Source organism: Pseudomonas sp. 2848, from assembly GCF_003253945.1.
GTDB lineage: Bacteria > Pseudomonadota > Gammaproteobacteria > Pseudomonadales > Pseudomonadaceae > Aquipseudomonas.
Genome location: NZ_QKZD01000012.1, coordinates 1 through 53,113 on the forward strand (window position 1 = coordinate 1; position 53,113 = coordinate 53,113).

68 protein-coding genes and 1 tRNA gene (1 of these 69 cut by a window edge) are annotated in these 53,113 nt (G+C 61.3%); 47 read left to right on the forward strand and 22 right to left on the reverse strand.

All coding sequences use genetic code 11. The features are described 5' to 3' along the window. Positions 1-143: 143 nt before the first annotated feature. From DFS21_RS21465 to DFS21_RS21500, 8 genes are all read right to left on the reverse strand, one after another. Positions 144-1,103: a glutathione S-transferase family protein gene (locus tag DFS21_RS21465; protein ID WP_110698412.1), complete on the reverse strand. Its 960-nt coding sequence runs from the start codon at positions 1,101-1,103 to the stop codon at positions 144-146. A 97-nt stretch (positions 1,104-1,200) separates the two neighbouring features. Continuing rightward, on the reverse strand, positions 1,201-2,217 hold the full coding sequence (locus tag DFS21_RS21470; RefSeq protein ID WP_110698409.1) for a glycosyl transferase family protein: 1,017 nt from the start codon (positions 2,215-2,217) through the stop codon (positions 1,201-1,203). Next, complete coding sequence (locus tag DFS21_RS21475; RefSeq protein WP_110698407.1) at positions 2,214-2,549, reverse strand: TusE/DsrC/DsvC family sulfur relay protein; 336 nt, start codon at positions 2,547-2,549, stop codon at positions 2,214-2,216. Before DFS21_RS21475 ends, DFS21_RS21470 begins: the two co-directional genes overlap by 4 nt. Further along, complete coding sequence (gene tusB, locus DFS21_RS21480; protein ID WP_110698405.1) at positions 2,546-2,842, reverse strand: sulfurtransferase complex subunit TusB; 297 nt, start codon at positions 2,840-2,842, stop codon at positions 2,546-2,548. Before tusB ends, DFS21_RS21475 begins: the two co-directional genes overlap by 4 nt. Beyond that, positions 2,842-3,201: a sulfurtransferase complex subunit TusC gene (gene tusC, locus DFS21_RS21485; protein WP_111533052.1), complete on the reverse strand. Its 360-nt coding sequence runs from the start codon at positions 3,199-3,201 to the stop codon at positions 2,842-2,844. Before tusC ends, tusB begins: the two co-directional genes overlap by 1 nt. A 1-nt stretch (position 3,202) precedes the next feature. After that, positions 3,203-3,595: a sulfurtransferase complex subunit TusD gene (gene tusD, locus DFS21_RS21490; protein WP_023632843.1), complete on the reverse strand. Its 393-nt coding sequence runs from the start codon at positions 3,593-3,595 to the stop codon at positions 3,203-3,205. 85 nt (positions 3,596-3,680) lie between these two features. Beyond that, a complete protein-coding gene (locus DFS21_RS21495; protein ID WP_046856163.1) occupies positions 3,681-5,060 on the reverse strand; it encodes a nucleobase:cation symporter-2 family protein in 1,380 nt (459 codons plus the stop codon). A gap of 212 nt (positions 5,061-5,272) precedes the next feature. Continuing rightward, positions 5,273-5,944, reverse strand: coding sequence for a Bax inhibitor-1/YccA family protein (locus DFS21_RS21500; RefSeq protein WP_028692373.1), 672 nt, complete (start codon positions 5,942-5,944; stop codon positions 5,273-5,275). 146 nt (positions 5,945-6,090) lie between these two features. Between DFS21_RS21500 and DFS21_RS21505 the strand changes: the two genes are divergently transcribed. Next, positions 6,091-6,178, forward strand: a tRNA-Ser gene (locus DFS21_RS21505). Between the two features lie 110 nt (positions 6,179-6,288). On the opposite strand, the gene DFS21_RS21510 is transcribed toward DFS21_RS21505, so the two are convergent. Next, positions 6,289-7,350: a tyrosine-type recombinase/integrase gene (locus DFS21_RS21510; RefSeq protein ID WP_111533053.1), complete on the reverse strand. Its 1,062-nt coding sequence runs from the start codon at positions 7,348-7,350 to the stop codon at positions 6,289-6,291. 1 nt (position 7,351) lies between these two features. Beyond that, on the reverse strand, positions 7,352-7,594 hold the full coding sequence (locus tag DFS21_RS21515) for a DUF4224 domain-containing protein (RefSeq protein WP_111533054.1): 243 nt from the start codon (positions 7,592-7,594) through the stop codon (positions 7,352-7,354). Positions 7,595-8,330: 736 nt separating this feature from the next. On the opposite strand from DFS21_RS21515, the gene DFS21_RS21530 reads away from it, so the two are divergent. The 4 genes from DFS21_RS21530 to DFS21_RS26560 all read left to right on the forward strand — a co-directional run bounded on the left by DFS21_RS21530 (position 8,331) and on the right by DFS21_RS26560 (position 10,484). Then, the gene (locus DFS21_RS21530; protein WP_111533056.1) at positions 8,331-8,573 is read left to right on the forward strand and encodes a hypothetical protein; all 243 of its coding nucleotides are present in this window, start codon (positions 8,331-8,333) and stop codon (positions 8,571-8,573) included. 105 nt (positions 8,574-8,678) lie between these two features. After that, positions 8,679-9,071 (forward strand): hypothetical protein, encoded by a 393-nt coding sequence (locus DFS21_RS26550; RefSeq protein WP_146603164.1) that lies wholly within the window; start codon positions 8,679-8,681, stop codon positions 9,069-9,071. A 3-nt stretch (positions 9,072-9,074) separates the two neighbouring features. Then, the gene (locus DFS21_RS26555) at positions 9,075-9,476 is read left to right on the forward strand and encodes a hypothetical protein (protein WP_146603165.1); all 402 of its coding nucleotides are present in this window, start codon (positions 9,075-9,077) and stop codon (positions 9,474-9,476) included. Between the two features lie 414 nt (positions 9,477-9,890). Next, positions 9,891-10,484 (forward strand): hypothetical protein, encoded by a 594-nt coding sequence (locus DFS21_RS26560; protein ID WP_146603166.1) that lies wholly within the window; start codon positions 9,891-9,893, stop codon positions 10,482-10,484. A gap of 451 nt (positions 10,485-10,935) precedes the next feature. Here the strand turns inward: DFS21_RS26560 and DFS21_RS21535 are convergent, their stop codons facing one another. From DFS21_RS21535 to DFS21_RS27120, 6 genes are all read right to left on the reverse strand, one after another. Beyond that, positions 10,936-12,051, reverse strand: a complete 1,116-nt coding sequence (locus DFS21_RS21535; protein ID WP_111533057.1) for a DUF3800 domain-containing protein — start codon at positions 12,049-12,051, stop codon at positions 10,936-10,938. A 364-nt stretch (positions 12,052-12,415) separates the two neighbouring features. Continuing rightward, positions 12,416-12,682 (reverse strand): hypothetical protein, encoded by a 267-nt coding sequence (locus DFS21_RS21540; RefSeq protein WP_371926908.1) that lies wholly within the window; start codon positions 12,680-12,682, stop codon positions 12,416-12,418. Positions 12,683-12,704: 22 nt separating this feature from the next. Continuing rightward, positions 12,705-13,088: a helix-turn-helix transcriptional regulator gene (locus DFS21_RS21545; RefSeq protein WP_111533058.1), complete on the reverse strand. Its 384-nt coding sequence runs from the start codon at positions 13,086-13,088 to the stop codon at positions 12,705-12,707. A 3-nt stretch (positions 13,089-13,091) separates the two neighbouring features. Further along, a complete protein-coding gene (locus tag DFS21_RS21550; RefSeq protein WP_111533059.1) occupies positions 13,092-13,943 on the reverse strand; it encodes a ParB N-terminal domain-containing protein in 852 nt (283 codons plus the stop codon). A gap of 158 nt (positions 13,944-14,101) precedes the next feature. Beyond that, positions 14,102-14,419, reverse strand: coding sequence for a hypothetical protein (locus DFS21_RS21555; protein WP_111533060.1), 318 nt, complete (start codon positions 14,417-14,419; stop codon positions 14,102-14,104). Positions 14,420-14,730: 311 nt separating this feature from the next. After that, positions 14,731-15,429, reverse strand: a complete 699-nt coding sequence (locus tag DFS21_RS27120) for a helix-turn-helix transcriptional regulator (RefSeq protein ID WP_104445283.1) — start codon at positions 15,427-15,429, stop codon at positions 14,731-14,733. A 637-nt stretch (positions 15,430-16,066) separates the two neighbouring features. Between DFS21_RS27120 and DFS21_RS21570 the strand changes: the two genes are divergently transcribed. From DFS21_RS21570 to DFS21_RS21745, 37 genes are all read left to right on the forward strand, one after another. Next, on the forward strand, positions 16,067-16,765 hold the full coding sequence (locus DFS21_RS21570) for a DnaT-like ssDNA-binding domain-containing protein (protein WP_371926909.1): 699 nt from the start codon (positions 16,067-16,069) through the stop codon (positions 16,763-16,765). Next, positions 16,762-17,445, forward strand: a complete 684-nt coding sequence (locus DFS21_RS21575) for a replication protein P (protein ID WP_111533063.1) — start codon at positions 16,762-16,764, stop codon at positions 17,443-17,445. Before DFS21_RS21570 ends, DFS21_RS21575 begins: the two co-directional genes overlap by 4 nt. Beyond that, positions 17,442-17,654: a hypothetical protein gene (locus DFS21_RS21580; RefSeq protein WP_111533064.1), complete on the forward strand. Its 213-nt coding sequence runs from the start codon at positions 17,442-17,444 to the stop codon at positions 17,652-17,654. The genes DFS21_RS21575 and DFS21_RS21580 overlap by 4 nt, the downstream gene beginning before the upstream one ends. Next, positions 17,636-17,932, forward strand: a complete 297-nt coding sequence (locus DFS21_RS21585; protein WP_111533065.1) for a DUF1364 domain-containing protein — start codon at positions 17,636-17,638, stop codon at positions 17,930-17,932. The genes DFS21_RS21580 and DFS21_RS21585 overlap by 19 nt, the downstream gene beginning before the upstream one ends. Continuing rightward, positions 17,929-19,227 (forward strand): site-specific integrase, encoded by a 1,299-nt coding sequence (locus tag DFS21_RS21590; RefSeq protein WP_111533066.1) that lies wholly within the window; start codon positions 17,929-17,931, stop codon positions 19,225-19,227. Before DFS21_RS21585 ends, DFS21_RS21590 begins: the two co-directional genes overlap by 4 nt. Before the next feature lie 340 nt (positions 19,228-19,567). Further along, positions 19,568-20,242, forward strand: a complete 675-nt coding sequence (locus DFS21_RS21600) for a hypothetical protein (protein ID WP_111533068.1) — start codon at positions 19,568-19,570, stop codon at positions 20,240-20,242. A gap of 175 nt (positions 20,243-20,417) precedes the next feature. Beyond that, complete coding sequence (locus DFS21_RS21605; RefSeq protein WP_111533069.1) at positions 20,418-20,876, forward strand: DUF2158 domain-containing protein; 459 nt, start codon at positions 20,418-20,420, stop codon at positions 20,874-20,876. Positions 20,877-20,962: 86 nt separating this feature from the next. Continuing rightward, positions 20,963-21,277, forward strand: a complete 315-nt coding sequence (locus tag DFS21_RS21610) for a phage holin, lambda family (RefSeq protein WP_371926910.1) — start codon at positions 20,963-20,965, stop codon at positions 21,275-21,277. A gap of 2 nt (positions 21,278-21,279) precedes the next feature. Further along, a complete protein-coding gene (locus DFS21_RS27405; protein WP_111533071.1) occupies positions 21,280-21,660 on the forward strand; it encodes an HNH endonuclease in 381 nt (126 codons plus the stop codon). Further along, positions 21,560-21,949, forward strand: coding sequence for a hypothetical protein (locus DFS21_RS26565; RefSeq protein ID WP_178082048.1), 390 nt, complete (start codon positions 21,560-21,562; stop codon positions 21,947-21,949). Before DFS21_RS27405 ends, DFS21_RS26565 begins: the two co-directional genes overlap by 101 nt. 115 nt (positions 21,950-22,064) lie before the next feature. Further along, entirely contained in the window at positions 22,065-22,541 is a 477-nt protein-coding gene (locus DFS21_RS21620; RefSeq protein WP_111533072.1) for a phage terminase small subunit P27 family, read from the forward strand. An 8-nt stretch (positions 22,542-22,549) separates the two neighbouring features. Continuing rightward, positions 22,550-24,286: a terminase large subunit gene (locus DFS21_RS21625; RefSeq protein WP_111533073.1), complete on the forward strand. Its 1,737-nt coding sequence runs from the start codon at positions 22,550-22,552 to the stop codon at positions 24,284-24,286. 9 nt (positions 24,287-24,295) lie between these two features. Further along, entirely contained in the window at positions 24,296-24,439 is a 144-nt protein-coding gene (locus tag DFS21_RS26785) for a hypothetical protein (RefSeq protein ID WP_178082049.1), read from the forward strand. Beyond that, a complete protein-coding gene (locus tag DFS21_RS21630; protein ID WP_111533074.1) occupies positions 24,436-25,662 on the forward strand; it encodes a phage portal protein in 1,227 nt (408 codons plus the stop codon). The genes DFS21_RS26785 and DFS21_RS21630 overlap by 4 nt, the downstream gene beginning before the upstream one ends. Positions 25,663-25,665: 3 nt before the next feature. Beyond that, positions 25,666-26,283, forward strand: coding sequence for an HK97 family phage prohead protease (locus DFS21_RS21635; protein ID WP_111533075.1), 618 nt, complete (start codon positions 25,666-25,668; stop codon positions 26,281-26,283). A gap of 15 nt (positions 26,284-26,298) precedes the next feature. Next, the gene (locus DFS21_RS21640; protein WP_111533076.1) at positions 26,299-27,525 is read left to right on the forward strand and encodes a phage major capsid protein; all 1,227 of its coding nucleotides are present in this window, start codon (positions 26,299-26,301) and stop codon (positions 27,523-27,525) included. Positions 27,526-27,539: 14 nt separating this feature from the next. After that, a complete protein-coding gene (locus DFS21_RS21645) occupies positions 27,540-27,923 on the forward strand; it encodes a head-tail connector protein (RefSeq protein WP_111533077.1) in 384 nt (127 codons plus the stop codon). Beyond that, positions 27,920-28,294 (forward strand): head-tail adaptor protein, encoded by a 375-nt coding sequence (locus tag DFS21_RS21650; protein WP_158539574.1) that lies wholly within the window; start codon positions 27,920-27,922, stop codon positions 28,292-28,294. The genes DFS21_RS21645 and DFS21_RS21650 overlap by 4 nt, the downstream gene beginning before the upstream one ends. Continuing rightward, positions 28,272-28,706 (forward strand): hypothetical protein, encoded by a 435-nt coding sequence (locus tag DFS21_RS21655; protein WP_111533079.1) that lies wholly within the window; start codon positions 28,272-28,274, stop codon positions 28,704-28,706. The genes DFS21_RS21650 and DFS21_RS21655 overlap by 23 nt, the downstream gene beginning before the upstream one ends. 9 nt (positions 28,707-28,715) lie before the next feature. Continuing rightward, positions 28,716-29,315 (forward strand): hypothetical protein, encoded by a 600-nt coding sequence (locus DFS21_RS21660; protein WP_111533080.1) that lies wholly within the window; start codon positions 28,716-28,718, stop codon positions 29,313-29,315. Next, positions 29,312-29,491 carry a DUF2635 domain-containing protein gene (locus DFS21_RS21665; protein ID WP_110698332.1) on the forward strand — a complete coding sequence of 60 codons (180 nt, stop codon included), beginning with the start codon at positions 29,312-29,314 and terminating at the stop codon, positions 29,489-29,491. Before DFS21_RS21660 ends, DFS21_RS21665 begins: the two co-directional genes overlap by 4 nt. Next, positions 29,488-30,984: a phage tail sheath subtilisin-like domain-containing protein gene (locus tag DFS21_RS21670; protein ID WP_111533081.1), complete on the forward strand. Its 1,497-nt coding sequence runs from the start codon at positions 29,488-29,490 to the stop codon at positions 30,982-30,984. Before DFS21_RS21665 ends, DFS21_RS21670 begins: the two co-directional genes overlap by 4 nt. A gap of 57 nt (positions 30,985-31,041) precedes the next feature. Continuing rightward, positions 31,042-31,389: a phage tail tube protein gene (locus DFS21_RS21675; protein ID WP_104444376.1), complete on the forward strand. Its 348-nt coding sequence runs from the start codon at positions 31,042-31,044 to the stop codon at positions 31,387-31,389. After that, positions 31,389-31,688, forward strand: coding sequence for a phage tail assembly protein (locus tag DFS21_RS21680; protein ID WP_104444375.1), 300 nt, complete (start codon positions 31,389-31,391; stop codon positions 31,686-31,688). The genes DFS21_RS21675 and DFS21_RS21680 overlap by 1 nt, the downstream gene beginning before the upstream one ends. A gap of 129 nt (positions 31,689-31,817) precedes the next feature. Beyond that, positions 31,818-34,136 carry a phage tail tape measure protein gene (locus DFS21_RS21685; protein ID WP_111533135.1) on the forward strand — a complete coding sequence of 773 codons (2,319 nt, stop codon included), beginning with the start codon at positions 31,818-31,820 and terminating at the stop codon, positions 34,134-34,136. Continuing rightward, a complete protein-coding gene (locus DFS21_RS21690; RefSeq protein ID WP_111533082.1) occupies positions 34,133-35,482 on the forward strand; it encodes a DNA circularization protein in 1,350 nt (449 codons plus the stop codon). The genes DFS21_RS21685 and DFS21_RS21690 overlap by 4 nt, the downstream gene beginning before the upstream one ends. Before the next feature lie 4 nt (positions 35,483-35,486). Continuing rightward, positions 35,487-36,599, forward strand: coding sequence for a phage baseplate assembly protein (locus tag DFS21_RS21695; protein ID WP_111533083.1), 1,113 nt, complete (start codon positions 35,487-35,489; stop codon positions 36,597-36,599). Beyond that, on the forward strand, positions 36,596-37,105 hold the full coding sequence (locus DFS21_RS21700; protein ID WP_111533084.1) for a phage baseplate assembly protein V: 510 nt from the start codon (positions 36,596-36,598) through the stop codon (positions 37,103-37,105). The genes DFS21_RS21695 and DFS21_RS21700 overlap by 4 nt, the downstream gene beginning before the upstream one ends. Further along, complete coding sequence (locus DFS21_RS21705; protein ID WP_104444098.1) at positions 37,102-37,500, forward strand: phage GP46 family protein; 399 nt, start codon at positions 37,102-37,104, stop codon at positions 37,498-37,500. The genes DFS21_RS21700 and DFS21_RS21705 overlap by 4 nt, the downstream gene beginning before the upstream one ends. After that, positions 37,490-38,530, forward strand: coding sequence for a baseplate J/gp47 family protein (locus DFS21_RS21710; protein WP_111533085.1), 1,041 nt, complete (start codon positions 37,490-37,492; stop codon positions 38,528-38,530). The genes DFS21_RS21705 and DFS21_RS21710 overlap by 11 nt, the downstream gene beginning before the upstream one ends. Next, the gene (locus DFS21_RS21715) at positions 38,521-39,117 is read left to right on the forward strand and encodes a YmfQ family protein (protein WP_111533086.1); all 597 of its coding nucleotides are present in this window, start codon (positions 38,521-38,523) and stop codon (positions 39,115-39,117) included. The genes DFS21_RS21710 and DFS21_RS21715 overlap by 10 nt, the downstream gene beginning before the upstream one ends. A 6-nt stretch (positions 39,118-39,123) precedes the next feature. Beyond that, positions 39,124-40,248: a hypothetical protein gene (locus DFS21_RS21720; protein WP_111533087.1), complete on the forward strand. Its 1,125-nt coding sequence runs from the start codon at positions 39,124-39,126 to the stop codon at positions 40,246-40,248. A 12-nt stretch (positions 40,249-40,260) separates the two neighbouring features. After that, positions 40,261-40,743 (forward strand): phage tail assembly chaperone, encoded by a 483-nt coding sequence (locus DFS21_RS21725; RefSeq protein ID WP_111533088.1) that lies wholly within the window; start codon positions 40,261-40,263, stop codon positions 40,741-40,743. 43 nt (positions 40,744-40,786) lie between these two features. Beyond that, the gene (locus DFS21_RS21730) at positions 40,787-41,218 is read left to right on the forward strand and encodes a lysozyme (protein ID WP_111533089.1); all 432 of its coding nucleotides are present in this window, start codon (positions 40,787-40,789) and stop codon (positions 41,216-41,218) included. Beyond that, on the forward strand, positions 41,215-41,721 hold the full coding sequence (locus tag DFS21_RS21735) for a DUF2514 domain-containing protein (RefSeq protein WP_111533090.1): 507 nt from the start codon (positions 41,215-41,217) through the stop codon (positions 41,719-41,721). Before DFS21_RS21730 ends, DFS21_RS21735 begins: the two co-directional genes overlap by 4 nt. 70 nt (positions 41,722-41,791) lie before the next feature. Continuing rightward, a complete protein-coding gene (locus DFS21_RS21740; protein ID WP_225933369.1) occupies positions 41,792-42,166 on the forward strand; it encodes a hypothetical protein in 375 nt (124 codons plus the stop codon). Positions 42,167-42,242: 76 nt separating this feature from the next. Further along, positions 42,243-42,431: a hypothetical protein gene (locus DFS21_RS21745; RefSeq protein ID WP_111533091.1), complete on the forward strand. Its 189-nt coding sequence runs from the start codon at positions 42,243-42,245 to the stop codon at positions 42,429-42,431. Between the two features lie 1,070 nt (positions 42,432-43,501). Here DFS21_RS21745 and DFS21_RS21755 read toward each other — a convergent pair. The 4 genes from DFS21_RS21755 to DFS21_RS21770 all read right to left on the reverse strand — a co-directional run bounded on the left by DFS21_RS21755 (position 43,502) and on the right by DFS21_RS21770 (position 48,187). Continuing rightward, the gene (locus DFS21_RS21755; RefSeq protein WP_111533092.1) at positions 43,502-44,818 is read right to left on the reverse strand and encodes a hypothetical protein; all 1,317 of its coding nucleotides are present in this window, start codon (positions 44,816-44,818) and stop codon (positions 43,502-43,504) included. Positions 44,819-45,181: 363 nt separating this feature from the next. Beyond that, the gene (locus DFS21_RS21760; RefSeq protein WP_111533093.1) at positions 45,182-46,138 is read right to left on the reverse strand and encodes a nucleoside-specific channel-forming protein Tsx; all 957 of its coding nucleotides are present in this window, start codon (positions 46,136-46,138) and stop codon (positions 45,182-45,184) included. Between the two features lie 529 nt (positions 46,139-46,667). Further along, positions 46,668-46,853 (reverse strand): hypothetical protein, encoded by a 186-nt coding sequence (locus tag DFS21_RS21765; protein ID WP_102682584.1) that lies wholly within the window; start codon positions 46,851-46,853, stop codon positions 46,668-46,670. 392 nt (positions 46,854-47,245) lie between these two features. After that, positions 47,246-48,187 (reverse strand): LysR substrate-binding domain-containing protein, encoded by a 942-nt coding sequence (locus DFS21_RS21770; protein ID WP_111533094.1) that lies wholly within the window; start codon positions 48,185-48,187, stop codon positions 47,246-47,248. 103 nt (positions 48,188-48,290) lie between these two features. On the opposite strand from DFS21_RS21770, the gene DFS21_RS21775 reads away from it, so the two are divergent. From DFS21_RS21775 to DFS21_RS21785, 3 genes are all read left to right on the forward strand, one after another. After that, positions 48,291-48,995, forward strand: a complete 705-nt coding sequence (locus DFS21_RS21775) for an SDR family oxidoreductase (RefSeq protein WP_111533095.1) — start codon at positions 48,291-48,293, stop codon at positions 48,993-48,995. Positions 48,996-49,073: 78 nt separating this feature from the next. Continuing rightward, complete coding sequence (locus DFS21_RS21780; protein ID WP_178082050.1) at positions 49,074-49,565, forward strand: GNAT family N-acetyltransferase; 492 nt, start codon at positions 49,074-49,076, stop codon at positions 49,563-49,565. A 47-nt stretch (positions 49,566-49,612) separates the two neighbouring features. Further along, the gene (locus tag DFS21_RS21785; protein ID WP_023631242.1) at positions 49,613-49,966 is read left to right on the forward strand and encodes an SH3 domain-containing protein; all 354 of its coding nucleotides are present in this window, start codon (positions 49,613-49,615) and stop codon (positions 49,964-49,966) included. Here the strand turns inward: DFS21_RS21785 and DFS21_RS21790 are convergent, their stop codons facing one another. Next, a complete protein-coding gene (locus DFS21_RS21790; RefSeq protein ID WP_111533096.1) occupies positions 49,967-50,527 on the reverse strand; it encodes a cysteine hydrolase family protein in 561 nt (186 codons plus the stop codon). A gap of 611 nt (positions 50,528-51,138) precedes the next feature. Between DFS21_RS21790 and DFS21_RS21795 the strand changes: the two genes are divergently transcribed. Beyond that, the gene (locus tag DFS21_RS21795; protein WP_031315428.1) at positions 51,139-51,330 is read left to right on the forward strand and encodes a hypothetical protein; all 192 of its coding nucleotides are present in this window, start codon (positions 51,139-51,141) and stop codon (positions 51,328-51,330) included. A gap of 127 nt (positions 51,331-51,457) precedes the next feature. Here the strand turns inward: DFS21_RS21795 and DFS21_RS21800 are convergent, their stop codons facing one another. Beyond that, positions 51,458-52,369 carry a LysR family transcriptional regulator gene (locus DFS21_RS21800; protein ID WP_110698287.1) on the reverse strand — a complete coding sequence of 304 codons (912 nt, stop codon included), beginning with the start codon at positions 52,367-52,369 and terminating at the stop codon, positions 51,458-51,460. Between the two features lie 101 nt (positions 52,370-52,470). Here DFS21_RS21800 and DFS21_RS21805 point away from each other — a divergent pair, with 101 nt between their 5' ends. Continuing rightward, on the forward strand, positions 52,471-53,113 hold the 5' portion of the coding sequence (locus DFS21_RS21805) for a TSUP family transporter (protein WP_110698285.1). 119 nt of this gene lie beyond the right edge of the window; only the first 643 of its 762 coding nucleotides appear in the window; it begins with the start codon at positions 52,471-52,473; its stop codon lies off the right edge, out of view.

Below are 53,113 nucleotides of genomic sequence, written 5' to 3' on the forward strand. Positions count from 1 at the left end.
CCCACACGTGCTCTAGGGCACCGCCGGCTTGCAGTCTGCCATCCACCGCTCTCACCCCTTCAGTCTAAGAGCCTTTCAAGACACAAGCCGGCTTGTCGTGGCGACGAACCGCGGCGATGGGCTGCAAAGCAGCCCCAGCTTTATCAAGCCTTCCAGATCCCTTTGCCCATTAACCGCTCCCGATCATGCGGCAAGCCGAAATCCTGCAGCGGCCCCTTGGGCACAATCCCGTTCGGGTTGATGGTCTTGTGGCTCATGTAATAGTGCTTCTGGATATGCTCCATGTTCACCGTGTCCGCCACGCCCGGCCATTGATACAGCTCACGCAGCCAGTTGGACAGGTTCGGGTAGTCGCTCAAGCGGCGCAGGTTGCACTTGAAGTGCCCGTGGTACACCGCATCGAAACGCACCAGCGTGGTGAACAGACGCACATCGGCTTCGGTCAGGTACTCACCGGCCAGGTAACGCTGGCGGCCCAGTAGCGCCTCCAGGTGGTCCAGCTCGTTGAAGACATCGTCGAAGGCGGCCTCGTAAGCTTCCTGCGAGGTGGCGAAGCCTGCGCGGTACACGCCGTTGTTCACGGCCGGGTAGATACGTTCGTTGAGCGCATCGATGGTCGCGCGTAGCGGCTCAGGGTACAGGTCCAGGGTGTTGCCAGTCAGTTCGTTGAACGCGCTGTTGAAGATGCGGATGATCTCGGCCGACTCATTGTTGACGATGCGCTTCTCCTGCTTGTCCCACAGCACCGGCACGGTCACGCGCCCGGTGTAATGCGGGTCGTCCTGGGTGTAGCGCTGGTGCAGGTACTGCAATGCGTCCAGATGATCGCCGCTGGAGCCCTGCTGCTGGTCGAAGGTCCAGCCGTGCTCGCCCATCAGCCAACTGACCACAGAGACACCGATCAGCGGTTCCAGGCCCTTGATGGCGCGGAAAATCAGGGTGCGATGCGCCCAGGGGCAGGCCAGCGACACGTACAGATGATAGCGGCCGGCCTCGGCGGCGGGCAGTTGATTGCGGCGCTGGGCGTTCTCGCGCTTGAATGCGCCATCCTGGCTGGTCTGGTACCACTGGTCATGCCAATGGCCATCGATCAAAAGGCCCATTGCAAAGCTCCTCGGAACAAAGTCGTTTGTCGTTGGAGCTCAGTCTAGTGAAAAGCGTTCGAATAAATAGCGCAAAGACTGCGCCCAATCTATCGCCTTATTCGATGCTTCTACGATTGGCCCAGTAGTCGCGAGCGCATTTGAATGCCTGCTCGCGGCCTTGGCCCAGCCCGCGCAGGGCGAGGGCCATGGTGGCGACCACGGCAAGCTCGCCATAGCTGTCCTGTGCCTCGCCGCGCCATACCGCCAGCAAGTGCTCGGGCTGTAGGCAGGCTGGCTTCACATGGCGCTGAGGGCTGAGGGCCGGCCACTCCTCGTCCCAGGCCTCGCCGGACGAAGTGCCATACAGGTGGCTGATGACATCCGGGTTGACCTCGATCTCGCCACCGTCGCCTTTGATCACCACGGCGTGGTCGCCGAGCAGGCGGCTGGCCTCGCGGTGCACCGCCTGGTAGCCAGGGTGGAAGATGCTCTGCAGGCCGCAGCGGGCGCGGAGAGGGTTGAGTACCCGGGCGAGGGAGTGGATGGGCGAGCGCAGGCCCAGGGTGTTGCGCAGGTCGATCATGCGTTGAAGCTGCGGCGCCCAGTCCTGCAGCGGGAAGAAGGCCAGCCGATGGCTGGACAGGGCTTGCTCCACGGCCGTCCAGTTGCGACACAGCGGAATGCCCAGCAGGTCGAGCAGTTGCTCGCTGTACAGCCTGCCCGCCGTATGGGCACCGCCGCCATGCATCAAGATACGCACGCCGTTGCCCGCCAAGCACTTGGCCGCCAGCAGGTACCACGGCAGGTGGCGCTTCTTGCCGGCGTAGCTGGGCCAGTCGAGGTCGACGGCGATGCGGGGGGCATGTAGGTGGCTGCGCAGGGCCTCGGTGAAGCCGGCCAGCTCCTCGGCGCTTTCTTCCTTGTGCCGCAGCAGCATCAGGAAGGCGCCCAGCTGGGTGTCCTCGACCTTGCCCTCGAGCAGCAGGGTCATCGCGGCGCGGGCTTCCTCGCGGGTCAGGCCGCGGGCGCCACGCTTGCCCTTGCCGAGGATGCGCACGAACTCGGCGAAAGGGTGTTCGGCCGGGGTTTGCAGGGTTAGTGGGCGTGCTTCGTTCAGCAGGGACTCGGTCATATGCAATTGGTCGGCTTGGGCAGGCCCGCCAGTTTGGCGGCGAGTTTGGCGGGGGTGCCGTTGAACAGGCGATTGAGGTGCGGGCTGTTGCCTTTCTCGGCGCCGAGCTTGAGCGCGGTGTACTTGATCAGCGGGCGCGTGGCCGGCGACAGCTGGTACTCCTGGTAGAACTGACGCAGCAGCTCGAGGATTTCCCAGTGGTCCGCACTCAGGGTGATGCTCTCGCGGGCGGCGAGGGCTTCGGCAACTTCGCGGGACCAGTCCTGCAGCTCGACCAGAAAGCCGTCCTTGTCCAGGGCGATGCTGCGCTCGCCGACAGTCAGGGTACTCATAGCCAGCTGTTGACCTTGTCGTGGTGCAGGGTGAGCTCGACGAACGCAGGGTAGTCCACTGCCTTGGCCAATTGGCTGTCGAGGGCGCGGGCCTGCAGGTCTTCGGCGAGGGCGAACAGGCGCTCGCCGAGATTGGCAGCCTGCAGGGCAGCGAAGGGCTCGGTGCCGGCCTTGAGCGCATAGATGGCGTCACCGCACAGCAGCAGCGCGTCCTGCGGGCCAAGTAGACGCAGGCAACTGGCCAGGCGCTCGTCCCCGAAAGGCGAATGGGCGATTACATGCAGGGTCGTCATCAGAGCGTCACCACCTGGTCGAAACGGACAATCAGTGCGGTCAGAGCAGCGTCGTCGAGCACTTCCACCGGCAGTGACAGGGCGTCGTTGTCCAGCCCTCGGCGGGCGAGGCTGTGGCCACAGGCGAACAATTCCTCCACACCGAACATCGGCAGGGCCTGGAGGTTGGCGGCCAGGTTCTTCTGTTGCACGGCGTCTGGCTGCTGTGCGGCGGCGAGCTGGAACACGCCGTCATCGAGGAACAGCATGCCCAGCGGCAAATCGAAGGCGCCACCGGCCAAGGCGATATCCAGGGCTTCGCGAGCGGACGGGCCGCTCCACGGCGCCTGGCGGCTGATGATCAGCAAGGACTTGGCCATTTCAATCACCTCCGAAGCAGACCAGGCGGTCGGCCAGTTGCGCGGCTTCGTGCAGCTGGCCCAGGCCGGACAGCTCCCACGGCATCGGCAGGTTCACCGCCGGGCGCTGGTAACGGTTGGCCTCGGTGTCGTCGAGCACACCCCGGCGCAGGGCGGCGGCAATGCACACCACGGCGTCGAGCCGGTGATCGCTGACGAAAGCGCGCCACTGCGCGGCCACGTCCAGCTCATCCTGGGGCGCGACGATATTGGCCGAGGCACTGTGCACCCCGTCCTGGTAGAAGAACAGCCGGGCAATTTCATGCCCGCCGGCCAGCACCGCCTCGGCAAAGCGCAAGGCGCGGCGGGAGGAGGGCGCATGGGCCGGGGAAAAGACCGCAATGGCGAATTTCATGTAAGGCTCGAGCAAATGAATGCGGCCATGATAAAGCAAAAAGCCCGTGCGGGTGGGCACGGGCTTCTGCTCTGGCTGGCCGGGCTCAGGCCTGGTCTTTGCTTTCCGGCAGGAACCAGTTGAGCACCAGGGCACAGATGCCGCCGGTGGCAACCCCCGACTCCAGCACGTTGCGCAGCGCCGACGGCATATGCGCGAGGAATTCCGGCACCTGGGCCACGCCCAGGCCCAGCGACAGCGACACGGCGATGATCAGCAGGGCGCGGCGGTCGAGGCGGGTGCTGGCGAGGATATTGATACCCGAGGCCGCGACGGCGCCGAACATCACCATGGCCGCCCCACCGAGCACTGGCTCCGGCACCGCCTGGATCACTCCGGCGACGCTGGGGAACAGGCCCAGCAGGATCAGCATGGCGGCGATCCAGATACCGATATGGCGGCTGGCAATGCCGGTCAGCTGAATCACGCCGTTGTTCTGGGCGAAAATCGAGCTGGGGAAGGTGTTGAACAGCCCGGCCAATAGCGAGTTGGCGCCGTTGACCAGCACCCCACCCTTGATCCGCTGCATCCACACCGGGCCTTCGACCGGCTGGCGTGAAACCTTGCTGGTCGCAGTCACGTCACCGATGGCCTCCAGCGAGGTGACCAGGTAGATCACCAGCATCGGGATGAACAGCGACCACGAGAAGCCCAAGCCAAAGTGCAACGGCGTCGGCACCTGGAACAGCGCGGCCTGATGCATGCCAGTGAAGTCCAGGCGGCCCAGGTAGCCGGCCAGGGCGTAGCCCACAGCCAGGGCGATGACGATGGCGCAGCTGCGCATCCATACCACCGGGACACGGTTGAGGATGACGATGATCGCCAGCACCACGCCCGACAGCAGCAGGTTCTCGCCATCGGCGAAGGTGCCGTTGGCCATGGCGCCGAAGCCGCCGCCCATGCTGATCAGGCCGACCTTGATCAAGGTCAGGCCGATCATCAGCACGACGATGCCGGTCACCAGCGGGGTGATCAGGCGCTTGACGAAGGGCAGGATGCGCGACACGCCCATTTCCACGAACGAACCGGCGATGACCACGCCGAAGATCGCCGCCATCACGCCTTCAACTGGCGTGCCCTGCTTGACCATCAGCGCGCCGCCGGCGATCAGCGGGCCGACGAAGTTGAAGCTGGTGCCCTGCACAATCAACAGCCCGGCACCAAACGGGCCAAAGCGCTTGCACTGGACAAAGGTGGCGATGCCCGAGATCACCAGCGACATCGACACGATCAGGTTGGTGTCACGCGCCGACACGCCCAGCGCCTGGCAGATCAGCAAGCCCGGCGTGACGATCGGCACGATGATCGCCAGCAAGTGCTGCAGTGCCGCCAGCAGGCCGATCAGCAGGCGAGGCTTGTCCTCGAGGCCAAGGACCAGTTCATTGGCAGGCGCCGCCGCGCCTGGGCCGTGTTCGTGTGAACTCATGGGAAAATGCCGCCCCGGAAGAAAAAAGGAGCGCATTCTACGGGCAGAACGGCCATTGCGGTAGAGGCAAGCACGATGGGTGCACAATCGCGGAGGAAGGTGCTAATAAGCTGACTTTTAAGTCAATGTTTGTGAGGTTCCCGGCGCTGTTCAACGGGCATGAAAAAGCCCGCCGAAGCGGGCTTTTCCTGAAGCGCTGGCAACCGATTCGATCAGTCGTCGCGGCCCATGATGCCGAACAGCTGCAGCAGGCTGACGAACAGGTTGTAGATCGACACGTACAGGCTGATGGTAGCCATGATGTAGTTGCGCTCGCCGCCATGGATGATGGCGCTGGTCTGGAACAGGATGCAGACCGACGAGAACAGCACGAAGCCAGCGCTGATCGCCAGTTGCAGGCCGCTGATCTGGAAGAAGAAGCTGGCCACCACGGCACCCAGCAGGACGAAGAAGCCGGCGGTGATGAAGCCGCTGAGGAAGCTCATGTCCTTGCGGGTGATCAGCACGTAGGCCGACAGGCCGCCGAACACCAGGGCGGTCATGGCGAAGGCCGAGCTGACCACTTCAGCGCCACCGGCCATGCCCAGGTAGCGGTTGAGGATCGGGCCGAGGATGAAGCCCATGAAGCCGGTGAGGGCGAAGGTAGAAACCAGGCCCCAGGCCGAGTCACGCAGCTTGTTGGTGAGGAAGAACAAACCGTAGAAGCCGATCAGCACCACGAAGATGTTCGGGTAGCCGACACGCATCTGCTGGGCGACGAAGGCCATGATGCCGCTGAAGGCGAGGGTGAGGGCCAGCAGGCTGTACGTGTTGCGCAGGACCTTGCTGACCTCCTGCTGCTCGACCTGCTGGCCGTGTTGGACGGCGTAATCCTGTTCGCGCATGGCGCACTCCTTTGGGGTGAGACCGCGGTCCGGGACCTGCGGTAGTGGAACGTATGGTGCAGAGCATATCAGAGCTGTCGCAAGCCGCGACACAGAGAGTTTGACAGCTTGTTACATTAAGGTATTATTGCCGCCGCAAAACAGCTGGAAGCGTGGCCGAGTGGTTTAAGGCAACGGTCTTGAAAACCGTCGATGGGCAACTATCCTAGAGTTCGAATCTCTACGCTTCCGCCACATTCAAGGCCCTGATTTTTCAGGGCTTTTTGCGTTTTTGGGCATAGTAAAACCACCCATGGGAACACCCTTGGGAATTGTTTGTTGTGGAAGCGCTTCCGAAACTTTCCCTATTTGGTGGGTTTCGCCAGGGCTCCAACTCGGCGATACACCCGCTCTGTGATATCGCCCTTGGTATGGCCGAGCAGCAGACTGGCGTGGTCAACGTCGGTGATTTCCGAGGCTGCTTTCGGGCGAATGTCGCGGAACTGGAATTGGCTGATACGGCCGGCCAGCACCTGGTCGCCAGCGGCAACGGCTTCCTTCACAGCTTCTTCCCGAGCATCGTCCCATCGATGGCGCAACATCGGTGCCGTGACACGTTTGCCGTTATCAGTGAGCAGTAGATATGGTGAGCAATGCGGAGCATTGCGCTCCAGGATCTTTCTTATCAGCGCGCCCAAGCTGCTCTCCACTCCGTCCACCTCAAGCATGATTCGCAGCTTCTTTTGGGTCTTCTTCTGCTTTACGCCGAGGGCTTTTTCCTCGATGTCGTCCCTCCTCATCACCAGTACGTCCGCCGGACGCTGGCCCGTCAAATACGCCAAGTCCATGGCATCCTTCAGTTCGCCCACCGCTTTTGCGTAAACCGCGTTCCAGATCGCGTCGTTAGCGTAGAAGTCCCGTGGCACCTCCTTGTTCTTGCGCACGCCCTGGCACGGATTCTCGTTGGTTGTTAGCCCCCATTCCCGGGCTATGTTGAAGATGTGCGATAGGGTGGCGATCTCGCGATTCGCCCTTACTGGGGCGGTCCTGGCATCGCGATACTTCGCCACATGCGCAGGGGTGATGCCGTCGATTGGGGCCTTCTCGAAGTAGTTTCGCAACTGGCGTATCTCGGCCAGGTTGTCCTTCTGTGTGCGCGGCGCCTTCTTCGGGATGATGTCGCGCTCGTAGCGGTCGAAGATGGCACCCATGGTGACCAGGTCTTTGGGTTTCTCCTTCGCCTCTAGCTCTGCCCACTTCAGCCGGGCCAGGCTCAGGTCGGTGCCCAACGTTACCTCTTTGCCCGACTTGGTCCGGTAGTAGTAGCTAATCCATTCCTTGTCGGGATTTTTCTTGCTCTTACTGGTCCGCTTTCGTCGGTACACACCCGGGGGCAAGTCCCTGTTTTCGGTCTTCCTAGGACGCATTTCACCTCACCTTCGAAATGTCAGGTGTCCACGCAGGGACTACAGGTGGTGGTGACGCCGTTGGCATCACTCCAAGGGTCACGCCCAGCTTCATGCGGACGTAATGGCGGCCAACCAGTGGGCGCCCGCTTCGGGTTTCAACGAATACCCAACCACGTTCCTCTAGCCAGCGGCGCTGATATCCCCTGGCCTTATAGCCAGTCAGTTCGGCTAGCTCTTCGTCCGAAAGAATCTCGGTTTGCATGTGATGGTCTCCACGCCGCTGGTCGCGGCAGGTGTGATTAAATGGGGCCTCAATCAGGAGGATCGATATGGGCAAGACAGCCAGTAAACCGTTCTACTTCGCAGGTGCACCGCTCGTTGCGATTGGTGCCGCCTTTGCCGCTGTAGGTGCGTCGGGGCAGGAAGCCTTCGGCTACACAGCCGTTGGGCTACTGGTGCCTGGCTTGTTGTTGCTCGGTGCGGGCTATAGGTCGAGTCGCCAGCGGGCTTAGTGGGGATCAGCCTTTTCCTACAGGCCCTGCCCAGCGAGTTCGTCATGATTCGTTTGGTCGCTCAGTTAGTCGTCTTGGGTGCAAGACCGACGTAAACCTGGCTGGGCGGCTCTACCTAAGTCGTGCGCTTGCCGGGTGGCCAGGATGCGTATTCTCCCGGTGGCAGCTCGTCGGTCACGTCATGGCTGGCCCACTAAAGAAACCTGCCGATCGGCATGCGCGGATAGTGCCGCCCAGGTGCCACCGATGGTCCGTCGTACTGGACCTCATCCACGCCGACATAGATTACGGTTCGATCATTGACGAGACCGCAGCTGCGCACGCACGCGGGCTTCTTGCCGCGATAAGTGCGGCCACGCTGCAGTTTGGGTCTTTCAGGCATGACGACTCCTTGGTTGGCCGCTGTGTCGCGGCAGTGGATAGAGGGGAGAGTGGTTACAGCAGCGGTGTTTCGGGGTACTTTTCCGTTTTTCTGGAGAGCGCAGCGTGATAGTTCATGGAATCGAATACAGCTTCTGCAGAGCCTCAAGTGTCACCCCAGGCCACGATGGGCTGGGCCTTGAGTGCGCTCGCGGCGATCAGATCATTTTCGAGATTTTCCGAAACGATGAGACGCTCAAGTTTGAGGTGACGCTGTTTGAACGGGACGTCCCTTTGGAGCTGCTCGAATATGCCGTGCCTGCCGCTCGCGAGCTGTTAGGTGACTTCATCCCCTACATCCCAGAGTGATCGGTATTGCTGGGTCGGTTTTCTATGGGCATGGGGGTGCTGTGTTGATTGTGAATTGGGTATTATGCGGACCTCAAAGCAAATACTTGTAAAGGAGGGAAGGTAGTGAAGGGAAATCATGTGGGGCGGGATTCGATCCAAAGCTATATTAATAGCTTTAGGAAGTATCTTTCTGTCTATATAAAACCTAGTTTAGGCGTGAAGTGTGAGGTTCGGACTGCTCGTGATGGTGGTGCTGTAATTGTTTTCGAGTTTGGGAATCATGAAGGCAATCAAGACACCTACAAAATGCAATCTTCAAGCGTAAATAAGGCCCTGTCTCGGGTGCGTCAGAATTCATTTGGGGGGAATCTTGACGGGTTCAGCTTCAAAGGTACCAATATAATCATGGAGGAAAGCGGAATAGTTATAATTAAGGACGGTAACCCCAAGGAGTGGACAGAGGAGGCAGCCAAGGCTGACGTTGAAAAAATTGTTCCTCGTCAGTTCAGGGGCTGAAAAATGAAGCTAGGGCAAGCAGAAGGTACTGCTGAAGAAATTAAAGGTTTCCTAGAAAACCACGGTATGGATCCGAAAGATTTTTTCGAAAAACCAGCGAAGCCGATGAGCAATGCTTGGTATGTTCTTCCTGGGCTTGTGGTTTTCTTTACAATGGCAACACTTGCATTTTGCACATGGATCTCTCCGGCTGGAAAGAACTTCCTTTTCCTTATCGGGGTAATGGGGTTTCTTTGGGGGGGAGTACTTACTCATAGTCAACACAAAAGCTTATGGTTGGCTGGTGGCGTTGTGATAGTTGGAGTGCTGGTAATGCTTACTTCAATGGGGGCAATGGCTCCAGCCCAGATGCTTGATTGGGCAGGCAAAGCTGTAGAAGCAAGCACCAAAAAAGAGGGTAAGTAGCCGAGTGGTTGGCACTTGAAAGTGAGACTGAGGGCTACGCTGCAAGCCTGAGGTAGTGGAAGGCGCTGGCGGGCAGCGTAGTATGCAGCTCACTGAAGCGAGCAGTAAGGCGATCAGGCAAGGCAAAAACAGGCGAGAAACGGTCGGAGTCGCGCTCGACTTTGTTGGTTTCAAGTAAACATTCGGGCCTGTTCTTTACGTAGCATGATCGTCCCGCAGGCACTTTCCGCACAAAGTTTAAGTATATGCCTACAATTCGTTAAAGGCACTGTGGTGGCCCAAGCCTCCAGTGACCTAATTAGAGGGTGGTAGTTTGATCTGCGTAGGATTTGAGCGAGAGTGTCTTTCCTGAGTGGGTTTAGATCCTAGGGCGCGGGCAAGCCACAGAGTTTTTTGAGCTATTAGGGGGTTGCGGTGACTGATGTAAGTGCTGAGGTTTATGTAAGGCGTAAGGAAAGAGAGCGGGCAGTTAAACTTGCTAGCTTTGTTGCAGCTGTAAGTGGGGTGATTGTTTCGATTATAGTGGTTTTTGCCGGTGTGGGAGGTTGGTCTGATACTAAAAACAGATCGCTTGAAGAAGTTGGCGCCTCTCTCAGTAGGCAGTATGCCTCAACTAGTGAGTTGGAAAGCTTAAAGAAGCAAGTTCATGAGCTTGGGCGGTCTGTTGAGTCTGTCTATAAGGCTGGTCAAGATGAGAAGCAACAAGTCGATATGACTTCAGTTGAGCTAAAGATCTCTGCGCTCTCAGCCCGTCTGGATCTCTTGGAAAACGCTATATCAAAAGATCCAGTGAAGGCATTGTCTCTTCCTTTGCTTAGAAGGGACTATGAAAATCTGTCCAAGATCCTAATCCAAGATAGGGTAAGCCATAAGGAGGAATTGAATAGAGTGTGGCAGTTTATTTTTATGGTTCTCGGCGGTCTTGGCTCTGTCGGTTTCGCTATATCGGTTTGGTGGTTGAAATCTACAGGTAAGAAAGAAGAAAAAGCGCAAAGAGAATCGGTGTAGCTGGTAATGTTTACTCTTGATGCAGGCTTTCAAATTGCAGGCGGCTAGACTCTCAGCGCTTTTACGTCTGCGAGCACAAAAAGCTTCCGTATGAAGACGGGCGTATTGGCGTGTGCATGAGGTGCACCATCCGTCTAGGCCAGCGACCAGGTCGAGCTTCGTGATTCAAGTCGTGCTGTACGGTTTGGGTTACATTTCGATTTTACAATATGTAGGCCGACCTCATCATGGGTGCTTAGACACATAGCATTATGCGTGGAAGAGGGTGAGGCAATCCGGGCGCACCCAGTAGGGGCGGGTTCTATGCTCACAGCCGGGCGACGTTATCGTTCAGTAGGCGAAGGCGCTGGCGGACAGCGCCAGAGGCGTCATCCGACAGCTCCTCAAATGTAATAGGATTGATCCTAGCCCCAGAAGGATAAAATTTTCGGCTATGAGTACGTTCTCGCTGCTAAGTTTTTGGCTGGGAGAACCGGACGCAATCACTAAATCCGTCAAGTTCCTGGGATTTTGTATTTACCCCGAAAGCCTGGAGGAACTTCTTCGCAAAAACATCCTTCGGCCCCTCAGCGCCTTCGCCCTTGTTTAGGTGTCGAGAAATAGAGCTAACAAAGAGGTCTGCAATCTGCATGAGCGGTGATCGCTCAGAGTTCTCGGCTGCGACAACGTCTACATAAAGACGATCGTTGAAAACAGACTTGGCGGCATTTTTCAGTTGCAGCTCTATTTCCATGATTGACAGCTTGTCCTTGGATTCTTCCTCGGAGTCTTTGCGGAACTGTAAATTTCTTGGGAGTACGGCTCGGCCTGAGTGATCTTCCTCTTTAATGCCCTGGATGACCATGTGATAGAAAAGCTTATCGAGCGTGGCATCAAGGTTTGTCAGTCCGCTCCTAAGAACCCCAATGCCCTTGAATGAGAGGGAGGAAGAGTTTTCAATTATGGAGTTCAGGAGCTCGCAGTAAGCATCTAGGTTGCCCTTATTAATGTCCTTGAAGTGCATTTCCCCTTTGAAGCCAATAGACTGCTTTCTCTGGTTTATTGCATTCGTGATCTTAATCGTCTCGTAACTGCGCAGTACCCATACGCTACCTACCATTAGGTATTTGCTAGTTTTGCCGCTTTCATCAGCATAAACGCAATAGATTGGGAAGGTGGGCCGCTCCTCAAGGGCTCGCTGCTTTTCCTCCTCCTCTAATTTGCCTCTGCGTTTTCGGATTTCAGGGGATGCAACGAACATCTTAAGATCGTTTTGTACTCGTGCCCGCGCCCGAGTGATGTTATTAAGGCGTTCCAGCTTTGGATAGTGCTCTTGTAATATATTGCCGCCGCTGTAGAGATCACCTTGGAAGGTTCTCCAATAATGCAGTTGGCACGCGATATCAGAGTCGCGGGCATTAGTGTAGTGATTCAGAATCCAAGCTACTCTATCCAGCAAGCGTTTTGGACTGTTGCCGGAGATTGCCGAGAGTACCCGCTGTTTTTCAGCCTCGAAGTCTTTTGATGCGCTGGGCTCTGCTTGATCTAATTCTTCAGTCTCGTCGGGAATAGCTGCGATTTCGTTCATTAGGAGTCCTTCCTGCAGCGTCACGTTGGCTATTGGCCAGCATTGACCAAGCGCTGCACGCCGTCAACTGCCTCTCTGAATTTCAGTCTCCTTTTATCCTCATTAACGGCCTGTTCAGTAGCCAGGGCTTGGGTAAGTCATGCGGTGGACAAGCTTGCGAATCTCCTAGATCCACTTCTGGCGTTGCTCAATTCGGAAATGCAAGAGCCCGGAGCGTTTCCTTCGGTTAGAGGCCTCGGTGCTAATGCCTCGGGACATAGCCATTGGTGTTCAGCTCTGCTCCTGCCCACCGTCGAGGAAGAAGCTTTCGATTGCCGCTTTGAGCTGCGCGAGCGCAACGGTGCGCTGATCGTGGGCTGTAGTACTATTCATTGAAGCCCTTCAATAGCTTGCGGCGCCGGCCTCCATCGCTTCTACAAACCGCATGGCGGCCCGACTGTAAGCGGCCTTGCACCACTTCCGTTGCGATCTCGATCACATTCCAAGCGGCGGAATGACTGAAGTCCTGATAGCGGAGGCTGCCTTTTCCCACCTTGGTGCGGGCTTCGTTGCGTACAATCCGGCTGCGCTCAAGCAGCGCCGCGGGCACGAGTATTTTCGCCTCGAACGCGGGATGGAGTATTGTCTGCATGCAGTAGTCCTCGAGGAGTGACTCAGGTGTGGCACTCGAAGACTTCTGTCTTGCGAATGATTCGAATCTGGGCAGTACGCCGCTCGGGCGCTCTCCGGTCGCGGCGCAGTGGATCGCCGTCATCGATGACCGCATGCATAGCGATCAGGCCGGCGAGGGCGATGCACAGCGGGCTGATGATCTGCCGGCGCATGGCTTCGGCCACGGCAGCTGCTCGACGCGCTACGCCGAGCTTGAACATGGCGTTCTCGATACGGTTGGCAACTGTGCCGGGGGTGATCTGCATCTGTTGGGCGATCTGCTTGGCGGTCATGCCTTGGGCGACGCCGAGCAGCGCCTCTAGCTCCCGTGGAGCCAGCCCTTTGCCAAGGTGGCCTGTCCATGTGCCGCAGGTGATCGTTTCCATGAGTTATCTCGGTAGAGCGCCTTCCAGGGCTTTGCGCAGCTCAAGAACCAGCGCGGTTGGCAGAGTGAGATGTCCGCTGTCTTCGTCGATGGAATCCAGCGTTGCAATCAAATTGCGTGAGGCGGTGTGCACGGCCATCAGCCTTGGCTTCGGGATCGTCGGACCTTTCATCGTGCCCGCCGTGACCTTCTTCTTTCCTTTGGCCTGAGCTTTTTCCAGCTCGGCGCCTAGCACCTTGCCGGCACCGTCTCCGTGCTCGCGGACAACCTGGGCAGCTGTAGTCGCTGATACATGCCCAGCTGCAACGAGGTTCTGCACGTCGGTGTTTGCATTGCCTACAGTGAGCACCTGCTCGACATGCTGTCGGGTCTTGCCGACTTTCTTGGCGATCTGCTCGGGCGTCCACCCGAAGGCTCGCAATCGCTTGTAGCCCTCGGCCAGCTCAAGAGGGGAAAGCTTTTCGTTTTCCTGGCTTGTGATGATCCGTGCGACTCGATCTGCATCGCTGCCTTCGAAGGCAGTGACCGCAATCCAAGCCTCTGGAGGCTGATTAGGATCTTTGCTTGGTGTGCGGGGCAGCCGCCCTGCGTTGTCGAGCTTGAGGAGTGAGCGCCGGCGCCGGTGGCCATCGACTACCCATACGCCACCTTCTGCGCGAGGTCGCACCTCAAGCGGTGGGATCTGGCCGCCCCCGGCGATGAACTCTGCAAGGGCTTCGATACTTGCTTCGAGCGCATCGCCCTCAGTGCGCAAGTTAAAACCGGGTTCCTCATGGAGGTCTTCCAGTTTCACCTTCATGGCGTCTGCGCGGCGCACATCGCCATCCTTGATCATTTGCTTGAATGACTTTGTCATTGCAATTCACTTCCGTTGGGGCTGCATTGGAGAGCCAGTCCCGCCTGTCTCCCTGAACATGTTGATGTAGGGTCGGGAAGGGCTCTCCGATGCAGCCTGGTGCTGGGGAAGACCAGGTGATCGGGCAGTTAACGTCAGGCTGACATAGTGCTAGCGATCTAAATGATTGCTGTCAGAGTCTTGCTGCCATCAGGATTGATCGTTGTCATTTGCATGACTGCGGCAACGCCTCCAAGGGAAGTAGTGCCATTGCGGATGGTGTTCGCAGATCTGCGAAAGCGTTCATCAAACTTCTCGTCACCATCTGGCAAGTGGGTGGTCACGGTAAGCTCGGTCGCATCTTCACCATTCGGCCCGCCGTCTCCGTGACCAATCGCAAAGCTAGCGATCATGGCGATGCCGTTATCCCTGGCGATCTGAATCACCTGCTGCATCAGCGGGCTGACCTGGCTGTCATAGATCTGTTCTTTGTTCATCGACACTGCTCCGGTTGATTTCCCGTCTGGCCCTCAAACTCGAAGGCCAGCCAGTGAAATCCTGTGTCCAGCCGCGGCACTCGCCCGCTGGAAAACTGCATTGGCGCTTTACGCTGCACGCCCAGGGCAGTTGCCACCCCTCTGAACAGTTGAGGCCTGTTCATCGCTGCCTTCGTTGCTGGCCGGTGTCGATCCGGCGATGAGGTAAAGTTACCTTTGGGTAACATATTTGGTCAATACCTGTAGGTAATCTTTTTTCGGGCGGGCGAAAAAAAGCCCGCGATGGCGGGCTTCGATTGGGGTGGGGTGGGCTATAGAAGCACTGAGTACCAGAACACTCGACCAATCACTAGGATCTGCTTGGAGACAAGCTCTTCCGCCGAATACTCCTCATCCGGGTGTTCGTCGCGGTTATAGCTACGTAGGCGTACCCCGCCACCAGGCAGACGGTATAGCGTTTTCACGCGCAATTGGCCGCCGTGATTTATGGCGTACATCTTGCCGTCTACGACTGCGGTTCTGCCTTGATCTACTCCTACGGTGCTTCCATCTGGAAGGACTGGCTCCATGCTGTTCCCGCTTACGGTCACACATACGGCATCGCTCGGCTGAACGCCTTGCCGGCGGAGGGTTAGCTTGCCGAAGCGAAGCTTACGACCGCTAGCCTGTTCCACTGCGGTGCGGCCCCTGCCTGCGGAAAGCTCTACTTCCTTGAGAAACGGCACATAGACCTCGTCGTCAGCCAGCGGCGTGTTGTCGTCCCAGACGTCAAAGGAGCCGACTACCTCGGCATTCGCCTGAATTTCTGTCACGCCTTTAGCAGATAGCCCAGGTTGATCCATCGCATAGCGAGGGAGGCCGAGGGTTTCCTCGATCTCGCGGGCAAGGTCTTCCCCGATCTTCTTTGCGCCTGCGCTATCAGGGCGTGCGAGGCACCGGGAAATGTAGTTCGCACTTTTCCCTAGGGCGTCAGCGATACGGGCCTGCTTGCCTTCGAAGCGCGAGTTCATGAGGAGCCGCAAATTGTCGCGGCGGGTATCTGAGATTTCCATTGAGCAATGATCTGAAAACGTTACCAAAAGGTAAATTCCCTGTAGGTATTGTTTAATCATTACCTGTCGGTAATAATTTGGCGGACCATGATGGAGGCCCGGACATGCGGACCAGAAATAACGGGCTGCTGGAGTGGCTCAAAACGGCGACTGATGACCAGATCGCCCAAACAGGAACGTCTCGGGCATACCTGAGGCTGGTTGCTTATGGACATAAGTCCGCTTCAGCAGAGATGGCTGCTAAGACCGAGCTAGCTAGTGCTGGAGCGGTGACTAGGCGACAGCTCCGCCCCAGTGACTGGCATGTGATTTGGCCTGAGCTGGTGGCCTGACAAGGGAATTTTGCGTTGTCGGGTCATGAGTCACTAGATGACCAACACACCTGCTGATTCATCCAGTACCCGAATCGCAGGCATAAAAAAAACCGGGTGGCAGCCCGGCTTCTTAAACAGCTTCAAACGGGGACAAGTATGCATCCTAATTTTGGTGCAGGCAACTCTGCGCCTGCAGCTCCACTTATCTCGAATCAACTACGTACTTGGGGGTTGATGTGAGCGTCCAAGCTATGGCGTGGGCGATGGAGCTACCTACATCCGTGCTCAAAGATGCGCCGGCGAGGCATGTGCTGCTTTGTCTCGCGAACTATGCCGGTGTTAGCGGTAGGGGCGCATTTCCGTCTGCCGCTACTCTCGCCGAACACACTGGACTGTCCGAGCGTACCGTACGCACCAAACTTGGCGAGCTGGCAAAAGCAGGCCTGATAGTGGAAGGCAACCAAGCCATTGCGGCCGCCCACATTGATCGACGTGACCGTCGTCCGGTTGTGTACGACCTTCAAATCAAACGGGGTGAAACTAGTGCACCTCGTTCCGAACGGGGTGCAGCTCAAGCCACGGGGTGCAGCTCACAGCAGAACGGGGTGCAGCTCACGACCGAACGGGGTGCAGGAGCTGCACCCAATCCGTCATTGAACCAATCTACTCTCTCTCAGCGCGAGCCGTTCGCAATGTCCCTTGACTGGGAACCGAATCCGGAACTGCTGAAAGCCTACGCCCGTCGGGCAGGTCTGACCCTGGATCAGTTCAACGCGGTTGCCATATCCGGCTTTGTGCTTCACCACGATGCCAAGGGCTTGGCCCAAACCGAAAAGCAGTGGCTGGCCGCTCTGGTCAGCTGGGTCAAATCCGATCTCGCCCGTGCTGCCCGCTTGCCTGTTGTTCGCACTGGCGGATCGCAGCGCTCCAGCTTTGATGACGATGACACATCGTGGATCGGGGAAGGGGGCGGCCAATGAATCAGGTTGCAACCGTGGCCCATGGCTTGTGGGCAAAGGTCCAGGCTGGCCAATACGTGCCCTCGGATTACTCGCTGCCTGCCGACGTGAAGGCCGAGCTCAATCGCAAAACTGCGGGGGTGATCAACGACCTGTTCCGTGATCTGCGCACGATCTGCAGCGCCTGGAAGCAGGCATGGCCGGATGAGGCGACGTACAAGGCGGCCAAACAGCAGTGGCTAACTGCATTTCTCGAGGCTGGCATCAACACCCCGGAGCAACTGCAGTTCGGTTTGATGCGCTGCCGGCAATCCGGCCGCGAGTTCATCCCGGCGCCCGGGAAGTTCATCGAGTGGTGCCAGCCTTCGCCGGAAATGCTGGGTCTTCCCCCGCTGGCTGCTGCCTTCCGTGAGGCGTGCCGTAACGCGCATCCCGCCATGGCAGGGAAGGGCAAGTGGACCCATGACGCGGTCTGGCACGCCGCCAAGGAAAGTGGTTTCGAGAACCTGAACAAGCTGGCTACCGATGTGAGCGCCAAGCTGTTCGAGCGCAACTACACGATTGCCGTTCGGCGCCTGGTCGCAGGTGAGCCGCTCCAGAGAATGCCGCTGGCTCTCCCTGCGGAGGTGCCAGGCCAGCGCACGCCAAAAGTGGGGAATGAAGCCCTGGCGGCGATCCGATCCAGGATGCTCGGCCGATGATCGAGCTTCCCGCACCTGACCTCACCGAATACCGATACGCGCTGTACTGCCGCTCCGACCTGTTCGGGCTCTCCAGTACCTCGCATCCACCCATTGCGCTCTATCGCGACGAAGCTTCGGCCGTCTCGCATGGCCAACTCATGTGGCCGAGCGCTTACACCGTCATTGACCTTCATGGAGAAGACAGCCCATGCGGCAATCGAAGCTGACCAAGGCCGCACGCGGCCGGGAGTGCCAAGTGCGCATTCCCGGGGTGTGCAACGGCAATCCAGAAACCACCGTGCTTGCGCATTACCGTATGGCGGGCACCTGCGGTGTGGGTTTTAAGCCTCACGACATGCAGGGCGCTTGGGCCTGCAGTTCCTGCCATGACGCCTGTGATGGCCGTAGCCGCGATGTCGACCGTGACACTGCTCGGCGGTACCACGCCGAGGGCGTGATGCGTACCCAGGCCTCTTTGATCAACGAGGGGGTGCTGACCGCATGAGTGCGACCCGGGAAGTGAAGTTCAGCGAGGCCGAAGTCCGCCGGCAGGCTGCCGACAAGGCCGTACGCGACCTGCGCGACCCTCGTCACCCTGGCCTGTACCTGCGGTTCTGGATTACTCGCGAGCGCGGCACCTGGCACCTGGTGCGCGGCAAGAAGTGGGTACCGGTCGCACGCTGGCCCGACTTGGGCGTTGCAGCGGTGATTGCCGAACTGCCCGCGCTGCGTCGGCGACTGCTGCGAGATCCGGCCACCGCGCCCGTGGCGTCCGGCATGGGTACCGTGGGCCAGCTGCTCGACTGGTACGGCGACCGGATGGCCCGCGATCGCTCGTTGTCGGCGAAGCGCAAGGCAGGTGCACGGTCTGCCATTGCTCAGCACCTGAAACCGCGACTGGCGGATCTGGCCCTGACGGACGTGAGTGCCGACTCTCTCGACAAACAACTGATGTGGCCGGCTCAGGCCGATGTGTCGCTCTCGTATCTGCGGCAGATGTTCGCCCTATTGCTGACCGCCTTCCGCCAGGCCCTCAAGCTCGGCCTGATCGATGGTAACCCCATGGCCGGGATGCGCTTTAACGACTTCACCAAGGCCAAGATCCTGCCGAAGGCGGCGCGCCTGCGTGACGTGCAACTGCCCGAGCTGATGCAGCAACTGGGCCAGGCCTTCGACTCGACCCCTGGTGACGCCATGCTGGCCCTGATGATGTTGGCCCACGGCACCCGAGTTGGCGAGACCCGCATGGCGCGGTGGGCTGATGTCTCGTTGGCGGCGGCCGAGTGGTTCATCCCTGCGGCGAACACCAAGACTCGCACCGAGCACCGCTTGCCTCTGACGGCCCAACTGCAAGCACTACTGACCCGGTACAGGGCGATTCAGCAGGCTCAGGGTTACCAGGGCGCCTACCTGTTCCCGAGTCGACGCGGGCTGCCGCTGAGCGAGACGCAGGCCAGTGCCGTCTTCACCCGGTTGGGGCAGGGCGCTTGGACCAGTCACGACCTGCGCAAGGTGTCCCGCAGCACTTGGACCGACCTCGGCATCGACGGCCACATCGGCGAGATGCTGCTGAACCACTCGCTGGGCAAGATCGCCAGCACCTACATCCACACCCAGGCGATGCAGCAGCGCCGGGCAGCCCTGGAGAAGTGGCACGCCTGGTTAGACGGCATTGGCTTCGGTGCCATTCACGGCCTTACAGAGGCCTTAACCGAGATTTCTCATAACGGCGCGCAGCCCGCTAATGGCGAGGCTTCTAGCGACCTTACCGAATTTGTTACTAGCGAGGATTCGAAATGACAGGGAGGCGCCATGGACCATCTCTCCGGCGAGAGCTCAAGTTCATCATCGAGTGCGCCACCTGCGGCGGAAGCGGACTCTTCATTGGTGTGTTCCATCAGATGGATTGTCCGCACTGCTTGGGGGCTGGATGGCTTTGCGGACACTCACTCAAGCCTCTTGCGGCGAGCGACATCGTTCCGGTGCTCAACAGTCGTCTCAGGGATGCTCTGGCCGAGATTGCAAAGGCCAGGCAACTGCTTGGTGCGGGCAGTTCGCAGGGGCCGGAGCGGCAGTATCACGAGAACAACCGCCGCGGCGCCGGCGGCACCAACTACACCGGGGATTGAGGGGAAGGACAATGAAAATTATCAGCGCTCGCCAAGCGTGGCACGATGCATTGCACGAAGATCGCCCATCGGCCCTGGCCGTTGCGGCAGAGGCCGCAGTTTTGGGCAAGAGGAGTGGGCCGGGAGACGTGAAGATCATGGTTATGCTGGAAAATCATGACGGAAAAGAGGTGGTCAAGGTCTACGACATTCGAAAGGAAGGCGTGCAAGAAACCCGCTCGGGCCGCCGCCTCACTGAAGCACGCTGCGCGCACATGCTTACAGCTGGCTTGATACTGGTGGCAATCGACTCGTTATCGAAGTCGCTCCGTCATCTGGGAAACTTCCTGTACTCGCCCATTGCCAACGGCAACGACCTCAGCGTTGCTCATGGTCTCGTATGGCTTGGCAGCGGCCTGGAATCGCTTACTGAACGCAAGAAGCAGCGTGCTTACTGGATGGCCATGGCCGCTCTGCAGTCGCACAAGATGTTTGTTGCCGGCGCTGAAGGCATGGGGCCTGGCGCTGTCTGCATGTTTGTCGAGGATCGCACTGGCGAAAAGATGAACCCGCAGAACTGGGCCAGGGACTGGCAAGGCATTTGGGATGCTCTTTGCTCCCATGTCGACAAGCTTGATAAGCAAGCCTTAAAGCCCGTCGCAGCGGTCGTTCAACGGTTCCGTGAGCGGGACGAAATGGCCGCTTGACGTTTTGAGGAGTGTTCTGGCATTATTTAGCCATCGTCATAATTTCGCCTATGGCGAAAAATTATACAGAAACCCGGCCGCCAAGCCGGGTTTTTTTGTCGCATTCGCTCGAGAGCATGCCTTGAAATCGCCATTTAAGCCCATACATTCAGTATGGGTGATAAGGAGGCTCAAGATGAGCGAAGTGTTGAAGCTGGGCGATGTAGTGCGCTACAAGCTGGACGGACGACTGATGACTGTCGTCGATGCTGGGCCGGTTCCTGTTGGCGGTGCGTTTGGGGTGACGGGGCGGATGGTTTCGCAGCAGACCCTGAGCGATGCCCATGTGGAGTGTAAGTGGTTTGACAAGGCTGACTTGCATTCGAAAGTTATCAAAAAGACTGATATCGAGTATGTGAGGTCTACTGATCTCTACGTCTCGCAGGAAGGCGATGCGGTTCAGTTGTCTTCCGGAGGGCCTCGTATGTTGGTTGATCGCTGCGGCCCCAAAGACTTCAGTGTGGTTGTCGGTTTCGGTGGCAGCATGAGCCGAACCCCGTCGAACATTCGTCATGATCTGGTTGGCTGCAAGTGGATTAATGGGAAAAAAGAGGTGCAACGCGAGTTCGAAATTGGCTCGTTGGTCCCTCTGTAGAAAATCTGCTGTAAACATAAGCCCTGGCAATTGCCGGGGCTTTTTTATTTGCGCTCCCTGCAACGGGAGGAATCGAGATGCCGAACATGCCTGAGAAGGATCCTGGCCTGTGGGCCGCTATGGTCGCGTGGTTGATTGCACATCAGCCGCAGCTGGCCACCGGCGGTATCGCCGCTGCCGTTGCCATGTGTCGTGTTGTCTACGGCGGCGGTCGTGGTCGTAAGGTGGTTCTTGAGGGCGCCATTTGCGGCCTCATCGCAATCAGCTTGCTGCCCGTTCTGGAGTACTTTGCCCTCCCTCCCAACCTGTCTGTCTTTGCGGGCTGTATGGTCGGTTTCATGGGGGTTGAGAAGCTCCGTGAGTACTCCGACCGATTCATGGGTAAGAAAGTGGAGGGCTGAGTATGCCGCCCAAGGCTAAACGTCCCTGTCGAGTGCCAATATGCTCCAGTAAAACCAGTGATCGCCATGGTTACTGTAGTGCGCATGCCTCGCTCGCAATCGGTTGGAACAACCCGCGCCGTGGCACTGCTGAGCAGCGTGGCTATGACTGGGCATGGCGCAAGCTTGCCAAGGCAGTACTCAAACGAGATCGCTATCTGTGCCAGTGCCATGACTGCAATGGTCGCCGACTGCCGGCAACAGAGGTTGACCATCGCATACCGAAGTTTGAAGGGGGAACGAATGACCCATCCAACCTGTTTGCCATCAATGAAAACTGCCACAAGTTCAAAACGGCGGCAGAGTCGGCACGGGCGCGGTCAGGCCGTCCGCCTGGCGCGTGAGGCAATGCGTTTGCGCGAAAGAGCGATCAAGCGCAGCCGAAGTACCGAGCTGATCTGCCATGGTGACTGGCACCTGGATCGAGCGCTGTACTGCTGGAAAAACATTCATAAGCTTGGAATTCCAGAGCTGATTTCGCGTGTTCTACATGAGCTAGTGGCAGCAATTGACGCATACATGCATGCCGCTGACGGAGTGCCAGAGCGTCCGTTCATGCATCTGGCTGCCTTAATCGATGGCGAGAATCTGCGGACAAAATTAGCGAAAAGTGGTCGAAATTTGGCCAAGTAAGGGGGCGGGGCAAAATCTCTACAGCTTTCGTCTCTCTCCACCGATCGCCCAGCCTTTTTCACACACCCGCGAAATTAAAAAAAATCGCATTCCAGAAAATCGGGAGGCCTGAACGATGGGGCGACCCGCGAAACCTACCGCCCTCAAGCTGCTGCAGGGCAACCCCGGCAAGCGAAAACTCAAGAAGGACGGCCCCGCGCCGGCGCCGCTGGCGGAAATACCAGACGCCCCGGAGTGGCTGGGGGAATGGGCCGTTGAAATGTGGGGAACCATCGCCCCTTGGTTGACCCAGACCGGGATCATGACCCGCACCGATACCCACAACCTGGCGGTCTTCTGCGCCGCGTACGAGCGGTGGCGGCTGGCCGAGGAAGAAGTGGCCAGCAAGGGCATCACCGTCGTGGACGCCAAGGGCGTGCTCAAGAAGAACCCCGCCTGCACTGTGATCAACGAGGCGCTACGCCAAGTGGCCAGCTTCGGGGCAGCCCTCGGGCTGGACCCGGCCAGTCGTGCGCGCCTGATGGGCAGTGGCGGGCCGGAGAAACCAGAAAACCCGTTCATCGTGCTCAAAGGAGGGCGGGCCTCGAAGTGAGTTAGGACATGGCCAGCTACCCGAACGTAAACGCGGCGAACAAGTACGCCCGCGACGTGGTGGCCGGCAAGATCCCGGCATGCAAGTACGTGCGTCGTGCCTGCCAGCTTCACCTGGATGACCTGGCCAAGTCGAAGAAGCGCAATTTTCGCTGGACCTTCGACCGCGACACCGCCGAGCAGGTGGCGGTGTTCATCCAGCTGCTGCCGCATGCCAAGGGCAAATGGGCGGCGCTGCGTGAGCTGATCAAGCTTGAGCCGTGGCAGCTGTTCATCTTCTGCAGCATCTTCGGTTGGGTCGATAAGAAGACCCGCCGCCGGCGGTACCGCGAGGTTTACATCGAGGTGCCGCGCAAGAACGGCAAGAGCGTGCTGGCCGCCGGCGTCGGCCTGTACATGCTGGTGATGGATGGTGAATTCGGCGCCGAGGTGTATTGCGGTGCGACCACCGAGCGGCAGGCCTGGGAGGTGTTCAAGCCGGCGCGGCAGATGGTGCGACGCACCCCCGAGCTGGTCGAGGCCTTCGGCATCCAGGTCGCGGCGAAAAACCTGTCGGTGATCGGCGACGAAAGCAAGTTCGAACCCTTGATCGGCGACCCCGGCGACGGCCAGTCACCGAGCTGCGCCATCGTGGACGAGTTCCACGAACACACCTCGGCCGCGCTCTACGAAACCATGCTGACCGGCATGGGCGCCCGTGATCAGCCGATGATGTTCGCCATCACCACGGCGGGCTACAACATCGCCGGGCCGTGCTACCTGCAGCGCGCCCAAGTGATCGACAAGCTGGAAGGGACGGTACCGAACGACGAGTTGTTCGGGATCATCTACACGATTGACGAGGACGACGACTGGAAAGACCCGGCGGTCCTGCGCAAGGCCAACCCCAACTATGGCGTCTCGGTCGGGGCTGAGTACCTACTGAAACGCCAAGCCGACGCAACGCGTTACCCGTCACGGCAAAACGCGTTCAAGACCAAGCACCTCAACATCTGGGTCAGCGCCAAAGAAGCCTGGCTGAACATGGCTGACTGGGAGGCGTGCGGCGACCCCACGCTGACCCTGGACCAGTTTCTGGGCCAGCGCTGTTGGATCGGCATTGACCTGGCCAGTAAATCGGATATCTGCGCGGTGTCGCTGGTGTTCTTGGACAAGGTGGAGCTGCTCCCGGGGAGCGGCAAGTGGGTCAACCGCTGGACCATCTTCTGCAAGTCGTTCTTGCCCGAAGGCGCGATAGAGCGAGGCGGCCCCAACAAGGCAGCTTACGAGGCCTGGGCCAACGCCGGGTTGCTGGAAATCTGCGACGGCGAAGAAATGGACTTCGACCTGGTGCGCGACATGGTGGGCGAATTCGCCGGCATGTTCGACGTTCAGGAAGTGGCCTACGACAAATGGCGCGCCACCCAGCTGGCCCACCAGCTGCAAAAGGACGGCGCCGAGGTAGTCGAAATGGGTGGCGGCGTGGCCAGCATGAACCTGCCCATGCGCGAGCTGGAAGCGGCGCTGCTGTCCGGTCGCGTGCGCCACTGCAGCGACCCGGTATTGGCCTGGCAGGCCGGAAACGTCGTGGTGCGTCCGTTCAAGGGCTGCATCACGCCGATGAAGGCCGACGAAGGCAAGACCGACATGCGCAAAATCGACGGCATTGTCGCCGCGCTGATGGCGATGAACCGCGCCATGGTTAGCGAATTTGAGCCGGAAGGGCTGTTGGCCAGCCTGACCGAAGACGACCTATTAGCTATGTGAGCCCCTACGATGAAATGGCTTCCTGAATCTATCGGGACGGCAGGCTTTTGCCTGTTCGTCGCGGGCCTCTACGTCCAGTTCGGGGCGGGAGTGGCCCTGATGGTCGGTGGCGGCCTGATGGTGGCCGGCGCCGCCAAGGCGGTGTGGCGATGATCCTGGGCGCGATGTTCGAGCAGCGCAGCAGCCTGGAGGCGCCCAGCACGCCGATGAACAGCAAGGAGCTGACCGAATACCTGTTTGAAGGGCAGGGGATCAGCGTCAGTCCGGCTTCGGCCATGCGTCTGACGGCGGTGTATGCGTGTATCTACGTGCTGTCCAGCTCCATGGCCCAGCTGCCGCTGAGCGTGCTGCGCAAGGTCAACGGGCGGATCGAGGTGGCCACCGACCACCCGGCCCATTACCTGCTGCACGATGAGCCGAACACCTGGCAGACCTCCTACCGCTGGCGAGAAACCAAGCAGGCCCATGTGCTCGGCTGGGGCAATGGCTACACGCGCACGGTGCGCAGTCGCCGCGGTGAATTGCTGTCGCTGGAAATGCACGAGCCGCAACACACCGATCTGGTGAAGAACGGCAATCGCTGGGTGTACTCGACCCAGGACGAAGACGGCGCGCCGCTGGCGGTGTCGCCCGAGGACATGATTCACCTGCGCGCCATCGGCTCGCACCGGCGCATGGGCATCAGCCCCATCCGGCAGAACGCCGACACCATCGGCCTGGGCATGGCCACGGTGCGCTACGGCAAGGAGTTTTTCGAGGGCGGCGGCCGGCCTACGGGCCTGGTCACCGTCAAGGACGGGAAGCTGGATAACACCAGCTGGGAGCGCCTGAAAACGGTCTGGCGCGCCGCCGTGGAACGGCTCAAGCGTTCGGACAACAAGACGCTGCTGTTGCCCGCTGACCTCGATTACAAGGCGCTGACCATCGCCCCCGAGGATGCGCAATTTCTCGAGACTCGCAAGCTGACCCGTAGCGAGATTGCCAGCATCTTCAACGTGCCGGCGCACATGATCAACGACCTGGAAAAGGCCACGTTTTCCAACATCAGCGAACAGGCCATCCAGTTCGTGCGGCACACGGTCATGCCGTGGGTGAAGAACTGGGAGGAAGAAGTTAACCGCCGCGTCTTCACCCGCGCCGAGCGCATGGCCGGCTACTACGTCAAGTTCAACCTGGCCGGCCTGTTGCGCGGTACCCCGAAAGAGCGCGCCGAGTTCTACCGCATCGCCATTCAAGACGGCTGGATGAGCCGCAACGAAGTGCGCGTGCTGGAAGACCTCAACCAGCTGGAAGGCCTCGACTCGATGTTGCTCAACGTCAACACGCAGTTGCTCGGCGCCGACGGCAAGCCGTTACCCGTAACGAAGCAGGAATAACCCATGAGTGAATTTGAACAACGCATGCTGCAGGCGCAGCACTGCGAGCTTCGTGCTGTCCAGCCGGATGAGCAGGGGAGCGCGCCGAAGATCGCCGGCTATGCCGCTGTCTTCAACCAGCGTAGCGACCTGCTGGGCGGCACCTTCGTGGAGATCATCGCCCCGGGCGCGTTCGATGACGTGCTGAATCAGGACACCCGGGCGCTGTTCAACCATGACCCGACCTATCTGCTGGGCCGCACGGCCAGCGGCACGTTGCGTCTGACCGTGGATGAGCGCGGCCTGTCGTACGAAATCGACACGCCCAACACGCAGACCATCCGCGACCTGGTGGTCGAGCCGTTGCGCCGTGGCGACATGAGCGGCAGCAGCTTCGCCATGCGCGTGGCCAAGGGTGGCGACACCTGGCACGAAGAGAAAGACGGCCTGATCGTCCGCACCATCTTCAAGATCGCCGAGCTACGCGACGTAGGGCCGGTGGCGTTCCCGGCTTACCCCGACTCCAGCGCTGCCCAGCGCTCCCTGACTGCCTGGAAGCAGGCGCAAACCGAAGGCGACGAAGCTCGCGCACATTTCGAGCGCGAGGCCCGCGAGCGCCTGCTTGACCTAACTGAACTGTGATCCCAAGGGGGAGCTATGACCCTGCAACAACTGAAAGAAGCCTATAACAAGCTGTCGGCCGAAATGCGCTCGCTGCATGACACCACCCCGGACGACGGTTGGACCGGCGAAGTCCGCGCCAAGTGGGAAGGCATGAAAACCGACCTCAAGGCACTCAAGGAGAAGATCGAGCGCGAAGAAGAACTGCGCGCCCAGGATCAAAGTTTCGTTGAAGGCTTGGACCGTGACCGCCCGAACAACGCGCCGCAGAACGAAGCCGACACCGAGCAGCGCAGCGCCTGGGACAACTGGGTACGCGGCGGCATGGAGGGCCTGAGCGCTGAACAGCGTTCCATGGTCCTGCAGATGCGCGCCCAAGGTACCAATCCGAACGAGGCGGGCGGTTTCACCGTGCCAACCACCCTGCAGGCGCGGGTGATCGAATCGCTGGTGACTTATGGCGGTATCGCTTCGGTGTGCCAGCTGCTGCAGACCGACAATGGCGCTCCGATTGCCTGGGCCACCAGCAACGGCGGCGAGGAAGAAGGCGAGCTGATCGGCGAGAACAAGGCCGCCGGCGAAAAGGACGTTGAGTTCGGCATGGGCACCCTCGGGTCGCACACCATCAGCTCGAAGATCATCCGCGTCTCTGAACAGCTGCTGCAGGACTCGGGCATCGACATGGAAGCCTTTCTGGCCGGCCGTATAGGTAAGCGCGTGTCGCGCACCCGTAACCGCCTGATCGTCCAGGGCACCGGCGCCGGCGAAACCGCCGATGCGCCGGCGCAGCCGAAGGGCCTGGAATACTCGACCCCTCAAGGTGCGATGACGGCCAAGGCCACCGCCTTCACCTGGCAGGAGGTCAACAGCCTGATTCACTCCATTGACCCGGCGTATCGTGCGGCCGCCAAGTTCCGCTTGGCGTTCAACGACAAGACGCTGCAGGCGATGGAAGAGATGGTGGACGCCAACAATCGCCCGCTGTGGCTGCCCGGCATCGACAGCGACCGTCCGGCCACCATCCTCAAGCATCAGTACGTGATCGATCAGGCCATCGCCGATATCGGCGCCGGTAAGAAATTCATGTATGCCGGCGACTTCAACGAACTGGTGCTGCGCGCGGTGCGTAGCCTGACCCTCAAGCGCCTGGTGGAGCGTTACGCCGAGTATGGCCAGGTCGGCTTCCTGGCGTTCGTGCGCTTTGGCTTGGTGCTGCAGGACACGGCCGCCATCAAGCACCTGGTGGGCAAGACTGCTGCCTAACGGGAGGGCTGTCCATGCTGACGCTTGAACAGATCAAGAGCCATTGCAAGCTGGAGCTGGACGAAACCGAGGAAGACACGCTGCTGCAGGCCTACGCCCGCGCAGCGCGTCGACAGGTCGAGAAGGACAGCGGCCGGCGGTTGTACTGGGTCACGCTGCCGGCCGACGCGCCGGCAGACGCGACCGGCGATGAAGCCTACCTGCGTGGGCTGTTGCCGCTCGATGCTTCGGAGAACGCGTTACCCGTAACGGATGACGTGGAACTGGCCATGCTGCTGTTGGTCGCCCACTGGCACCGCAACCGCGAGCCGGTCACCGAGTCGACCAGCAACGGCACCAAGGCGATGCCGTTGGCTTATGACGCCCTGGTGCAGCCTTATCGCTGGTTCGCGCTGTGAGGGAGCCGGAAGCGGGCGAACTGCGCACCCGGGCGGTGGTACGCATCCGCAACGACACGCCAAGAGGCTCTGCAAGCCTTGAGTCAAATTACGAGCCGGTGGCCAAACGCTGGTGCAAGATCGAGCCGTTAGGCACGGCCACCTACACCGGGTCGGTGCAGACCGGTACGACCATCACGCATCGGATCTACTGTCGGTTCGTGCGTGACCTGGACACCCGGCATGAGCTGGTCGCCGGTGGCCGGGTGTTCCGCGTCAAGCGGGCTACCGGGATGCGTGGGCGGCAAGTGTGGTCGGTGATCGAGGTCGAGGAACTGCAGGCGGTGAATGTGCCGGCGGGAGGTGGTCGTGGCCAACTCCGTTTCGATTGACGGCTATTTGCATGTCGAGGGCTTCGACAAGTTCGACCAAGAGGCCTTCAATAAGCGGAAGATCCGCGCCGGCATGCGCAAGGTTGGCCAGCTGATCGCCGGCCGAGCGCAGATGAATCTAGCGCTCGGCGGTGGCCAGGAGGGCTACCCCGTCAACCGGACCGGGGCCACCACCGAGTCGATCAACTTCAAGCTGTCCAGGTCGGGCTTTTTGGTGCGGGTTGCGCCCAACAAGACCGCGAGCATGAAGGAGTATTACCCGGCTTACCTGCACTACGGCGTTCGCCGCAAGACGGGCGGCGGGTGGCGGATCAGGCCCCGCGACAACTACATGACCGATGCACTGACCGACAGCCGCGCCGAGGTGCAACGCATCCTGCAGCAGGCCTTTGCCGCCGCGCTGCTCAACTGAGTACCTGACATGAAAATCACGCCTGTGATCGAGCAGCTGCGCGCCTATGCGCCTGGTTTCGAAGGGCGCGTGGCCGGCGGTCTGGATTGGGACCCGACCGCCGACAGCGCCAAGATGCCCCCGCCTGCGGCCTACGTGATCGCGGTTGGCGACTCGGCCGACGAGCCGCAAGCGCAGAACGTTTACACCCAGGCCGTGCGCGACGTCATCGACGTGTGTGTCGTGCTGCCGACCGACGATGAACGCGGGCAGTCTGTAGCCGACGTGCTGCACGACGTGCGCGCCCAGCTGTGGCGCGCCCTGGTGGGCTTCGAGCCGGACGACGAATCGGGGCCGCTGCTGTACGACGGTGGTCAGCTGCTGCTGCTCGACCGCGACCGCATGGTCTACCGCTATCGGTTCTATGCCGATTTCCAGCTCGGCCGCTGGGAGCAAACCGGCGAGGGCAAGCCGCAGACCTGGCAGGAATGGCAGCTGGCCGGCCTGCCGGCCCTGGAAGGCATCGACACCCGTCTCGACTTCCTCAACCCCCTGAAAGACCCCAACGTCAACGCCCCCGGGCCAGACGGGCGGGTCGAGTTCATTACCCGCGAGGACTTGAACCCATGACCACCATTCACCTCAAACCGGCCCCGGGGCGCGATTGCCCGATGCCAAGCCAGCCGGGCCAGTACCTGCCTGCAGAGGGCGCCGCGGTGCCCCGTGACGCCTATTGGGAGCGCCGCATCATCGCCGGCGACGCCCTGGAACAGAAGACCACCACCCGGGGGAGCAAAGCGCGATGAGCGTCAGTTTCAGCAACATCCCGAGCGACATTCGCGTGCCGCTGTTCTATGCCGAAGTCGACAACTCCATGGCCAACAGCGGCGGTTCCAGCCTGCGCCGGCTGATCGTCGGCCAGGTCAACGACGATGCCGAGAGCGAGGAAATCGGCCGCCTGGTGCTGGTGTCAAAGACCAGCGACGCCAAGGACATTGGCGGCACCGGCTCGATGCTGGCCGCCATGCATGCCCGCTGGCGGGCCATTGACGTGGCTGGCGAGGTCTGGTGCCTGCCGCTCAAGGTGGCCACCGGCGCGGCTGCGACGGCCACCGTTACCGTAACGGGCAGCGTCGCTACGGCCGGCCTGGTCAATCTGTACGTGGCTGGCCAGCGCGTGCGCGCCGACGCCGTGGTCGGTGCCTCGGCTGAAGCCGTGGCGGCCAGCTTGGCGGCGGCCATCAATGCCGCCATTGACCTGCCGGTGACGGCCACGGCCGCCGCCGGCGTGGTCACCCTGCAGGCCAAGTTCAAGGGCGAGCTGGGCAACGATATCCAAGTGCAGCTGAACCGCCTGGGGCGCGCCAATGGCGAAACCACGCCGGCCGGCCTGACGGTGGTGGCCACGGCCATGACCAACGGCGCCGGCACCCCTGCTGTATCGGCGGCGCTGGCTGCACTGGGCGACGAAGAATTCGAGTTCATCGCCCAGCCCTGGACCGATGCCGACACGCTGGGTGCCTGGAGAACCGCCATGGACGACAGCGCCGGCCGCTGGTCCTGGGCGAAGCAGCTCTACGGCCATGTGTACAGCGCGCAGCGCGGCACGTTGGGCCAGCTAGTCGCCGCCGGGCGGACGCGTAACGATCCGCATGTCTCCGTGCATGGCTTCGAGCGCGGCGTGCCGCAGCCGGCGTGGGAAGTGGCGGCGGCCTGGGCGGCACGTACCGCCGTGTTCATCAGCGCCGACCCGGCGCGACCGACGCAGACCGGCGCGTTGACGGGCATCGACCCGGCGCAGGCCAGTGACCGCTTCACCCTGACCGAGCGGCAATCGCTGCTGACCAGCGGGGTGGCCACCGCCGTCTACAGCGGCGGCAGCTACCGCATCGAGCGGGCTGTTACGACCTACCAGCGTAACGCCTACGGCCAACCCGATGATTCCTACCTGGACAGCGAGACGCTCCACCAGTCGGCCCACGTGATCCGCTACTTGCGCAGCATCATCACAAGCAAGTACGGCCGTCACAAGCTGGCCAATGACGGGACGCGCTTCGGCCCTGGCCAGGCCATCGTCACGCCGAAGGTGATTCGCGGCGAGCTGATCGCCGCCTATGGCGCGCTGGAGCGTGAGGGCATCGTGGAGAACGCCGAGGCGTTCAATCAGTACCTGATCGTCGAGCGCGATCCGAAGAACCCGAACCGCCTGAGTGTGCTGTTCCCGCCGGACCTGGTGAACCAGCTGCGCGTGTTCGCGCTGCTGTACCAGTTCCGCCTGCAGTACCCGGACGCGGCGTAACCCTCATCGTTCAACCCCAGCCCGCCCAGTGCGGGCTTTTTTATGGGAGTGCCCTTTATGGGTCAGAAAGTCGCGGGCACCTGTTTTATCAAGGTCGACGGCGATCAGCTGGTGATCACCGGCGGCGTGGAATGCCCGCTGTCGGACAAGAAGCGCGAAACCATCACGCGGGGATTCTTCAAGGAAGAAGACCTGATCCCCTACGTGGTGGTCGATGCGGTGAAAACCGCCAACTTTCCCCGGGCCAAGCTGGCCAACGGGATCGGCATGACCGTCACCGCCGAGCTGGCCGACGGCTCGGTGTACGTGCTGAGCGGCGCGTACCTGGTGGACGAAACCAAAGTGACCGGCGATGACGCCAAGGTCTCGCTCAAATTCGAAGGCATCCAAGGAGACTGGCAGTAATGACTACCGCAACCCACGAACTCGCAACCCCGATCCAGGCCCACGGTGAAGAGGTCAAGGAACTGAATCTGCGCCGCCCGACCGTGCAGGAGTGCCGGGCAATCAAGGTGCTGCCGTACAACCTCGGCGGCGACGGTTACCCGGTGGTCGACCTTGAAGCGGCGGCGAAGTACATCGCTGTGTGCGCCGCGATCCCGGCCAGCTCGGTCAACCAGCTGGAGCTGTCGGACCTGAACACTCTAGCCTGGATCATCGTCGGTTTTTTCATGCCCCAAGATTCGAAGCAGTCGGCGGCCTGACCGAGCTGGCCTATGACCTTGCCTGGTGGTGGAAAGCCACCCCGGGCGAGGTGCTGGGCTGGACCCTCGACACGCTGTTCGAGAGTGAGGAAAACGCGTGGCGCATCAACGCGCTGAATGGGGGAGGCGGTGGCGGATAAATTCCAACTCAAGGCGCTGATCACCGGCGTCGACAAGCTGTCGCCGGTGCTGAGCGGGGTACGCAAGAACGCCGCGGTGCTGCGTAAGCAGCTGAACAGCTCGGGCCTGGGCAAGATCACGTTCGGTGAGGCCCTGCAGGGCGGGGCGATTGCGGCCCCGTTCGTCATGGGTGTGAAGGCGGCCATGGGCTTTGAAAGCGCCATGGCCGACGTCAAGAAGGTGGTCAACTTCGAGTCGCCCGAGCAGTTCAAGGCGATGAGTGACGACGTGCTGGGCCTGTCCGAGCGGCTGCCGATGGCGGCCGAGGGTATCGCGCAGATTGTCGCCGCCGGCGGCCAGTCTGGCATTGCCCGGGAAGAGCTGAACCGCTTCGCGGAAGATGCGGTGAAGATGGGTGTCGCCTTCGATCAGACGGCCGAAGAATCGGGCTCGATGATGGCCAAGTGGCGCACGGCCTTCAAGATGAACCAGACCGAAGTGGTCACGCTGGCCGACCAGATCAACTACCTGGGCAACACCGGCGCGGCCAGCACCGGGCAAATCTCCAACATCCTGACCGCCATCGGCCCCTTGGGCGAGGTCGCAGGCGTCAGCGCGGCGCAGTTGGCCGCCATGGGCTCGACCCTGGCCGGGGTGGGCATTGCCCAGGATGTGGCCGCCACGGGCATCAAGAACTTCATGCTGACCCTGACCGCCGGCACGGCGGCCACCAAGTCGCAGAAGGAGGCCTACAAGGCCTTGCGCCTGGATGCCAACGAGCTGGCCAAAGGCATGCAGACGGACAGCGAAGGGACGATTAACCGCGTTTTGGAGACGCTGGCCAAGGTCGAGAAAAGCAAGCAGGCGGCGGTACTGACCAACCTGTTTGGCAAGGAATCGGTAGGGGCTATCGCGCCATTGCTGACCAGCCTGGGCACGCTGCAGAAGAACTTCAAATCGGTCGGCGACGAAAGTCAGTATGCCGGGTCGATGAACAACGAGTACGCCGCACGGGCCGCGACCACGCAGAACGCCATGCAGCTGCTGCAGAACCGGGTGACCCGCCTGGGTATCACGGTCGGCAGCATGCTGTTGCCGCCGCTCAACGACTTCATGGCGGCCGTGGGGCCAATCATCAGCAGCGTGGCTACATTGGCCGGGGCGCACCCGTGGCTGATCAAGGGCGTGCTGGGCGCGGCCGTGGGCTTCACCGTGCTGCGCTTGGCCACGGCCGGGGCCACGGCAGCCCTGGCCCTGATGAACGGTGTCGCGAGCATGAGCCCGGTGGGCATGATCGTCCGTGGTATCGCCATCGCTGCCGGCGTCCTGATTGCCAACTGGTCGACCGTGGCGCCGTACTTCCAAGCGGTGTGGGACAAGATCAAGGCCCCGGCGATGGCGGTGTGGGAGTGGATGAAAACCGCTTTCGCCTGGTCGCCGCTGGGCCAGATAGTGGCCAACTGGGGACCGCTGACGCAGTTCTTTAGCGCGTTGTGGGGGCTGGTGAAAGCGCTGTCGGTGCCGTTCCTGGGCTTCCTCAAAACAGTGTTTGCCTGGTCGCCACTGGGCTTGATCGTGGCTAACTGGGGACCGCTGACGGCGTTCTTCGGCGCGCTGTGGGAAGGGGTCAAGGCCCTGTCGGTGCCGTTCTTCGACTTCCTCAAGGCGGTCTTTGACTGGTCGCCGCTGGGTTTGATCATCAAGCATTGGGAGCCCATCACCGGCTTTTTCAAAGGGATCTGGGACAAGCTTCGGCCCATCTTTGAGCCGATGATGAAATTCCTGGGCTTCGACAGCGAGTCGAGCGGCGACGGCGTGATCAGTGCGGCGACGTCGAAGGTCAACGACTGGGCCGAGCAGCAGAAGGCGCGCAACGCCGCCGGCGAGCCGGTACCGGGTGCGCTGGTCAAGCCGATGGCGCAACCGGTGCAGCTGATGCCGGAGGCCACCAGCGTGGCCAGCCTGATGCGTGCGCCGGACCAGCCAGGGCCATGGGCAGCGATGCCCCTGTCGGCCTCGCAGATGGCCGAGCATGCGCAGGAAAGCCTGGCCAAGGGGCTGACCCCGGGGGAGGCGATGAAGCGCGCTGAAATGGGCCTGCCTGGGCAGAACAGCCTGGCAGCACCTGGGGCGGGCGCCCTCGCCGCGTCGCGGGGCTCCCTGGTGCAGCAGGCCACCCAGGCCAGTAAAGCCCAGCTGGAAGGGCAAATGGTCGTGCGCTTCGACAATGCCCCGCCCGGCATGCGGGTGGAGCAGGCCGACACCAATCAACCCGGGCTGCAGGTCAGCCCACAAGTGGGTTACCGATCCTTGGGGAGGTCGTCATGAGTACCTGGCGGGATCAACTGCACCCGGCCTCATTCCGAGGCGTGCCGTTCCACGTCGACAGCGACAGCATGCCGGCGGGACGGCGCACACAGACGCATGAGTATCCGCAGCGGGACAAGCCCCTGGTGGAAGACCTGGGCCGCGTCACGCGGGAAATCAAGCTGGCCGCCTTCGTGATCGGGGAGGACTGCTATTCCCAGCGTGACAACCTGCTCAACGCCCTGGACAAGCCTGGGGCGGGGGAGCTGGTCCACCCGTGGTATGGACGGCTGACGGTCACCGCGACGGCCTGCAGCGTCAGTCATGAGCGCCGCGAAGGCGGCATGGTCCGCTTTGATTTGGTGTTTGTGGAAGACGGCGAGAAGGGCTTTCCTGCCGGTGTGCCGAACACGGCGCGGCAACTGGAGGACTCATCGGAAAGCCTGCTTGAGTCAGCGATTGCCCGCTACAAAGCCGCCATGGCGGTGGTCAACCGGGCGCGCCTGGCGGTAGTCGCGCTGCAGAATGGCATTGCCGGGGTGCAGATGGCCATTGCCTCGGAGCTTCGCCAACTGACCGGTCTGGTCAGCTCGGTGGAGGCGCTGGCCGACATGCTGATTAACGCCCCGAGCAACTTCGCGGCAATGATCCGGGGGCAGTTCGCGAATGTCGGCGGCAGTTCACGGTCGTCGGGCTATCGCTGGGGGCCGTCCAGTGGCGGCGAGTCGGCGAACTTGGAGGCCGACCCGGAGTTTGCCCGCACCGTCGCGGCGCTGCCCGAGGCCACGCCGGAGTTTGCCAGCTTCGCGGAGTCTGGCCGGGCTATCACGGGCCAGGTGGAGCAGGCCCGCCAGTTGGCCAGCGCGCCGACGCCGGCCGGTGGTACCGACACCGCCGCCGTGGTCACCGCTGCCCGTGAGCTTGTGCGCGATGCGCTGATCGTGCTGGCCGTGCGCGAGGCGGTGGCCATGCCGGTGGTGCAGGCGCCCGAGCCGTTGACCGGTTTCGCCACCCTGGAACAGCAGGTGGTGGCCCCAATCCAGCGCCCTGAGGTGCCGGTCACTGCCGACGTGGTAGCGCTGCGTGACGCCATCAGCGACGCCCTGTGGCTGGCCGCCCTGGCGTCTCCCGTCGAGCACGTCGAGCAGTTGGAGGCGGTGCGCAGCCAGGTGCGGGCGCACCTGACCGAAGTGGCCCGCGCCGGCGTGCGGCTGAGCGAGGTCACCACGCGGGAAAGCCTGCCGGCGGTGGTGCTGGCTTATCAGCGCTATGGCGACGCCACCCGCGCCGAGGAAATCGTTACGCGTAACAAGGTGCAGCACCCGGGCTTCCTGCCCGTAGGCGCGCTAACCATCGCTCGAGAGTGAACCCATGGACAACCACAATGCTGTCACGCTGAGCGTGAACGGCCTGGATTATCGCGGCTGGAAGAAAGTCAGCATCAGTGCCGGCATCGAACGCCAGGCCCGGGATTTCCGCCTGGGCGTAACCTGGAGCTGGCCGGGCCAGGTGCAGGAAATCCCGGTGCGCCAAGGCGACCGCTGCGAAGTCCGCATCGGTGCCGAACTGGTGCTGACGGGCTGGGTGTTCGGCACGCCGATCAGCTACGACGCTCGCAGCGTCGAACGGTCGGTGGCCGGCCGCTCGCTGACTGCCGACCTGGTGGACTGTTCGGCGGTGAACAAGCCCGGCCAGTGGCGCGGGCAGAGCGTGCAGAAAATCGTGCAGGCGCTGGCCGAGCCCTACGGTGTGCGGGTGCTGAGCGAGGTGGCGGAAACCACCAAGCTGGCCGACCACCAGATAGAACCGGGCGAAACGGCCTTCGAGTCCATCGACCGCCTGCTGACGCTGTCGCGGCTGCTGTCGACCGATGACGCCCGGGGGCGGGTGGTGATCATCAAGCCGGGCAGTGCCGGCCGCGCCGTCGACCGCCTGGAACTGGGGCAGAACCTGCTGACCGGTAGCGCCGAGCTGGATTTCTCGGGGGTGTTTTCTGAGTACCGCGTCACCGGCCAGCGCTCGGGCACCGACACTGACTACGGCGCGGCGGCCAGCGAAGTGAAGGCCGGTGTCACCGATCCGCGTGCCTCACGGCGCCGGGTGCTGCTGATTCACGAAAGTGGCCAGATGACCCCGGAGCTGGCCCAGGCGCGGGCCAACTGGGAGCGCGGCAGCCGCATGGGGAAGGCGCTGACCCTGCGTTACAAGATCCAGGGATGGCGGCAGTCCACCGGCGCCCTGTGGGTGCCGAACATGATCGTGCGCGTGGTCGACCCGCTGATCGGCATCGACCGCGACATGCTCATCAGCGAAATCGAGTACGTGCTCGATGACGCCGGCACCGTGGCCAACATCGTGGTAGGCCCGCCGGATGGCTTCGACCCCGAGCCGAAAGATCCGCACAAGTCTCGCAAGCTCAAGAAAGGCGGCAAGGCCGACAACTTCGAATACCTGATCCCCGCTGACTGGAAGCCTGGCCAATGAAACCCATGAGAAATTTTCTCGCCCGGGGCGTGGTCGCCCTGGTCGATGCCGGCCGCAAGCTGCAGGGCCTGCAGATGCGTCTGACCGCCGACGAAGTGAAAGACGGAATGGAGCATTTCGAGCCCTACGGCTTTACGTCCAACCCGCTACCCGGCGCCGAGGCCCTGGCGGCGTTCCTGGGCGGCGATCGCTCCCATGGGGTGGTCGTCTGCGTCGCCGACCGGCGCTTTCGCCTGCAGGCGCTCAAGAGCGGTGAGGTGGCCTTGTACACCGACCAGGGCGACCGCCTGCACTTCAAGCGCGGCCGCGTGATCGAGATCGAGACGCTGACGCTCAAGGTCAAGGCCGAGACGGCCGTGGAGTTCGACACGCCGGTGATCCGCACCACGGGCCAGATCGTGTCGCAGGGTGACCAGATCGCCGCCGGCGTCAGCCAGGTCAACCACCCGCATGAGGGAGTGGCGAAGGGTAACCAGCAGAGCGGCAAGCCGGTGGTGACGGCATGACGCTGCTCGATGCCGAGTCCGAACGCGCCTGGCAGCGCGCCGTGGTGATCAGCCTCTTGACCTGGCGGCGCGCCGAGGCCGGCGACCTGCTGGACGATGATCAGCGTTACGGCTGGTGGGGCGATACGTTCCCGACCCTGGCAAATGACCGGATTGGCTCACGCCTGTGGCAGCTGCGCCGGCGCACGCTGACCGACGACACGGTGCGCACGGCCGAGGCGTTCGCCCGCGAGGCCCTGCAGTGGGCGGTGGATGACGATCGGGTGAGCGCCGTTACGGTAACGGCGTCGCGCAAGGTCGACCGCCTCGACATGCAGGTGCGGGTGGGCCTGCGCGACGGCCCGGTGATCGATGTTCAACTAGACAACCTGTGGCAGGTGATCAATGCCGTTTGAAATCCCAACACTGCCCGCCCTGGTGGCGAGGGCACAGGCCGACTTGGCCGGCGGGAGCGCCCTGGTCCGTTCTGACGCCGAGGTGCTGGCCCGCGTGCTCGGCGCGGCGTCGTCCGGCCGCTACGGCCATCAGCGCTACATTGCCGACCAGATCCTGCCCGACACGGCCGACGACGAAACCCTGCTGCGCATGGCCCAGGCGCGGCTTAAGCGGGGGCGCTTGGAGGCCGTGAAGGCGAGCGGGGCGGCCACCTTCACCGGCGCCGCCTCGGCGCTGCTCGATGCCGGCACGCTGCTGCAGCGCGATGACCAGGTGCTGTTCAGGGTGCGGGCTTCGGTCAAGTTGACCGGCACCGACGGCGTCGCCCAGGTCGAGGCCCTGGAGCCGGGCGAGCTGGGCAACACGCCCGCCGGCACCCAGCTGCGCCTGGTTTCGCCAGTGCTGGGCGTCAATGACACGTTCACTGTGACGGCGCCGGGTCTGACCGGCGGCACCGAGCAGGAGAGTATCGAGGCGCTACGCGCTCGGGTGATCCGTTCGTACCGGGTCATTGCCCACGGCGGAAGCAAGAGCGATTACGAGACCTGGGCGCTGGAGGTGGCGGGGGTGACCCGGGCCTGGGTGGTGCGGCGCTGGGTGGGGCCGGGCACGGTGGGGGTGTTCTTCGTGCGCGATGGCGATATCGACATCATTCCGAACGCCGAAGCCATCGCCGCCGTGGCCGCCTACATCGAGCAGGAGCGGCCCGTCACGGCCGAGGTGTACGTGTTGCCGCCGGCAGAGAAGCCGGTGCAGTACCAGCTGTCGGTCACCCCGGACAGCAGCGCGGTACGCCGTGCCGTGGAAGCGGCCCTGATAGACCTGCACAACCGTGAATCGGAGCTGGGCGCCACGCTGCTGGCCACCCACATTGCCGAGGCTATCAGCGGCGCCACGGGCGAGCGCGATCACAAGGTCATCAGCCCCGCCGGCGACGTGCAGGCGGCCGCTAATGAGCTGCTGACCTATGGGGGTGTGCTGTGGTCGTGAGGACGGTAGAGGACTACTACGCGCAGTTGTGCGCGCTGCTGCCACCGGGGCCGGCCTGGGATCGTGAGTTCAACCCAGGCGTCGACCAGGTGCTGCAGGCGGCGGCTCAGGAACTAGCCACCGAGGATCGCCGCGCCGCCGACCTGCTGGCCGAGAGCGAACCCGCCACCGTGCGCGAGCTGGTTCCCGACTGGGAGCGGGTCATGCAGCTACCCGACCCCTGCTTGGGCGATACGCCGGCGTTTGCTGACCGGCAACTGGCCGTGCGCCGCCGCCTGCTGGAGGTGGGCGGGCAGACGCCGGCGTACTTCGTGGAGCTGGCCTTTTCGCTGGGCTACCGCAATGCCCGCGTGGTCGAGCACCGGGCGCCGCGCTTCGGTCGGTCGCGCTTCGGCTCGGCCCGCTTCGGCACCTGGGGCGCGCAATTCATGTGGACCCTGGAGACGGGGCCGCGCCTGGCTCAGGGTAGCCGCTTCGGATTCAGTCACTGGGGTCAGACCTTCGGCGGTGCCGCCAACGGCGCGCTGGAGTGCCTGGTCAGCCGCGCCGCCCCCGCGCACACCCTCGAAACCATTACCTACGGATAACGCGATATGGACTACCCGAAACGCATTCCCAACGTCGGCCTGGTCGGCGGCAAATTCGTTGACGAAAACGTCAGCACGGGCCTGCCTGGCTCGCTGATCCCGTCAGCCTGGGGCAACGCTGTTACCGACGAGTTGTTGGCTGTGATCAAGGCCGCAGGCCTCACCCCCAGCGAGGACAATAATGCACAACTGGTGCAGGCGATTAAGGAACTCGCAGACAATGACGAAAAATCCGGCGTAGTGCCGGGTGATTACCGAAAGGTCAGTGTCGATGAATTGGGCCGTGTGACAGCGGGGAGCAATCCTACAACGCTGGCCGGTTACGGCATCACGGATGCCTATACACAGGCTCAGGTGAACAACTTGCTTACCGGCAAAGCCGACAAGGCGACAACGCTGGGCGGCTACGGGATCACCGATGTTTACACACAGGCTCAGGTGAACAACCTGCTCACCGGCAAAGCCGCCAAGGCGACAACGCTTGTTGGTTACGGCATCACGGATGCCTATACACAGGCTCAGGTGAACAATTTGCTCATCGGCAAAGCGGCCCAGGCATCCACGCTGAGTGGCTACGGCATTACCGATGCTTACACGCAAACCCAAGTAAACAATTTACTGGCCGGCAAAGCAGCCCAGGCAACCACGCTGGGCGGCTACGGTATTACCGATGCCTACACGCAAACCCAAGTAAACAATTTACTGGCTGGTAAAGCGACCAAAGCCACCACGCTTGCCGGTTACGGCATCACTGACGCCCTCTCGGCGCTCAGTATTGCTTCGCATGGTGATGTGAATGGGGGCGTTCGCGATGATGTGCTGATCTCCCCGCTGAAGTTGTTGAATGGGTTTGCGATAAGCAAAGCGCCTAACGGCTACGTCAAACTTCCTGCGTGGATGGGCGGCCTGGTTCTGCAATGGGGGAACATCGCTCCAGTGCCGGCTGCAGGCACAACGGTTACATTCCCCGTTTCGTTCCCGAATACGGTACTCGGGGTCTTCCCCAGCATCATTACGGCTGCCCCTGATGACTACGAAATCATGGTGTCGAATGTCAGCCCGCAAAATTTTGTGCTCAGGTCATACGCGGCTCAAATCCCGAACGCGTACTGGTTTGCTATCGGCTACTAAACAGGAGTTGTTATGAAGAAGTTCTACAGCCCCGGCACCGGCGGCTTTTACGACGAAGAAGTGCACGGGCTGCGCCTGATCGAAGATGCGCGCGGCAAGCTGATAGCGAACCCTGATTGCTGCATGCCGGTGGATGTGGTCGAGATCAGCAACGAGGAGCACGCGGAGCTGCTGGAAGGAGAGAGCAGTGGCAAGCGGATTACGGCGAACGAGGACGGCTATCCGGTGCTCACTGACCCGCCGCGGCCAAGCTCGGAAGAGGTTGCAGCCTTCGAACGACAATGGCGTGATGGGGCGCTTCAGGCGGCTATCTGGCTGCGCGAGCGTCACCGCGACCAGCAGGAGATCGGCACCGACACATCGCTGACGGCGGAGCAGTTCGCGGCGCTGCTGGTATACATGCAGGCCCTGCGCGACTGGCCCCAGTCCCAGCAATTCCCCGAGATCGAGCACCGGCCTGTCGCGCCGCCCTGGATCGCCGAACAAACCCAATGAAGCCCCGCACAGTCGGGGCATTTTCTTACCTGGAGAATATCCAATGCGTACATCGCAACGCGGCTTGAGCCTCGTCAAGTCGTTCGAAGGCCTGCGCCTGCAGGCCTATCAGGATGCCGTCGGCGTCTGGACTATCGGCCACGGCACCACCCGGGGTGTGAAGGCCGGCATGTCGATCAGCAAGGAGCAGGCCGAGCGGATGCTACTGAACGACGTGCAGCGGTTCGAGCCGGAGGTGCAGCGCCTGGTAACGGTGCCGCTGAACCAGAACCAGTGGGACGCACTTATCAGCTTCACCTACAACCTGGGCGCGGCGAACCTCGAGTCGTCCACTCTGCGCCGGATGCTCAATGCTGGCGACTATGCCGCCGCCGCTGAGCAGTTCCCGCGCTGGAACAAGGCGGGTGGCAAGGTGCTGCCGGGTCTGGTCCGCCGCCGCGCCGCTGAGCGTGATCTGTTCCTGGAGGCTGCGTGAGCAGCTGGGGTGTTCGGGTTGTCGCGCTACTGGCAGCCGTCGGGTCGTACTGGCTCGTCTACCAGCATGGGCGATCAGTGGAGCGCGCCGAGGCTGTCGCGACATCTGCACAGCGAGACAGCGGCGATCGCCTGGCCGAGGTGCTGGGCGAGCGCGGCGCCCGGGAAGAGGAACAGCGCCGCACCGCGGCACATGAAGAGGTGAGGGCGCATGCTCAGGAACAAAAAACGATCGCTGAAGGCGCTGCTGCTGGGGCTGATGCTGCTGGCCAGCGGCTGCACGACGAAGCCGGCAAACTCGCCGCCACCGTCGGTTGCCCCGGCGCGGATCCCGCCGTTGCCGCTCGAGGCGAGGCAGCCCGCCGCGCCGCAATGGTGCTCTCCGACTTGCTCGCACGGGCTGATGCTCGAGCGGGAGAGCTGGCGGCAGCGTTTGACCGCGCCAGAATAGCTGGGCTTGCCTGTGAGAAATCCTATAATGCCTTGGTTAAGCCGCCAGGATAGGCTTCGGCCGTTCGAGGTGGGTATGAAGGTGTGAGTATTTTGCTCTGCTCAGGTCGAAAGGACGTCGTCGATGCGTAGTTTGTTCATGTGTGCTGCACTGTGTTTGTCAGCCGTTGCCCAAGGTTCGAATTTTGAAATGGACAGTGCAAAGCCGCAGGTACTGAAAGTGGATCGTTGTGCGAATGCTGCGTTTATTGCTGTATCCATTTTGGAAGACAGTGATGATGGAGTTAAACAACATCTCGCATTAACGGGCGCTTTGGAGGGGCTGAGCAAAGGTAAGCTGGGAGAGGCAACACCTACTGCGCTGGAATTGAAGGTCACCCATCAGTATGCCTATCGGGAGTCTATTGGCATGCCTCGGCCCTTCGGCAAGCGTGAGCATGACTGGTTGATCGCTCAAGCGGCAGGGGGATGTGTCATGTGGATGCCGCTTGAGGGGTAGGGTTGGTACTTGATGCACAGTGGCGCGATCAGCACGTTTCGGCAGGAGAAATGTCGTGAAACGAACCATCGAAGGAATGATTGAGGCGGGAGAGCCACTTATCCGTGAGGCCATTGAGTCTTTGCGTGCCTACCATAACGCTCAGGACGCTGGAGGTTCGGTAGAAGAGATCGAGCGCTTACGGCTTATCGCGGAATCCTCATTCCAAGCGGTGACCGATTATCAGCTTTACGCCTTGGGTCACCAGCCACTTTCCCGCCATTGAGCTTCGTTCCGCTCAACAGGGCATCGGGCTGTTATGGCCCGCAGGTCATTCACACGCAGCGATGGGTTGGACTGCTCGCTTTAGCCTGCCGATGGCTTTAGGCGGCTCAAGCAGTATTGCTGCGAATCGTTCCGATTTCTGTCGTTTTTCTGTATTTGAAATGATTTCTTACAACTAGACCTTGGTATTATTTCTTTTTGCAGGAAGATCCGGATGAGTGGTAGTAAGCCCCAATTTCTTGCTCGGCGGACATTATGTAATCTCGCCGACATTTAGCGCTGGGCTTCGTGGGGGCTTTGGGGTGGTAGAGCAAGAGCAAAATCTGGTCATTGCTGATTGGACGGGTAGGTACCTTGGTGCGGGCGTGCTACGAGAGGCAGAATATGATCACGCCCTGGCAGTAGCCCAGCGTCTTCAGCATTCTGGCTTGGTAAGCTCAACGGAGTGGATTGCAATGGTTCGCCAGGCCAATGCAGCCCTGCTGATGTGCGCTGAAGGCGACTGGACTTAGCCGGTTTCGTCTTATCCAGAAAAGAAAAGCCCGCAGGGGAGCGCGGGCGAACGTAGGAGATCGGATGAGCGTTTACTGTGCAGGATTTGACGTGAAAAAAGCGTGAAGGCAAAAAGGCCTGAATCTCCTCTGGTTTCCTAGAGCTTCTAAAATCGGTTCCAAAACTGAAATTACGACCCTTGGGCTATGCGGCCTGTAGCCGAGCCACCTCGTGTTAGTTTTGGAATCGTTTTTTGCGTTGACGCCTTGATAAATGGGCGCTTATGGTACGGTCTTGAAAACCGTCGATGGGCAACTATCCTAGAGTTCGAATCTCTACGCTTCCGCCATATTCAAAGCCCTGACCTAGTCAGGGCTTTTTGCGTTATTGGGCGGGGGAAGACCGAGCAGCGATCCTTGTGGTAGCCGCGGCGATCCCCAGGTTGGCGGCCAAGTGCCTGGAGATAGCCCAGCAGCGCCTATGGAATCAAAAGGTGCTTGATCTCATAGGCACTGCAAACGTGTTGTCGAGCACCTCGAGCAGTCTTCCGCAATAGTCCCTGGGTGGTGCGCCGCTGGATCAGTAGGCTTGCTGGGTGGGTGGGCGTGGTTGCCTACTGAAATTCAACCCTCTCTGGATCGTCAGCAAGGTGCGGTAGCCAGCATACGCGACCAAGACGCATGACATGATGACCAGCAGCCGAGCGTTGAAGATGCCCCCCCTGGCCACCAACATGAAGCCAAGGCCACAAAACAACATGGTAAAGCCGACAATGCCCGGTGCACGGGTCCGCCTGGCGACACCTAGTATCATAAGGATCTGGACGACCGCCACCACGATCCAGTCCGCATAGAACGCCCATTCCCCCAAATGCATGAGTATGTTTGCTTTGAGGGGGAAGGTGATGTTTGTCCCGCGCTTTGCCACATGGGGATAGATTTCCCGAGTCTCGGCTGTGGAGACAGGCTTGCCTGGCATCAGCTGGCGAGGGACGAAAAGGGTCATCGCATCTTCCAGGGCATACGCCTTGGGTTCTACTTTATGGCTCTCGATGACTCTCAGGACGTCCTCCGAAATGAAGGCGGCATTGTAGTTCAGGTCTTCGAAGCTTTCCGTGGGAGCAACTTCCGCAAGGACAGGAGGAGCTTGCGCGGCTTTGGCTTTGGCTTTGGGCGAATGGCCCGTGGGCTTGGCCACAGGAGTCACCACCTCGGGGGGGGCGTCTGGTGCGCGCAGCCCGGTCACGATGATGAAGGATGCGCCCATGGCGGCGATAGCGAGTAGGCTCGCCATCAAGAACTTCCAGAATGCCACGCGCTGGAACATCAGCAGAACAATGAACATGAGTGCGAACAATACCAGAATCCCACGACCACCACTGAATGACACAATCAGCAGGCCCAGTAGAAGAAAGGTGCCATTTTTCTTCGTCACACCACCAAAGTACATATCCATCAACTGCAGAAACAAGGCCGAATACATGGCAAGTACCATCCAGGCCGCCCCGTCGGTTGCTTTGTAACTGTACAGTGGGTAGTTCTCGACTACGTAGCGCAGGGAGAGTGTCCCTAGTGAACTGTAAATGTTCAGTGCCAACAGGCCGAGGGTGCCAGTTGCAATGAGCGTGAGGGCCAATGTTGACAGGCCTTCGCGTGAGGGGCGGAAGTCATCGAGTAGCCCCGCCCGTCGGCAGACCTGGTACCCCAGAAAGGCGACGACCAGTGCGCAGGCAATATCGATGATCGCTGCGCCATTCAAATAGGTGGACGTCAGGAGGGGGTACTTTTCGATATCAAGATAGCGGCCAATGAACAAGATCTGGTAGGCGGCGTAGCATCCTAGCGGCCCAACCAAAATCAAAGCTGCTTTCTTGGTAGTATTGTTGAAAATATTCATCCGTTAAATTTTCTCATACTCAAACACTCCAATGAGTCGGCCCGTTCAATTGTAGTTGAAGGTTGGGCGGTAGCTAGGGCTGATCCGAGGACTGCAATGGCAGTGGTAGCGCAGTCACGGCAGATAGTGCGTTGGCAACAGAGCTTACGAGATCCATCTCTAGCGTGAAATGATGTCACATTGGCTGGCAATGCATGCTGCCGTTCGTCATGCAGGAAGAAGCCCCCTCGTACGGGTTTGTGTTGGAGGGAGGATCATTCAGACGGTCAGACTTTCCTGAACCACGCATCACCAGCTCCAGGTGTTCGCCTCAGAGTGAGCAGGGCGCCGCAGGCCAGGCCCACGACCCCATGGTTCGAATGCTCAGAACTGATAGCCAACTCCCGCGTAGTACCCCCAGCCATCAGACCGGGCGCGGAAATCGCCGTCGCCGAAATTCAGCTCGCTGCCATTCTGCCAGTTGCCGCCATTGTGGAAGTATCGGCCGACCAAGGTGAAGCGCAAATGGGTGAAGGCATACAGCAACACGTTGGTGGCCACCGTGGCGTTGGCCGTGCGGGCTGGGTTGTCCTTGTCCAGGTCAGAGCCGAAATCGAAGTTGGTGAAACCGATATAGGTCAGCGAGGCGCCGTTGTCGAACTTGCCGATGGGCACGATGTACTTGAGCTGGGCCCGGTAGCCATCCCAGGAGTACTCGTTGCTGGCGCCATAGTTTTCCCACTGGTAGCGGCCGTAGAAGTTGGCCGACAGGTTGACCCGCGAATGGGTGTCGATATCGGTGCCCAGGCCGCTGTAGAGGGTATTGGCACGGTTGGCGCTGTTGCTGCCGTGGTCGTAGATCCAGTCGAAGGCTACGTACCATTCCTTGAATGGGCCGACGGCCAGGCTGCGACCGGCCAGGTAATCAATGGAGATCCGTGGTTCATGCTCCATGAATACCGGCGATCCGCGATCCCACACGCCTTTGTCATGGCTGTTGCCGATGGTGAGGATTTTCGGGATGTCGATGTAGCCGTACAGCTCGAACGGCCCCTTGCGGCCAAAGTACTCGTACTCCAGGTAGATATCGTCGGCCGGTCGCGGGCCGAAGCTTATGTCCTTGCTGCCGATCAGGGTGAAGTTCTGGTTGTACCAGTCCGACAGATAGGGGCCCGATTTGGCTGGCGCGGCGGCCGGTCTCAAGGTCTCGCCCTGGGCCGACTCGCTGGGGGGAATGTCCTGGGCCTGGGTGGTGACGCTGAGTAGTCCCGTAACAGCGCCCAGTAGCAGTTTGGCAGGCAGTGAGAAGCGGGCCGTTGCGGGTAAAGACGGTCGGTGCATTGAAAATCCTTGTTCATGCAGTGGTAAGCCCCCTGGGGGCTGCGATGTGTCGAGAGCTGCAGCGATTGTTCGCTCAATGGCTCGGAGCAAACGTTTGCATAGTCTGTACCAAATCACCCGAGGTCTTTGAAATAAAAGCCGATCCGGCCTTTGAGCTGATCATTGGGTTAGAAACACGCCCTGAAATCGGGCATGGCGCATGAGCGCATGGAGGGGGCTGATCTTTCTGCGTCGCAAAACCCATTCGATTGAAATAATCCAGCAAAAAATGGGTTCTAGTCGCCGCCCATGGAAGGCATGTGTGCCCAAGGAGGAAGCGAGTAGGCCGAGGCGGCGCTGGGCCGCGCCCTCCGCTGCCCCGTGGCGAATTTGCGCTCATGCGGCGTTGTCGCTCCTCGCCGTAGCTGGGCTACGACTCGTCGTGACGCCCTGCCTGAGCGCAAAAAACGCTCGCGATTTATGGGTCGTATTTGCAAAACACCACACTAGATGAGCACCGCATATCCATCGCCATTTGCCGGGCATCACTTCATTGCAACGTCTCGGGCTTCCTCCCCTGGGAAGCCTCCTTCAATCCCTGTTCCATCCGCCCGATCACCTGCGCCAGTATCGCCGCTCTTTCCAGTTCTCCTGACGCCTTCATCCGGGCATGATCTCTTCGCAGGTTCAACAGGCATTTTTGCAGTCCAAGTGCCGAGCTGTCGTAGTTGTCCATGCTGTACTCGTTGGTCGTGGGCATCCGTGCCGTTGTAAGAAAGGCTCGACGGTATCAGGTCAATTCTCCCGCCAATACTGATTATTCATACACTGGCTCACAATCCCGTAGAAACGTCCTACATCGACAAAAGAGGCGTCTTACAGGATGGCTTGGGCGAGTGTTTCGGGATGCTTCCGCTCATTTTGCGGCAGGCCCCGAATTACAAGGCCTGCCGCGTAAAAGACGGGTCGTAGCGATAATCCGTGTTGCCCGGCACCCAATACGCGCCACTGAAACGATATGTTGCAATTGCCCCTAGAGATGGTCCGCATCCACCACCGCCTTGACGAACGCCTCGGGCGCTTCCTGCGGCAGGTTGTGGCCGCTCCCACGCAGATTACTAAAGCCCGCTAAATCAAAGAGTCATGATTTGAAAGTGCTTGAGCATCAGCGTTCACCTGGGCCAGCAGCCAGTTCACCACCTGCTCGGCGGCCGAGCCTGCCAGCGGCGCATGGCTGGCCAGCAAGTGGAAGCCGGCGTCGCTGCGCAATTCATGGCCTTCCAGCGCCAGCACCAAGGCCCCGGCTTTCAGGGCATTCTCCACCAGCAGGCGCGGCACGAGGGCAATGCCCATGCCTTGCTCGGCGGCCTCGATGGCGAGGATGGTTTGCGAGAACACCGGGCCGTTGAACCGTGTGCCGGGCAACGCGTAGTGGTCGAACCAGCGCTTCCAGTTGTTGTGGCTGTCGGAGATCAGCGGGTGTTGCGCAAGCTCCGCGGCTTGCCGCCAAGGGTGCTCGCCGCACAACCCCGGCGCGCACACCGGCACCGCCATGCCGGGCAGCAGGGGCAGGGCGTAGGCCTCGGCGAAGGGCGGCGCCCCCCAGCGCACGGCCAGGTCCACCGCACCCTTGCCGCTCAGGGGGCGGGTACTGTCGGAGGCGTCGATCATCAGGGCCACCTGCGGATGCGCCTCGGCCAGGCGCCCCAGGCGCGGGATCAGCCAGCGGCTGGCGAAGGCGGGGGTGGTGCTGAGCAGGACCTGCTGCGGATCGCGCTGGTTGTCGCGCTCCAGCAGTTCGCCGGTGGCGTCCTCGATGATCTCCAGGGCCAGGCGCACACGGGCCAGGTAGTCGGCGCCGTCCCGGTTGGGCCGCAGGCCGCGGGGCAGGCGCTCGAACAAGGGGCGGCCAAGTTTGTTTTCCAGGGTGCGCACCTGCTGGGCGACCGCGCCCGGCGTGACATGCAGCTCGTCGGCGGCAGCGCGGAAGCTGCCCAGGCGGGCGGCGGCCTCGAAGGCCACCAGGTGATTGACGATGGCGGGGGCGTTGCGTCGCTTGGGCGCGCTCATCCAGTAGATTTCCTGCAGGCTGCTGCCAGTATTCGTGATTGGTGCGTTGAGCCGGATTCTGGCTTCATGGGCCCACTTGATCAACTCCCGGAAGGAGCGGCATATGTCTTCTCAGAAAGTGGCAATCATCACCGCAGGTGGCAGTGGCATGGGCGCGGAGGCTGCGCGGCGGCTGGCTGCCGACGGTTTCAGGGTGGCGATCCTGTCGTCCTCGGGCAAGGGGGAGGCCCTGGCGGCCGAGCTGGGCGGCATCGGTGTGACGGGCTCCAACCAGTCGGTAGAGGACCTGCAGCGTCTGGTCGATACCGTGATGCAGCAATGGGGGCGTATCGATGTGCTGGTCAACAGCGCCGGGCATGGCCCACGCGCACCGGTACTCGAGCTCAGCGACGAGGACTGGCACCGGGGCATGGAGGTGTACTTCCTCAACGTGGTGCGCCCGACCCGCCTGGTGACCCCGATCATGCAGCGGCAAAAAAGCGGGACCATCATCAATATCTCGACCTTCGCCACCTTCGAGCCGGATCCGGCGTTCCCGACCTCCGGCGTGTTCCGCGCCGGGCTCGCGGCTTTCACCAAGCTGTTCGCCGACCGTTACGCGGTCGAGAACATCCGCATGAACAATGTGCTGCCAGGTTTCATCGACAGCCTGCCGGAGAAGGAGGAATTCCGTAGCCGGATTCCCATGGAACGGTACGGCAAGGCCGAGGAAATCGCGGCCACTGTCAGCTTCCTTGCCTCCGAGGGCGCGGGTTACATCACCGGGCAGAACCTGCGGGTCGATGGGGGTATTACCCGTTCGGTGTAAGGGGTATGGCGAGCCTGTAGCAGGGCGGCGACTTCCGTTAGGATGTCGCCCCTGTTTCCCGCTATCCGGATTCCGCCCATGAGCACACCGACATTCCGCCAGGCCACCTCCAGCGATGTGGACCGCTGCTACCAGATCGAGACCAGCGCCTATGAAGGCGACGAAGCCGCCACCCGGGAAAAGATCGCCACGCGCATCGTCCAGTACCCGGAGGGCTTTCTCGTGCTGGAAGCCGAGGGCCAGGTGATCGGCTTCATCAACAGCGGTTGCGCCGACCAGGTGGTGATGTCGGATGAGGCTTTCAAGGAACTGGTCGGGCATGACCCGCAGGCGCCCAATGTGGTGATCATGTCGGTGGTGCTCGACCCCGCGTACCAGGGCCAGGGCCATGCCAGCCGGTTGATGGCGCGCTTCGTCGCGCAGATGCGCGAGCGCGGCAAGGCCACCATCCACCTGATGTGCAAGGAGCGCCATGTCGGGTTGTACGAGAAGATGGGCTACGCCTATGTACGCCCGTCGGCTTCCGATCATGGCGGCATGGCCTGGCATGAAATGGTCATGGTGCTGTAGAGGCCCTTCGACTAGCATCGACGCTTTTCGCAGCCAGGGAGAGGCCTGTGAAGTACGTCGTGATCGAGACACACCGCAGTGAGTATCCTGCGCCCATCACCTTCGCCCGTGGCACGCTGCTGGAGATCGGCCAGCGCTACGAGGGCGACGAGCAGTGGGAGGACTGGTACCTGTGCAGTTGCCAGGGCCAGGCAGCAGGGTGGGTGCCTGCCCAGTTCATCGAACGGCTGGGCGTGGGCCGGGGCAGGGCGCTGGAAGCCTATTCGGCCCATGAATTGGACGTCGACCCCGGCCAGCAGCTCGATAGCCTGCGCCCCTTGAATGGCTGGGCCTGGTGTCGCCGGGTGAGCAATGGCGAGCTCGGCTGGGTGCCGCTGGCCAAGCTGCGCGCGCTGGCGTGATCAGCGTGCGGCCAGCACCGCCGCACTGTGCAGAACGCTCGCATAGTCCATGGCCAGGTTGCTCAGGGCCAGGGCATGGACATCCTCCGCCGGCCACAGCCGGCCTTGCAGATCATGCTGGTCGAAGGTGTAGCAGGCGTCGCCCACCACCACCGTTGCGAACCCCAGGTTGCCCGCCGAGCGTGCGCTCGACTCCACCGAGTTGTTGGTGATCACGCCGGTGATGACCAGTTGCTGGATGCCGCGCTGGTGCAGCCAGTGTTCCAGGCCGCTGTTGCAGAAAGCGTCGGGCAGGTGTTTTTCAAACACGGCCTCGTTCCCCTGCGGGGTGAAGGCGGGCTGGAACTCGCAGCCGGGCTGACCTGGCCGGAACACCGAATCCGGATCGCGGGAGATATGGCGCACGTGCACCACCGGGCGCGTGCTCGCGCGCCAAAAGGCGAGCAGTTCGCTGATGCGCTGTTCGGCTTCGGGGTTGTTGCGACGGCCCAGGCGAGGGTGGTTGATGCCGTTCTGCATGTCGATGATCAGCAGCGCGGCGTTGCTGGCGAGCGCGGTCATTTGCGGTGGTTCTCCTTGTCTGGACTTCGGACCGTAGCATAGGTGTGTTGCCTGCGCGGATGTATCGCGGGGCAAGCCCGCTCCCACGCCGACCGCTTTGACCTCACGTTGGGCACTCGTGGGAGCGAGCTTGCACCGCGATGGTCGATTACCATCTGATCTGCTTTTTTTCCACGAACCTGAATCTGTAACCGTATCAGCCGCTGCCGGACAATACGCCCAGGCCCAGCCTTCCAATCCGGTGTGCGCTGGGCAGGCTGTCTCGCTGCACTTTCGCAGCGGCCAGCCCCGCCGTTACGACAACACACTGTAGAGGTTCCGATGGGCAAGCTCGCGCTGTTTCTGGGTGGTTTTCTGCTGCTGACTATCATGATTGGCCTGCTGGGCACCATTCCGCCAAGCTGAGCCGCCTCTTTTTGCTGTTCCGGCCCGTCTGGCGCAATGGCGGGCCAGACCCTTTCCCCAGGCCTCCCCGGCCTTAGGCCGCAGTCGTCTAGACAAGCGGTAGCTGCAAGTCGTTCTCAAGTGCAAGTCGCTCGTGTAATCTCCCGCCCCCAATCAAAGGGCCCGGGCACACGGGCCATTCACTTGCCTTGGAGACAATACACACTATGGAATGCAAGAAAGGCACTGCAGCGATGCTGGAGTGGCGCGGTCGTTTTCTCGGCGAGGGCATCCTCCACGAAGAGGACTACGATCAGGCACTGCGCCGTGCCGAAGAGTTGGAGCGTTCCGGTGTGATCAGCGCAAGCGAATGGATCGAGTTGGTCAAGCTGGCCAACGTGGCCTTGCTGCGTTTGTAATTTTTCCTTCAAGCCTTGCGGAAACTGTCCACAAAAATCGTGGGTAGGTCTGTGGATAAAACGCTACAGGCCAGTATTGGCAAGCACTCTGTTAGATTGAGCAGAAATTGAGCAGCCCTGTTCAGGGCTATTCCCACAGGCGCGGACGGGCATCGCGCAGGGCCTGCAGCAGCTCGCGAGCCCGTGCCGGCAGGTCGCCGGCGGGGTACACGGCATGCATCTGCGGGTCGTGCCCGGTGCTGGATGTCAGGTGAAAATCGGGGCAGACCCGCACCAACCGTCCGGCTCGCACCTCCGGTTCCCCCAGCCAATCGGCCAGCCGCGCGATGCCGGCGCCCGCCAGGGTGGTTTGCAGCACTGCCACCCCTGAGCCCAGGCGCAGCCGCGGCCGTGGGCGCAGGCTGGAGATGCGCCCATCCTTGCTGAAATGCCAGGCCTTGAGGATGCGCGGCGCGGTGTGCAGGATCAGCGCATGCCGTTCCAGGTCTTCCAGCCCTTGGGGCGTGCCGGCCTGGGCCAGGTACTCAGGACTGGCGTACAGGTGGCGGCGGTAACGCCATAGCGGGTAGCCGATCAGTTCGCTGGATTGCGGGAAGGCTCCGCGGATCACGAAGTCCAGCTTGCCTTGCAGCGGATCCAGAGCCTGATCGCTGTACTGCACGTCGAGGGTGACATGAGGGTGGCGACGAGAGAACTCGGCCAGCACTCCCGGCAATATCTGCTGGGCCAGTACCTCGGGCGCGGCCAGGCGGATCCAGCCCTTGGCGTTGCCGGTCAGCGCGGCCAACTCGTCGGCGGCATCTCGTTGCACATCCAGCAAGCGTTCGGCGTGAGGCAGCAGACGCTCGCCGGCCTCAGTCAATGACACGGCGCTGGCGCTGCGGTTGAACAGCTTGGCGCCGCTGTTGTCCTCCAGCGCCTGCACCGCACGAGTTACTGCGCTGGGCGAGCGGCCCAGGGCACGGGCGGCGCTGACAAAGCTGCGCTTGTGCGCAACGCTGACGAACGCTTGTATTTCACGCAGCATGTCTAGGGCCATGGCGGGACTCCTCGTTGCAGTTTTTGCAATATGGCATTTCAACACAAGCGCGGCGCTTTGATTAGTCTGGCAGCCTGTTTTGTCCCGCCTGGACCTTCAAGATGATGGATATTGCCCTGCTTTCGCTGTTTGCCTTCGCCGCTGGCCTGATCGACGCTGCCGTCGGTGGCGGCGGGCTGATCCAGATCCCCGCGCTGTTCAACGTGCTGCCCAACGCCCAGCCGGCGGCACTGCTGGGCAGCAACAAGCTGGCCTCGGTGTGCGGTACCACGTTCGCGGCGCGTTCGTTCATCCGCAAGGTCAAGCTGGACTGGGGGTTGATCGTGCCAGCGGCGCTGAGCGCCTTCGTGATGTCGTTCCTCGGCGCGGCCACCGTATCCTTGGTGCCGGCGAGCGTGATGCGCCCGATGGTGCTGGCGCTGATCGTGCTGATGGCCATCTACACCTTCTGCAAGAAGGATTTCGGCACCCTGCACAAACCCATGGCCATCGGCCGCAAGGAACAGTGCCTGGCGGTGCTGATCGGTGGCGCCATCGGCTTCTATGACGGGCTGTTCGGGCCGGGCACCGGCAGTTTCCTGATCTTCCTGTTCATCCGCTTCTTCGCCCTGGATTTCCTGCATGCCTCGGCCTCGGCGAAGCTGGTCAACATCGCCACCAACCTGGCCGCGCTGGTGTTCTTCATCCCGTCGGGCAATGTGCTGTGGGCCATTGCGCTGCCGATGGCGCTGTTCAATGTCCTTG

What these genes read in the sequence shown, in the direction of transcription:
- DFS21_RS21465 (WP_110698412.1), bottom strand. Translation starts at nt 1,103, where the DNA reads ATGGGCCTTTTGATCGATGGCCATTGGCATGACCAGTGGTACCAGACC.
- DFS21_RS21470 (WP_110698409.1), bottom strand. Translation starts at nt 2,217, where the DNA reads ATGACCGAGTCCCTGCTGAACGAAGCACGCCCACTAACCCTGCAAACC.
- DFS21_RS21475 (WP_110698407.1), bottom strand. Translation starts at nt 2,549, where the DNA reads ATGAGTACCCTGACTGTCGGCGAGCGCAGCATCGCCCTGGACAAGGAC.
- tusB (WP_110698405.1), bottom strand. Translation starts at nt 2,842, where the DNA reads ATGACGACCCTGCATGTAATCGCCCATTCGCCTTTCGGGGACGAGCGC.
- tusC (WP_111533052.1), bottom strand. Translation starts at nt 3,201, where the DNA reads ATGGCCAAGTCCTTGCTGATCATCAGCCGCCAGGCGCCGTGGAGCGGC.
- tusD (WP_023632843.1), bottom strand. Translation starts at nt 3,595, where the DNA reads ATGAAATTCGCCATTGCGGTCTTTTCCCCGGCCCATGCGCCCTCCTCC.
- DFS21_RS21495 (WP_046856163.1), bottom strand. Translation starts at nt 5,060, where the DNA reads ATGAGTTCACACGAACACGGCCCAGGCGCGGCGGCGCCTGCCAATGAA.
- DFS21_RS21500 (WP_028692373.1), bottom strand. Translation starts at nt 5,944, where the DNA reads ATGCGCGAACAGGATTACGCCGTCCAACACGGCCAGCAGGTCGAGCAG.
- DFS21_RS21510 (WP_111533053.1), bottom strand. Translation starts at nt 7,350, where the DNA reads ATGCGTCCTAGGAAGACCGAAAACAGGGACTTGCCCCCGGGTGTGTAC.
- DFS21_RS21515 (WP_111533054.1), bottom strand. Translation starts at nt 7,594, where the DNA reads ATGCAAACCGAGATTCTTTCGGACGAAGAGCTAGCCGAACTGACTGGC.
- DFS21_RS26555 (WP_146603165.1), top strand. Translation starts at nt 9,075, where the DNA reads ATGAAGCTAGGGCAAGCAGAAGGTACTGCTGAAGAAATTAAAGGTTTC.
- DFS21_RS21535 (WP_111533057.1), bottom strand. Translation starts at nt 12,051, where the DNA reads ATGAACGAAATCGCAGCTATTCCCGACGAGACTGAAGAATTAGATCAA.
- DFS21_RS21540 (WP_371926908.1), bottom strand. Translation starts at nt 12,682, where the DNA reads ATGCAGACAATACTCCATCCCGCGTTCGAGGCGAAAATACTCGTGCCC.
- DFS21_RS21545 (WP_111533058.1), bottom strand. Translation starts at nt 13,088, where the DNA reads ATGGAAACGATCACCTGCGGCACATGGACAGGCCACCTTGGCAAAGGG.
- DFS21_RS21550 (WP_111533059.1), bottom strand. Translation starts at nt 13,943, where the DNA reads ATGACAAAGTCATTCAAGCAAATGATCAAGGATGGCGATGTGCGCCGC.
- DFS21_RS21555 (WP_111533060.1), bottom strand. Translation starts at nt 14,419, where the DNA reads ATGAACAAAGAACAGATCTATGACAGCCAGGTCAGCCCGCTGATGCAG.
- DFS21_RS27120 (WP_104445283.1), bottom strand. Translation starts at nt 15,429, where the DNA reads ATGAACTCGCGCTTCGAAGGCAAGCAGGCCCGTATCGCTGACGCCCTA.
- DFS21_RS21575 (WP_111533063.1), top strand. Translation starts at nt 16,762, where the DNA reads ATGAATCAGGTTGCAACCGTGGCCCATGGCTTGTGGGCAAAGGTCCAG.
- DFS21_RS21580 (WP_111533064.1), top strand. Translation starts at nt 17,442, where the DNA reads ATGATCGAGCTTCCCGCACCTGACCTCACCGAATACCGATACGCGCTG.
- DFS21_RS21585 (WP_111533065.1), top strand. Translation starts at nt 17,636, where the DNA reads ATGCGGCAATCGAAGCTGACCAAGGCCGCACGCGGCCGGGAGTGCCAA.
- DFS21_RS21590 (WP_111533066.1), top strand. Translation starts at nt 17,929, where the DNA reads ATGAGTGCGACCCGGGAAGTGAAGTTCAGCGAGGCCGAAGTCCGCCGG.
- DFS21_RS21600 (WP_111533068.1), top strand. Translation starts at nt 19,568, where the DNA reads ATGAAAATTATCAGCGCTCGCCAAGCGTGGCACGATGCATTGCACGAA.
- DFS21_RS21605 (WP_111533069.1), top strand. Translation starts at nt 20,418, where the DNA reads ATGAGCGAAGTGTTGAAGCTGGGCGATGTAGTGCGCTACAAGCTGGAC.
- DFS21_RS21610 (WP_371926910.1), top strand. Translation starts at nt 20,963, where the DNA reads ATGCCTGAGAAGGATCCTGGCCTGTGGGCCGCTATGGTCGCGTGGTTG.
- DFS21_RS27405 (WP_111533071.1), top strand. Translation starts at nt 21,280, where the DNA reads ATGCCGCCCAAGGCTAAACGTCCCTGTCGAGTGCCAATATGCTCCAGT.
- DFS21_RS26565 (WP_178082048.1), top strand. Translation starts at nt 21,560, where the DNA reads ATGACCCATCCAACCTGTTTGCCATCAATGAAAACTGCCACAAGTTCA.
- DFS21_RS21620 (WP_111533072.1), top strand. Translation starts at nt 22,065, where the DNA reads ATGGGGCGACCCGCGAAACCTACCGCCCTCAAGCTGCTGCAGGGCAAC.
- DFS21_RS21625 (WP_111533073.1), top strand. Translation starts at nt 22,550, where the DNA reads ATGGCCAGCTACCCGAACGTAAACGCGGCGAACAAGTACGCCCGCGAC.
- DFS21_RS26785 (WP_178082049.1), top strand. Translation starts at nt 24,296, where the DNA reads ATGAAATGGCTTCCTGAATCTATCGGGACGGCAGGCTTTTGCCTGTTC.
- DFS21_RS21630 (WP_111533074.1), top strand. Translation starts at nt 24,436, where the DNA reads ATGATCCTGGGCGCGATGTTCGAGCAGCGCAGCAGCCTGGAGGCGCCC.
- DFS21_RS21635 (WP_111533075.1), top strand. Translation starts at nt 25,666, where the DNA reads ATGAGTGAATTTGAACAACGCATGCTGCAGGCGCAGCACTGCGAGCTT.
- DFS21_RS21640 (WP_111533076.1), top strand. Translation starts at nt 26,299, where the DNA reads ATGACCCTGCAACAACTGAAAGAAGCCTATAACAAGCTGTCGGCCGAA.
- DFS21_RS21645 (WP_111533077.1), top strand. Translation starts at nt 27,540, where the DNA reads ATGCTGACGCTTGAACAGATCAAGAGCCATTGCAAGCTGGAGCTGGAC.
- DFS21_RS21660 (WP_111533080.1), top strand. Translation starts at nt 28,716, where the DNA reads ATGAAAATCACGCCTGTGATCGAGCAGCTGCGCGCCTATGCGCCTGGT.
- DFS21_RS21665 (WP_110698332.1), top strand. Translation starts at nt 29,312, where the DNA reads ATGACCACCATTCACCTCAAACCGGCCCCGGGGCGCGATTGCCCGATG.
- DFS21_RS21670 (WP_111533081.1), top strand. Translation starts at nt 29,488, where the DNA reads ATGAGCGTCAGTTTCAGCAACATCCCGAGCGACATTCGCGTGCCGCTG.
- DFS21_RS21675 (WP_104444376.1), top strand. Translation starts at nt 31,042, where the DNA reads ATGGGTCAGAAAGTCGCGGGCACCTGTTTTATCAAGGTCGACGGCGAT.
- DFS21_RS21680 (WP_104444375.1), top strand. Translation starts at nt 31,389, where the DNA reads ATGACTACCGCAACCCACGAACTCGCAACCCCGATCCAGGCCCACGGT.
- DFS21_RS21690 (WP_111533082.1), top strand. Translation starts at nt 34,133, where the DNA reads ATGAGTACCTGGCGGGATCAACTGCACCCGGCCTCATTCCGAGGCGTG.
- DFS21_RS21695 (WP_111533083.1), top strand. Translation starts at nt 35,487, where the DNA reads ATGGACAACCACAATGCTGTCACGCTGAGCGTGAACGGCCTGGATTAT.
- DFS21_RS21700 (WP_111533084.1), top strand. Translation starts at nt 36,596, where the DNA reads ATGAAACCCATGAGAAATTTTCTCGCCCGGGGCGTGGTCGCCCTGGTC.
- DFS21_RS21705 (WP_104444098.1), top strand. Translation starts at nt 37,102, where the DNA reads ATGACGCTGCTCGATGCCGAGTCCGAACGCGCCTGGCAGCGCGCCGTG.
- DFS21_RS21710 (WP_111533085.1), top strand. Translation starts at nt 37,490, where the DNA reads ATGCCGTTTGAAATCCCAACACTGCCCGCCCTGGTGGCGAGGGCACAG.
- DFS21_RS21720 (WP_111533087.1), top strand. Translation starts at nt 39,124, where the DNA reads ATGGACTACCCGAAACGCATTCCCAACGTCGGCCTGGTCGGCGGCAAA.
- DFS21_RS21725 (WP_111533088.1), top strand. Translation starts at nt 40,261, where the DNA reads ATGAAGAAGTTCTACAGCCCCGGCACCGGCGGCTTTTACGACGAAGAA.
- DFS21_RS21730 (WP_111533089.1), top strand. Translation starts at nt 40,787, where the DNA reads ATGCGTACATCGCAACGCGGCTTGAGCCTCGTCAAGTCGTTCGAAGGC.
- DFS21_RS21740 (WP_225933369.1), top strand. Translation starts at nt 41,792, where the DNA reads ATGCGTAGTTTGTTCATGTGTGCTGCACTGTGTTTGTCAGCCGTTGCC.
- DFS21_RS21745 (WP_111533091.1), top strand. Translation starts at nt 42,243, where the DNA reads ATGATTGAGGCGGGAGAGCCACTTATCCGTGAGGCCATTGAGTCTTTG.
- DFS21_RS21755 (WP_111533092.1), bottom strand. Translation starts at nt 44,818, where the DNA reads ATGAATATTTTCAACAATACTACCAAGAAAGCAGCTTTGATTTTGGTT.
- DFS21_RS21760 (WP_111533093.1), bottom strand. Translation starts at nt 46,138, where the DNA reads ATGCACCGACCGTCTTTACCCGCAACGGCCCGCTTCTCACTGCCTGCC.
- DFS21_RS21765 (WP_102682584.1), bottom strand. Translation starts at nt 46,853, where the DNA reads ATGGACAACTACGACAGCTCGGCACTTGGACTGCAAAAATGCCTGTTG.
- DFS21_RS21770 (WP_111533094.1), bottom strand. Translation starts at nt 48,187, where the DNA reads ATGAGCGCGCCCAAGCGACGCAACGCCCCCGCCATCGTCAATCACCTG.
- DFS21_RS21775 (WP_111533095.1), top strand. Translation starts at nt 48,291, where the DNA reads ATGTCTTCTCAGAAAGTGGCAATCATCACCGCAGGTGGCAGTGGCATG.
- DFS21_RS21780 (WP_178082050.1), top strand. Translation starts at nt 49,074, where the DNA reads ATGAGCACACCGACATTCCGCCAGGCCACCTCCAGCGATGTGGACCGC.
- DFS21_RS21790 (WP_111533096.1), bottom strand. Translation starts at nt 50,527, where the DNA reads ATGACCGCGCTCGCCAGCAACGCCGCGCTGCTGATCATCGACATGCAG.
- DFS21_RS21795 (WP_031315428.1), top strand. Translation starts at nt 51,139, where the DNA reads ATGGAATGCAAGAAAGGCACTGCAGCGATGCTGGAGTGGCGCGGTCGT.
- DFS21_RS21800 (WP_110698287.1), bottom strand. Translation starts at nt 52,369, where the DNA reads ATGGCCCTAGACATGCTGCGTGAAATACAAGCGTTCGTCAGCGTTGCG.